This is a genomic window from Rhodococcus sp. RD6.2 (genome assembly GCF_001040705.1).
Lineage (GTDB): Bacteria > Actinomycetota > Actinomycetes > Mycobacteriales > Mycobacteriaceae > Rhodococcus_G.
Genome location: NZ_CVQP01000009.1, coordinates 393918 through 439697, shown reverse-complemented (window position 1 = coordinate 439697; position 45780 = coordinate 393918). Strand labels below are relative to the sequence as shown.

At 68.9% G+C, this 45780-nt stretch carries 44 protein-coding genes and 1 tRNA gene (1 of these 45 cut by a window edge); 21 read left to right on the top strand and 24 right to left on the bottom strand.

Features of this window, described 5'->3' with window-relative positions; all coding sequences use genetic code 11:
- The 3 genes from RHCRD62_RS20950 to RHCRD62_RS20940 all read left to right on the top strand — a co-directional run.
- Nucleotides 1-689 (top strand): aminotransferase class III-fold pyridoxal phosphate-dependent enzyme (locus RHCRD62_RS20950; protein WP_157051010.1); only part of this gene is annotated, 689 nt, incomplete at its 5' end.
- Complete coding sequence (locus tag RHCRD62_RS20945; RefSeq protein WP_050066646.1) at nt 686-1123, top strand: ectoine synthase; 438 nt, start codon at nt 686-688, stop codon at nt 1121-1123. The genes RHCRD62_RS20950 and RHCRD62_RS20945, both read left to right, overlap by 4 nt.
- Nucleotides 1124-1252: 129 nt before the next feature.
- On the top strand, nt 1253-2827 hold the full coding sequence (locus RHCRD62_RS20940; RefSeq protein WP_050066645.1) for a sensor histidine kinase: 1575 nt from the start codon (nt 1253-1255) through the stop codon (nt 2825-2827).
- Nucleotides 2828-2847: 20 nt separating this feature from the next.
- Here RHCRD62_RS20940 and RHCRD62_RS20935 read toward each other — a convergent pair whose 3' ends face one another.
- A complete protein-coding gene (locus RHCRD62_RS20935) occupies nt 2848-3885 on the bottom strand; it encodes a beta-ketoacyl-ACP synthase III (protein WP_050066644.1) in 1038 nt (345 codons plus the stop codon).
- A gap of 100 nt (nt 3886-3985) precedes the next feature.
- Here RHCRD62_RS20935 and RHCRD62_RS20930 point away from each other — a divergent pair, with 100 nt between their 5' ends.
- The gene (locus tag RHCRD62_RS20930) at nt 3986-4573 is read left to right on the top strand and encodes a TetR/AcrR family transcriptional regulator (RefSeq protein ID WP_050066643.1); all 588 of its coding nucleotides are present in this window, start codon (nt 3986-3988) and stop codon (nt 4571-4573) included.
- 7 nt (nt 4574-4580) lie between these two features.
- Here RHCRD62_RS20930 and RHCRD62_RS20925 read toward each other — a convergent pair whose 3' ends face one another.
- Nucleotides 4581-5231: a response regulator transcription factor gene (locus RHCRD62_RS20925; RefSeq protein ID WP_050066642.1), complete on the bottom strand. Its 651-nt coding sequence runs from the start codon at nt 5229-5231 to the stop codon at nt 4581-4583.
- A 98-nt stretch (nt 5232-5329) separates the two neighbouring features.
- Here RHCRD62_RS20925 and RHCRD62_RS20920 point away from each other — a divergent pair, with 98 nt between their 5' ends.
- Both RHCRD62_RS20920 and RHCRD62_RS20915 read left to right on the top strand, forming a co-directional pair.
- On the top strand, nt 5330-6280 hold the full coding sequence (locus tag RHCRD62_RS20920; protein WP_050066641.1) for an acyl-ACP desaturase: 951 nt from the start codon (nt 5330-5332) through the stop codon (nt 6278-6280).
- On the top strand, nt 6277-6552 hold the full coding sequence (locus tag RHCRD62_RS20915; RefSeq protein ID WP_050066640.1) for a hypothetical protein: 276 nt from the start codon (nt 6277-6279) through the stop codon (nt 6550-6552). Before RHCRD62_RS20920 ends, RHCRD62_RS20915 begins: the two co-directional genes overlap by 4 nt.
- A 77-nt stretch (nt 6553-6629) precedes the next feature.
- On the opposite strand, the gene RHCRD62_RS20910 is transcribed toward RHCRD62_RS20915, so the two are convergent.
- On the bottom strand, nt 6630-7529 hold the full coding sequence (locus RHCRD62_RS20910; RefSeq protein WP_050066706.1) for a universal stress protein: 900 nt from the start codon (nt 7527-7529) through the stop codon (nt 6630-6632).
- 207 nt (nt 7530-7736) lie between these two features.
- On the opposite strand from RHCRD62_RS20910, the gene RHCRD62_RS20905 reads away from it, so the two are divergent.
- The 5 genes from RHCRD62_RS20905 (at nt 7737) to RHCRD62_RS20885 (ending at nt 11063) form a co-directional block, all read left to right on the top strand.
- Nucleotides 7737-7973 carry a LapA family protein gene (locus RHCRD62_RS20905; RefSeq protein WP_084734414.1) on the top strand — a complete coding sequence of 79 codons (237 nt, stop codon included), beginning with the start codon at nt 7737-7739 and terminating at the stop codon, nt 7971-7973.
- Nucleotides 7974-8056: 83 nt separating this feature from the next.
- Nucleotides 8057-9208, top strand: a complete 1152-nt coding sequence (locus tag RHCRD62_RS20900; RefSeq protein WP_050066639.1) for a sensor histidine kinase — start codon at nt 8057-8059, stop codon at nt 9206-9208.
- Nucleotides 9205-9870 (top strand): response regulator, encoded by a 666-nt coding sequence (locus RHCRD62_RS20895; protein ID WP_050066638.1) that lies wholly within the window; start codon nt 9205-9207, stop codon nt 9868-9870. The genes RHCRD62_RS20900 and RHCRD62_RS20895 overlap by 4 nt, the downstream gene beginning before the upstream one ends.
- Before the next feature lie 132 nt (nt 9871-10002).
- Nucleotides 10003-10266: an SHOCT domain-containing protein gene (locus tag RHCRD62_RS20890; protein ID WP_050066704.1), complete on the top strand. Its 264-nt coding sequence runs from the start codon at nt 10003-10005 to the stop codon at nt 10264-10266.
- The gene (locus RHCRD62_RS20885; RefSeq protein ID WP_050066637.1) at nt 10263-11063 is read left to right on the top strand and encodes an LLM class flavin-dependent oxidoreductase; all 801 of its coding nucleotides are present in this window, start codon (nt 10263-10265) and stop codon (nt 11061-11063) included. Before RHCRD62_RS20890 ends, RHCRD62_RS20885 begins: the two co-directional genes overlap by 4 nt.
- Here the strand turns inward: RHCRD62_RS20885 and RHCRD62_RS20880 are convergent.
- Nucleotides 11050-12093, bottom strand: a complete 1044-nt coding sequence (locus tag RHCRD62_RS20880) for an LLM class F420-dependent oxidoreductase (RefSeq protein WP_050066636.1) — start codon at nt 12091-12093, stop codon at nt 11050-11052. The two genes, RHCRD62_RS20885 and RHCRD62_RS20880, sit on opposite strands and share 14 nt — an antisense overlap.
- 218 nt (nt 12094-12311) lie before the next feature.
- On the opposite strand from RHCRD62_RS20880, the gene RHCRD62_RS20875 reads away from it, so the two are divergent.
- The 4 genes from RHCRD62_RS20875 (at nt 12312) to RHCRD62_RS20860 (ending at nt 19181) form a co-directional block, all read left to right on the top strand.
- A complete protein-coding gene (locus RHCRD62_RS20875) occupies nt 12312-12962 on the top strand; it encodes a TetR/AcrR family transcriptional regulator (RefSeq protein WP_050066635.1) in 651 nt (216 codons plus the stop codon).
- Between the two features lie 66 nt (nt 12963-13028).
- Nucleotides 13029-15377: an MMPL family transporter gene (locus RHCRD62_RS20870; protein ID WP_050066634.1), complete on the top strand. Its 2349-nt coding sequence runs from the start codon at nt 13029-13031 to the stop codon at nt 15375-15377.
- A 140-nt stretch (nt 15378-15517) separates the two neighbouring features.
- Nucleotides 15518-17803 carry a glycoside hydrolase family 3 C-terminal domain-containing protein gene (locus tag RHCRD62_RS20865; protein WP_050066703.1) on the top strand — a complete coding sequence of 762 codons (2286 nt, stop codon included), beginning with the start codon at nt 15518-15520 and terminating at the stop codon, nt 17801-17803.
- Nucleotides 17804-17846: 43 nt separating this feature from the next.
- Complete coding sequence (locus RHCRD62_RS20860; RefSeq protein WP_253277412.1) at nt 17847-19181, top strand: YhgE/Pip domain-containing protein; 1335 nt, start codon at nt 17847-17849, stop codon at nt 19179-19181.
- Here RHCRD62_RS20860 and RHCRD62_RS20855 read toward each other — a convergent pair.
- Nucleotides 19154-19936, bottom strand: a complete 783-nt coding sequence (locus RHCRD62_RS20855; RefSeq protein WP_050066633.1) for an oxygenase MpaB family protein — start codon at nt 19934-19936, stop codon at nt 19154-19156. The genes RHCRD62_RS20860 and RHCRD62_RS20855 overlap by 28 nt on opposite strands.
- Entirely contained in the window at nt 19936-20853 is a 918-nt protein-coding gene (locus RHCRD62_RS20850) for an oxygenase MpaB family protein (RefSeq protein WP_050066632.1), read from the bottom strand. The genes RHCRD62_RS20855 and RHCRD62_RS20850 overlap by 1 nt, the downstream gene beginning before the upstream one ends.
- Before the next feature lie 230 nt (nt 20854-21083).
- Here RHCRD62_RS20850 and RHCRD62_RS20845 point away from each other — a divergent pair.
- Nucleotides 21084-21156 (top strand) — tRNA-Arg (locus RHCRD62_RS20845).
- A 31-nt stretch (nt 21157-21187) separates the two neighbouring features.
- Here the strand turns inward: RHCRD62_RS20845 and RHCRD62_RS20840 are convergent.
- The gene (locus tag RHCRD62_RS20840) at nt 21188-22075 is read right to left on the bottom strand and encodes a hypothetical protein (protein ID WP_157051009.1); all 888 of its coding nucleotides are present in this window, start codon (nt 22073-22075) and stop codon (nt 21188-21190) included.
- Nucleotides 22076-22232: 157 nt separating this feature from the next.
- Here RHCRD62_RS20840 and RHCRD62_RS20835 point away from each other — a divergent pair, with 157 nt between their 5' ends.
- Entirely contained in the window at nt 22233-23132 is a 900-nt protein-coding gene (locus RHCRD62_RS20835) for an ABC transporter substrate-binding protein (protein ID WP_050066630.1), read from the top strand.
- Nucleotides 23133-23300: 168 nt separating this feature from the next.
- Complete coding sequence (locus tag RHCRD62_RS20830; protein ID WP_253277411.1) at nt 23301-24176, top strand: universal stress protein; 876 nt, start codon at nt 23301-23303, stop codon at nt 24174-24176.
- A gap of 17 nt (nt 24177-24193) precedes the next feature.
- Here the strand turns inward: RHCRD62_RS20830 and RHCRD62_RS20825 are convergent, their stop codons facing one another.
- The 9 genes from RHCRD62_RS20825 to RHCRD62_RS20785 form a co-directional block, all read right to left on the bottom strand.
- The gene (locus tag RHCRD62_RS20825) at nt 24194-24625 is read right to left on the bottom strand and encodes a type II toxin-antitoxin system Rv0910 family toxin (protein WP_050066628.1); all 432 of its coding nucleotides are present in this window, start codon (nt 24623-24625) and stop codon (nt 24194-24196) included.
- 108 nt (nt 24626-24733) lie between these two features.
- Nucleotides 24734-26368, bottom strand: coding sequence for a solute symporter family protein (locus RHCRD62_RS20820; RefSeq protein WP_050066627.1), 1635 nt, complete (start codon nt 26366-26368; stop codon nt 24734-24736).
- 4 nt (nt 26369-26372) lie between these two features.
- On the bottom strand, nt 26373-26726 hold the full coding sequence (locus RHCRD62_RS20815) for a DUF485 domain-containing protein (protein ID WP_050066626.1): 354 nt from the start codon (nt 26724-26726) through the stop codon (nt 26373-26375).
- 168 nt (nt 26727-26894) lie between these two features.
- On the bottom strand, nt 26895-28616 hold the full coding sequence (locus RHCRD62_RS20810) for a sodium/solute symporter (protein WP_050066701.1): 1722 nt from the start codon (nt 28614-28616) through the stop codon (nt 26895-26897).
- Nucleotides 28617-28660: 44 nt separating this feature from the next.
- On the bottom strand, nt 28661-29038 hold the full coding sequence (locus RHCRD62_RS20805; protein ID WP_050066625.1) for a hypothetical protein: 378 nt from the start codon (nt 29036-29038) through the stop codon (nt 28661-28663).
- Nucleotides 29035-29868, bottom strand: coding sequence for a LytR/AlgR family response regulator transcription factor (locus tag RHCRD62_RS20800; protein WP_084734400.1), 834 nt, complete (start codon nt 29866-29868; stop codon nt 29035-29037). The genes RHCRD62_RS20805 and RHCRD62_RS20800 overlap by 4 nt, the downstream gene beginning before the upstream one ends.
- Nucleotides 29869-29911: 43 nt before the next feature.
- The gene (locus tag RHCRD62_RS20795) at nt 29912-31105 is read right to left on the bottom strand and encodes a sensor histidine kinase (protein WP_050066624.1); all 1194 of its coding nucleotides are present in this window, start codon (nt 31103-31105) and stop codon (nt 29912-29914) included.
- Nucleotides 31102-31503, bottom strand: coding sequence for an MmcQ/YjbR family DNA-binding protein (locus RHCRD62_RS20790; protein WP_050066623.1), 402 nt, complete (start codon nt 31501-31503; stop codon nt 31102-31104). Before RHCRD62_RS20790 ends, RHCRD62_RS20795 begins: the two co-directional genes overlap by 4 nt.
- Before the next feature lie 180 nt (nt 31504-31683).
- Nucleotides 31684-32514: a CPBP family intramembrane glutamic endopeptidase gene (locus tag RHCRD62_RS20785; RefSeq protein WP_050066622.1), complete on the bottom strand. Its 831-nt coding sequence runs from the start codon at nt 32512-32514 to the stop codon at nt 31684-31686.
- 288 nt (nt 32515-32802) lie between these two features.
- Between RHCRD62_RS20785 and RHCRD62_RS20780 the strand changes: the two genes are divergently transcribed.
- Nucleotides 32803-35238, top strand: coding sequence for an ATP-dependent Clp protease ATP-binding subunit (locus RHCRD62_RS20780; protein ID WP_050066621.1), 2436 nt, complete (start codon nt 32803-32805; stop codon nt 35236-35238).
- 54 nt (nt 35239-35292) lie between these two features.
- Here RHCRD62_RS20780 and RHCRD62_RS20775 read toward each other — a convergent pair whose 3' ends face one another.
- The 7 genes from RHCRD62_RS20775 to RHCRD62_RS20745 all read right to left on the bottom strand — a co-directional run bounded on the left by RHCRD62_RS20775 (nt 35293) and on the right by RHCRD62_RS20745 (nt 43073).
- Nucleotides 35293-36297, bottom strand: a complete 1005-nt coding sequence (locus tag RHCRD62_RS20775) for a dimethylarginine dimethylaminohydrolase family protein (protein WP_050066620.1) — start codon at nt 36295-36297, stop codon at nt 35293-35295.
- Nucleotides 36298-36359: 62 nt separating this feature from the next.
- A complete protein-coding gene (locus RHCRD62_RS20770; RefSeq protein ID WP_050066619.1) occupies nt 36360-38003 on the bottom strand; it encodes a Na+/H+ antiporter in 1644 nt (547 codons plus the stop codon).
- A gap of 3 nt (nt 38004-38006) precedes the next feature.
- The gene (locus RHCRD62_RS20765; RefSeq protein WP_050066618.1) at nt 38007-38396 is read right to left on the bottom strand and encodes a thiol-disulfide oxidoreductase DCC family protein; all 390 of its coding nucleotides are present in this window, start codon (nt 38394-38396) and stop codon (nt 38007-38009) included.
- 28 nt (nt 38397-38424) lie between these two features.
- A complete protein-coding gene (locus RHCRD62_RS20760; RefSeq protein WP_050066617.1) occupies nt 38425-38637 on the bottom strand; it encodes an antitoxin in 213 nt (70 codons plus the stop codon).
- 91 nt (nt 38638-38728) lie between these two features.
- Nucleotides 38729-41215 (bottom strand): HAD-IC family P-type ATPase, encoded by a 2487-nt coding sequence (locus tag RHCRD62_RS20755; protein ID WP_050066616.1) that lies wholly within the window; start codon nt 41213-41215, stop codon nt 38729-38731.
- Between the two features lie 9 nt (nt 41216-41224).
- Nucleotides 41225-42340, bottom strand: a complete 1116-nt coding sequence (locus tag RHCRD62_RS20750) for an MBL fold metallo-hydrolase (protein WP_050066615.1) — start codon at nt 42338-42340, stop codon at nt 41225-41227.
- Nucleotide 42341: 1 nt separating this feature from the next.
- Nucleotides 42342-43073 (bottom strand): enoyl-CoA hydratase, encoded by a 732-nt coding sequence (locus RHCRD62_RS20745; RefSeq protein WP_050066614.1) that lies wholly within the window; start codon nt 43071-43073, stop codon nt 42342-42344.
- A gap of 39 nt (nt 43074-43112) precedes the next feature.
- On the opposite strand from RHCRD62_RS20745, the gene RHCRD62_RS20740 reads away from it, so the two are divergent.
- Nucleotides 43113-44195, top strand: a complete 1083-nt coding sequence (locus RHCRD62_RS20740; RefSeq protein ID WP_050066613.1) for an FAD-dependent oxidoreductase — start codon at nt 43113-43115, stop codon at nt 44193-44195.
- Between the two features lie 23 nt (nt 44196-44218).
- On the opposite strand, the gene RHCRD62_RS20735 is transcribed toward RHCRD62_RS20740, so the two are convergent.
- A complete protein-coding gene (locus RHCRD62_RS20735) occupies nt 44219-44890 on the bottom strand; it encodes a hemerythrin domain-containing protein (protein WP_050066612.1) in 672 nt (223 codons plus the stop codon).
- A gap of 156 nt (nt 44891-45046) precedes the next feature.
- On the opposite strand from RHCRD62_RS20735, the gene RHCRD62_RS20730 reads away from it, so the two are divergent.
- Nucleotides 45047-45780, top strand: partial view of an ATP-binding protein gene (locus RHCRD62_RS20730; protein ID WP_050066611.1) — the 5' end (the start) only. The gene runs 2599 nt beyond the window's last position; the window shows 734 of its 3333 coding nt (coding positions 1-734); the start codon lies at nt 45047-45049; its stop codon lies beyond the right edge, outside the window.

Here is a 45780-nt window from a genome sequence, read left to right as displayed (position 1 = left end):
GCCTCAGCAACCCCTCCGCAGTCATCGTCGAAACAGTCCAGTGCGAAGGCGGCGTCAACGTCGCCCGCGCCGAATGGCTCCGCGCCCTCGCCGACCTCTGCCACACCCGCGACATCCTCCTCATCGTCGACGACGTCCAAATGGGCTGCGGCCGCACCGGACCCTTCTTCTCCTTCGAGGTCGCAGGCATCACCCCCGACATCGTCACCCTCTCCAAATCCATCGGCGGCTACGGCCTCCCCATGGCCCTGACCCTGTTCAAACCCGAACTCGACGTCTGGTCCCCCGGCGAACACAACGGCACCTTCCGCGGCAACAACCCCGCCTTCGTCACCGCCACCGCCGCACTCGAGCAGTACTGGACCGACGACACACTGAGCAGGTCGGTCCTCGCGAAGGGCGAGCAGGTGAACACCGTGCTCACCGAACTGGCCGAGTGCTTCGACGGGGTGCGAACGCGGGGCCGCGGACTCGTGCGCGGCCTCGCGTTCGATCAGCCGGACCTGGCGGGACGGGTGTGCGTTGCAGCGTTCGAGTCGGGTCTGCTCACCGAGACCTCCGGCCCGTCCGACGAAGTCGTGAAACTCCTTCCACCCTTGACGATTTCCCCCGACGACCTCGATCTGGGGTTGCGCATTCTGACCGGAGCAGTAGCGGCCGTGTGCCGAGAACAGGAGAACCAACCGTGATCGTGCGGACCACCGACGAGATCACCGACACCGATCGCGACATCACCAGCGCCGACGGCAACTGGCGATCCAAGCGCATCGTCCTCGCGGGCGACGGCGTCGGATTCTCGTTCCACGAAACCACCATCGCCGCGGGCTCGGTCAACGAGTTCCACTACGCCAACCACGTCGAAGCGGTCTGGCTGATCGAAGGCGACGGCATCATCACCGACCTCGACAACGGGGAGGTGCACCAGTTGCGGCCCGGCACCATGTACCTGCTCGACGGCCACGAACGGCACCGCGTCGAACCCGTCACCCAGATGCGGATGCTGTGCGTGTTCAACCCGCCCGTCACCGGCCGGGAGGTGCACGACGAGAACGGTGTCTACCCGCTCGTGGTCATTCCCGCGGAAGGAGAAGCGGCACAGGAGGACCTCGGCATGAATGCGTGACGTGATCGGCCGGTGTCCGACTCGCATCCTGGATGCACCGACGTTGCCCCGTCCGCGTCGTCTGGCCGGCAGGAACCGACCCGGACCCGGCTCCCTTTAACGGCTCCGACCCCAAGTAGGCTCGTGGGCATGGTCGACGATCCCGCATCCGGCCTGAACGAACTGCTCGACACGGTGCACCGTCGTCTCGGCGAGTCGGTCACCTCGCGCGACACCCTGCGCGACCTCCTCGAGGCCGTGCTGGTCGTCGGTGCCGGTCTCGACCTCGACACCACCCTGCAGCGGATCGTCCGGGCCGCGACAGAACTACTCGGTGCCCGGTACGGCGCGCTCGGTGTCCGCGCACCCGGCGGCGGACTGTCGGAGTTCGTGTACGAGGGCATCGACAGCGCCACCCGGTCGACGATGGGGCACCTGCCGGAGGGCCGCGGACTACTCGGGCTGCTGATCAACGATCCGCGTCCGGTACGGATCCGCGAACTGGCCACGCACGCCGCCTCGGTCGGATTCCCACCCGACCATCCGCCGATGCACAGCTTCCTCGGCATGCCGATCATCGTGCGCGGCCAGGCCTTCGGCAGCATCTATCTCACCGAGAAGCGGGGTGGGCCCGAGTTCACCGACGAGGACCAGACGATCCTCACCGTGCTGGCCGAGTCCGCGGCACTCGCGATCGACAACGCCCGCCTGTTCGAGCAGTCCCTCGTCCGGGAACGCTGGTTGACGGCGATGTCGTCGATCACCTCACGCCTGCTGGTCGGCGGGTCGGTACCGGAGACCCTCGACCTGCTGGTGCGGCGGATCCGGGAGCTCAGTTCGGCCGACGTCGTGACCATCGTGGACACCGTTGACGGTGCGAGCAGCGTCTCCGCCACCACCGATCCCGACCTCGCCGTCGGCCAGGATGTCGACTTCGCCCAGCTCAGCTCCGGCGCAGGACGGGCCGCGACGCTTCCGGTGTCGGGGCCGCAACACGTCCAGGGCGCGCTGGTGGTGACCTCCCGTTCCGGCGAGCAGGAGTGGGATCCGGACGAGCTGCAGCAGCTTGCGTCGATGGCCGATCTGGCGGCGGTGGCGCTCGAGTTCGCCCACCAGCAGCGTCAGCAGCGGCTGCTGGACGTGCTCGCCGACCGCGATCGCATCGCCCGCGACCTACACGACAACGTCATCCAGCGACTGTTCGCCACCGGGATGAGCCTGCAGTCGGTGCTGGGCGCCGCGGAGGGCCGGATGTCGGAGGTGCTCACCCGCTCCGTCGAACAGCTCGACCGGACGGTCCGCGAGATCCGCACCACGATCTTTGACCTGCAGTCCGCCGAGTCCACCGTGCCCGCGGGGCTGCGCCGACGCCTGCTCGACGTGATCGGCGAGCTCACTGCGGACGTCACGCCGTCGGTGCAGTTCTCCGGCGCGATCGACACCCTCGCCTCGGAATCGATCGCGTCGCACGCCGAAGCCGTTCTGCGCGAGGGACTTTCCAATGCCCGGCGCCACGCCAACGCTCGGTCGATCACGGTGACAGTATCCGCGGGCGACTACTTCGTCGTGGCCGTCGCCGACGACGGCGTGGGGTTGTCCGGCACCGAATCCCGGAGCGGGCTCGCCAATCTGGACAAGCGGGCCGCGGCGTGCGGCGGCCGATTCGACGTCGAGTCGACTCCGGGGTCGGGCACCACGATCACCTGGCGGGTACCCCTCGACTGAGGACACCCGCCAGGCGATGCTCAGTTGATCGGCGGCAGCTGGACGACCTGCCCCGCGTAGGCGAGTCCGGCACCGAATCCGAGCAGCAGTGCGGTGTCGCCGGGCTTGGACGCGCCAGACCTGAGGATCTCCTCCATCGCCATCGGAATCGATGCGGCGCTGGTGTTTCCGGATTCGACGATGTCGCGGGCGACGACAACCCCCTCGGGCAGGCCGAGGGTGCGGATGAGGGCGTCGGTGATCCGGCTGTTCGCCTGGTGCGGCACGAAGGCGTCCAGATCCTCGACACCGACGCCCGCCTTTTCGAGTGCGGCGCGGCACGCCTTCTCCAGGAAGGTGACGGCCCAGCGGAACACGGCGGGCCCGTTCATCCGGATGTAGGGCCGCTCCGGCAACTCGGCTCCGTCGGCAACCGCAGCGACCTCCGAGAAGTACTGCGCAAAGTCCTTGTCCTGCTTGATCGCAGCGGTCTGACTGCCGTCGGAACCCCAGGCGACGGGTCCGATCCCCTCGACGTCCGACGGACCGACCACCACGGCGCCAGCACCGTCGGCGAAGATGAACGCGCACGTGCGGTCGCTCTGGTCGAGCAGGTCGGAGAGCCGCTCCACACCGATCACCAGCACGTGGCGCGCCTGTCCGGCCCGGACGAGGCTCGCGGCGTTGCCGAGTGCGTAGCAGAATCCGGCGCAGCCGGCCGAGACGTCGTAGGCGGCGGTGTCGTGCATGCCGAGTTCGGTGGCCACGACCGCGCCCGCGGACGGGCCCAGCACCATCTGCGACGAGGTGGCGAGCACGACCGCGTCGATCTGGTCGGCGGCGAGCCCGGCGGCCTGCAGGGCATCGCGGGCCGCCGCGACGCTCATCGAGACGATCGACTCGTCGGCGTCGGCCCAGCGGCGGGCGGTGATGCCGGATCGGGTCCTGATCCACTCGTCGGAGGAGTCGATGCGGTCGACGATCTCGGCGTTGGGGACGACGCGCCTCGGTCGGTACACCCCGAGGCCGAGAAGGGCCGTGTTGGTGACGGGACTGGCTGTGGCGATCTTCGCAGGCATGGCATCCTCTCCATATGAACCGATCGGTTCATGTCCGTGTCTAACATGAACCGATCGGTCCACACAAGATTTCCGCAGACAAACATCGGGGAGCATTCGAATGACCACGGCACGACCACGCGCTCGCCTGCTCTCCACCACGATCACGATGGTGCAGGAACTCGGGGTCAACGCGGCCGGCCTGACCGAACTGCTCAAGCGGAGCAACGCGTCACGAAACTCGCTCTACCAGCACTTCCCGGCCGGAAAGGGCCAACTCGTGGAGACCGCGACGAAGATCGTGTCCCGGCTCGTGCAGTCGCACCTCGCCGTCATGGCCGACGCCCTGCCCACCGCCCCCTCGATCGAACAGTGGCTCGACGACCTCCTCGCGTTCTGGCGCGAACCCCTCGAGTCCAGCGACTACCGCCTCGGGTCGTTCATGATGGCGGCCGCACTCGACGAACCGGACTCCGCCGTCCAGGCCGCCGCCGGCCAGGCGTTCACCGAGTGGACGGCCCGACTCGCGGCCGGTCTCGCCGCCGCAGGGGTCGCGGACGCGACCGCGCGGTCGACTGCGGGGCTGCTGCTGTCCGCGATCGAAGGCGCCATCCTGCAGTCCCGGGCCCTCGAGTCCAGCGAGCCCTTCGACGACGCCCGCACCCAACTCGGTGTCCTGCTGCGGCACCACCTGCCGCAGGCCGCGTGACACGGCCTCACCACTTCGTGCCGGGCTTGCCCTTCAGTTCGGTCGCCAGCACCGCCGCCTGCGTGCGGCGCTGCATACCCAGCTTCGCCAGCAGGCGCGACACGTAGTTCTTGACGGTCTTCTCGGCCAGGTGCATCCGGGCGCCGATCTCCCGGTTCGTCAGGCCCTCGCCGATCAGTTCGAACACCGCACGCTCCTGATCGGTCAACTCCTCGATCACCCCGGTCTGGCTTCGCTGCGACCGGATCCGGGCGAGCACCGCGGCGGTCGCACGGTCGTCGAGCAGCGAACCGCCCGAGGCCACGGTCCGGACGGCGGCGATCAGGTCGGTACCCAGGATCTGCTTGAGCAGGTAACCGGAGGCGCCGGCCATCACCGCGTCGAACAGCGCCTCGTCGTCCGAGTAGGACGTCAACATCAGGCACCGCAGGCCCGGCGTCCGCGACCTGAGCTCGCGGCACAGTTCGACCCCGGACCCGTCCGGCAACCGCACGTCGAGCACGGCGACGTCCACCCCGCCGTCGGGGACGGTCGCGAGCGCCTCGGCGACGCTCGACGCCTCACCGACGACGGTGAAGTCGGGCGCCGCGCCCAGGAGATCCACCAGGCCGCGGCGGACGATCTCGTGGTCGTCGACCAGGAACAGGCGTGTCGTCATATGTCGATCCCAGCACATCGGGACTTTCGGCACTATCGACCGGGTACCCCCCTCGGCGACGGTGACAGTGACACCACTGACGCGAACGGGGACGGACTGTGACGCGCGAACTGACCCAGCTCGAACTACTCCACGAACTCGAACCCGTCGCCGAGGAGAACGTGCACCGGCACCTGGCGATGGCGAAGGACTGGCATCCACACGACTACGTGCCCTGGGACGACGGCCGCAACTTCGCCGCCCTGGGCGGTGTCGACTGGGATCCCGAGCAGTCGCAGCTCAGCGACGTCGCAAAGGCTGCCATGATCACCAACCTGCTCACCGAGGACAACCTGCCGTCCTATCACCGGGTGATCGCGGAGAACTTCTCCCGTGACGGCGCGTGGGGCACCTGGGTCGGCAGGTGGACCGCGGAGGAGAACAAGCACTCCGTGGTGATGCGTGACTACCTCGTAGTCACGCGTGGCGTCGACCCGGTGGCGCTGGAGAACGCCCGGATGGCGCACATGACGTCCGGGTTCAATCCCGACCTGCAGGAGGGTCTGCTCGACGCCGTCACATATGTGACCTTCCAGGAACTCGCGACACGGGTCTCGCACCGCAACACCGGCAGGGCGTGCGGCGACCCGATCGCCGACCGCATGCTGGGCAGGGTCGCCGCCGACGAGAACCTGCACATGATGTTCTACCGCAACATCACCGGCGCCGCGCTCGACCTCGCACCTACGCAGGCGATGCGCGCGATCGTCAAGATCCTCGACAACTTCAAGATGCCCGGCGCGACGATGCCCGCATTCCGGCGCAATGCCGTGCTGATCGCGAAGGGCGGGATCTACGACCTGCGCCAGCACCTCGACGACGTCGTCCTGCCCGTACTCCGCACCTGGAAGGTGTTCGAACGCAACGACTTCACCGGCGAAGCGGAGTCACTGCGCGAGGATCTCGACGAACTGCTCACCGGACTGCGTGCCGATGCGCAGCGGTTCGAGGAGGCCAGGGACCGCGCGCTGGCACGCGCAGCGGCGCGAGGCAAGGTGCCGGTCGGATGACGGCCGTCATGGACGACCCGAGCCAGGCACTTCCGGACACGGACACCCGCGCGCTGTTCGAGACTGCGCTGACGATGGCGGCAGCGGCCAAGCGCGGCAATGTGACCGCGTGGGCGGAGGCGAAGTGCGCGCGGCACGACCCGGATGCGCTTGCCTTCCTGAACTCGGTCCTGCTCGGCGTGCTGATCGAGAACGACGCCGTCCGCCGCGGCGTTCACCCCGCCGACGTGTGGGCACAGTTGCGCGCGGGCGGGCTCGACGAATTCGGGTGACGCCACCTCACGACCGCATCCGCAACGCGGGGCCGGTGCCCATCGGCACCGGCCTCGCGTTCGTTCACGGGTAGCGGCTACTCGGCCGGTCCGCCGGGGCGCACGATCAGCACCGGGCAGTCTGCCGTGCTCATCAGCGCCGCGCTCGTGGATCCGAGCAGCATTCCCCTGAAGCCACCGCGACCGCGGCTGCCGACGACGAGAAGCTGTGCCTGCTCGGAGAATTCGCTCAGCACCCGGACCGGACGGTCACGGCGGACGACCCGCTGCACCGGGACGTCGGGGTACTGCTCGATCAGGCCTGCGAGCTGCTCGGAGAGCACGGCTTCCTCGGCCGCCTGAATGGCACTCCAGTGCGGATCGTCCTCGGTCGCACCGAGCGACGGCTGCACCGACACGTCACTCCACACGTTGACCGCGATGAGCTGGGCGTTGCGGGCGGACGCTTCCCTGAAGGCGGCTTCGGTTGCGGCGGCACTGGTCTCGGATCCGTCGATGCCGACGACGACCGGACCCTCGGTCGGGGCGTGGCCGTCGAGGGTGCGTCCACGTACGACCGCGACCGGCGTCGTCGAGTGCGCCGCCACGGCCCGCGCGACCGATCCGAGGACGGCGCCGCTGAGTTCGCCGAGTCCCCGACTGCCGAGCGCGATCACCGACGCGCCCGGGGCGTACTGCAGCAGCACCTCCGCGATGCGGCCCTCGTGCAGCTTCGTCTCGATTTCGAGTGTCTCGTCGACGGCCTCGCGCGCGAGAACCTCGGCGCTGTCGAGGTGCGCGCGTCCGGCGTTCTTCAGGTCGTCGCCGTAGCCCCGAACCAGGTAGGGCTCGCTGTAGTAGTAGGCCGGCACGTGCACGACGGAAACCAGCAGCAGCGGAAGCTTGCGGGCCGCGGCCGTCCGGGCGGCCCACACCACTGCGGTCGATGCCGCGTCCGATCCGTCCACACCGACCACGACGGGCTTGCTTGCACTCATGCTGCTCCTCAATTCGACCGACGACGCTGTCGTGCCCATTGTCCCCGCTCCCAGCCGGGTCCGCGTGGGTCGAAGGTCCCCGTGTCGGCATCGCGTCCGTCACGTCGAAACCTGCCGACGGCTCTCACCTGGCGATTCCTCCAGGTGGCTCCTACTGTTGAGGACACAACCGAATCCGGTTGGGCGTTTCCAGTGAGGAGCGTGACGATGACCGATTCGACGACCCCGAAGAAATCGCTGCTGTCCCGGATGACGCCGGGCCGCTGGCTGGCACTGGTACTGGTGGTGCTGGCCGTGATCTTCATCTTCCAGAACACCGCCACTGCCACCATCTCGCTGGCGTGGTTCACCGTCGACGCCGCACTGTGGCTGGTCCTGCTGGTCGTGTTCGCGATCGGCTGGGTCGCGGGCTGGCTGCTCGGCAGGCGCAGGCCGGGCAACTGACGACGCTCCGCAGTCGCGATACGTATCCGGCGATACGCCTGCGGGACGATGCCGCACGGTCGATCCGGGTCTAGGTTGGCGTCATGGGTTCCCGTGCCGTCGACTGCACCATCGCGGGCGTGGTTGGTGTCGTGGCGACGGCGGGCACGCTGGGAGCCTCACGACACGGGCATCCGGCCCACCCACTCGACGCTCTCGCATTCGTGCTCGTTGCGGTCGCAGCGGGCGCGCTGCTGTGGCGGCGGGCCGCGCCGCTGACCGTGCTCACGGTGACCGGCGCGGCGGCCCTGGTGTTCGTGCTCCGAGGGTACGGTCTCGGCCCGATCTTCCTGCCTCTCGTGGTCGCGTTCCTCACCGCCGCTCCCCTACACCGTCGCTGGCCGATGTACGCGCTGCCGGTGGTCGGGTACGCCGTCATCGTGTGGGGCGTCCCGTGGGTCACGGGGGAACCGGCCCCGTCGACGGCCGCCGCGGTCGGGATCGGCGCGTGGCTGCTCACACTCATCGCGGTGGCCGAGGTCGTCCGGCAGCGCCGGGAGGCGATCCGCGCCAGGCGAGCGCGGGAACGCGACGCTGCACGCGTCGCCGAGGAGGAACGTCTCCGTCGAGCCAGTGACGAACGCCTCGACATCGCCCGAGAACTCCACGACGTACTGGCCCACAGCCTTTCGCTGATCAACGTGCAGTCCGGAGTCGCGTTGGAACTCCTGGACAGCCGACCCGAACAGGCCGGTATCGCACTCGCGTCGATCAAGGATGCCAGCCGCGACGCCCTGGTCCAGGTACACACGATGTTGCAGTCGCTGCGGCACGGCACGGAGGCCGCACCGCTGACACCCGCGCCGTCGATCACCGACCTCGACCGGCTCGTCACCCACGCGCGGAACGCCGGGATCGGTGTCACGACAACCGTTTCCGGAGATCCCCGATCGATACCGACGGGCACCGACCTGGCGGCGGCCCGGATCGTGCAGGAGTCGCTGACCAACGTCGTCCGGCACTCGGGCCGGACGACGGCCCGGGTGACGGTGCGGTTCCTGCCGGAGGTACTCGAAGTGGAGGTGGACGACGACGGTCGTGTCACGGAGCCGCCACGCCCAGGCGCCGGCATCACCGGAATGACCGAACGCTGCCGCGCCCTGGGCGGGACACTGACCGCCGCACCTCGGCCCGGCGGCGGGTTCCGGGTTCTGGCCCGGCTTCCACTGCTGCGCAACGAATCCGGTGTGTCGTGACGATTCGGGTGGTCGTCGCCGACGACCAGGCCCTCGTCCGGGCCGGGTTCGCCGCACTGCTGGACGCGCAGGAGGGGATCGAGGTGGTGGGTGAGGCCGCCGACGGTGCCGAGGCCGTGCGACTGGCCGCGGAGCAGGCACCGGACGTGGTGCTGATGGACATCCGGATGCCGGTACTCGACGGCATCGAGGCCACCCGTCGGATCGCGGCTCGGAGCGAACTGTCCGAGGTGCGGGTGGTGGTGCTGACCACCTTCGAGATCGACGAGTACGTCTTCGAGGCCGTCCGTGCCGGTGCGGCCGGGTTCCTCGTGAAACACACCGAACCGGCCGACCTCGTCCGGGCCGTTCGGGTGGTGGCGGCGGGTGACGCGCTGCTCTCCCCCACCGTCACCCGGCGGCTGCTCGCCGAATTCGCCGCCCGGACGAAACCCACACCCAACACTGCCGTCCTCGCCGCTCTCACCGACCGCGAACGCGAGGTCATGACACTGGTGGCGGAGGGACTGAGCAACGCGGAGATCGCCGAACGGCTGGTGCTCAGCCCGGCCACGGCCCGCACCCATGTCGGGCGGATCCTGCTCAAACTCGGGGCCCGCGACCGCACCCAACTCGTCGTCCTCGCCTACGAGTCCGGTCTGGTGCGCCCCGGCCGGCGTTGAGTGCGCAGTTCCTGTCGCCCGCACCCGAGAAACGGCACGGTATCTGCGCTCTCGCCGTACGCAATCGGACGTAGGCGAGGTGCCGCCGCGCGGCCGATGCCGCGACGCCCCAGCGACGGCAGGCTCGACATCATGAACACATTGAACGCGCAGACCGCACTGTTGTTGGCCGACCAGAACTACGGCCACTGGGAACCGGGATGGGGTGTCGGCCCGTGGTTCGTCCTGATCCCGATCACCTTCTGGCTGATCGTTATCGCCGCCGTCGTGCTGCTCGGGCGCAGACGCCGCGGCAGGCACGGCGAGTCCACCCTCCGCGACGCCTACGCTCGCGGCGAGGTAACCGAAGCCGAGTACCGGGCCCGGCTCGCCGTGCTGAGGGAGACCCGGCGATGAGGATGGCGGTGGTCGAGGCGCCCCGCACGGGCACCGCGTGGCCGGACCGGGTGACACGATTCGAGGACTGGGGGTTTCACGCGGTGCTCACTCCGGACACCCTGTGGACACCGTCCCCATTTCCGGTACTCGCCGCCGCGGCCGCGGTGACCACACGACTTCGACTGCGCACCTGGGTCGCGGCGGCGCCGCTGCGCACCCCGGCCGCCCTGGTGCGTGAAGTCGGTGCACTGCAAGCACTCTCGGGTGGCCGATTCGATCTGGGCATCGGCGTGGGCCGTCCGGACGCCGAGGGCGAGGCGCGTCGGCTCACGATGTCGTGGGGCCCCGTCGGCGAGCGGATCGCGCAGGTCGAGGAGTCCGTGGGAGCAGTCCGGGAGGGCGTCGATCCGGCACCGGAGATCGTGGTGTCGGCGGCCGGACGTCGGATGCTGGCTGCGGCGGGACGCGCAGCCGATCGGGTGGCACTCGCGTTGGGGCCCACCACCACCACGGACGAATTGACCCGGACCGTCGGCGTCGCCCGCGAGTTGTGTGGGCCGACAAAGCCGTTCACCCTGTCGGTCGTCGGGATCGGCGACCTGATGCCCGCCTGGTTGGGCCGCGACGGCCTCACTCCGGGCGGGATCCGGGACGGCGGGGGAATCGGGGTGCTGGACGCCGACCCCGACCGCGCAGCGGAGGCGTTGCTGACCTACGAGGACCGGCACGGGATCGACGAGGTGACGGTGCCGGGCGAGCTGGCCGAGGCGTTCGCCCCGGTGCTCGCCCGGCTACCCCGGCTCACGCGTCGATGATTGCGCGCAGCTTCTCGATCTGCGCGATGCGGCCTGCCGAGTCGGGGGCGATCGCGTTGACGGTGAGCGTCGTCGCGCCCGCCTCCTTGAACGCGGCGACGCGCTCGCGGACGTACCCTTCCGGACCGATCAGCGAGATCGCTCGGACCAGTTCGTCCGGGACCGCCGCGGCGGCCTCCTGCTTCTTCCCGTCCAGGTACAGGTCCTGGATGGTCTTCGCCTCGGCCTCGTAGCCGTAGCGGCAGGCGAGATCGTTGTAGAAGTTCTTGCCGCGGGCGCCCATGCCTCCGATGTACAGCGCGAGGTGCGGCTTGATCCACTCGAGCATGTGCTCGACGTCATCACCGATGGCGAGTGCGGGACCGGCGTAGATCTCGAGTTCGCCGAGGGATGCATCGCGCTTGGCCTCACCCTTCGCGATGGCCTCTCCCCACACGTCCTTCGCGCGCTCGGGGTGGAAGAAGATCGGCTGCCAGCCTTCGGCGATCTCCGCGGTCAGCTCGACGTTCTTCGGGCCGAGGGCCGCGATGACGATCGGGATCCTTTCCCGCACAGGGTGGTTGATGAGCTTGAGCGGCTTGCCGAGGCCCGTACCCTTCTCTGCGGGGAGCGGGATCTGGTAGTACTTGCCGTCGTACTGCACCTTCTCGCGGCGCCACACCTGGCGGCAGATGTCGACGAGTTCACGAGTACGACCGATCGGCGCGTCGTACTTGACGCCGTGGAAGCCCTCGATGACCTGCGGGCCGGACGCGCCAAGGCCGAGCACGAATCGCCCGTCCGACACGAAGTCGAGACCGGCGGCCGTCATCGCCATCAGCGACGGAGTGCGGGTGTAGATCTGGAAGATGCCCGACGCGAGCTTGAGCGTCGTCGTCTTCGCCGCGAGGTAGCCGAGCTGGCTCACCGCGTCGAAGGAATAGGCCTCTGCCATGAACGCGATGTCGAGGCCTGCGCGTTCGAGGTCGGCGACCTCGGCGACGGTCTCGGCGAACCCGCCGCTGTAGGTGATCTGAGTTCCGATGCGCACCCGCACACTCCAATCGACTCTGTGGGACTGCCCTTCAGGACACTACGCAGGATTGTTTGGAATCCGTATGACCGAGCCGAGCGCAAACGGGGACCGGTCGATGCGGCCGAAGCGATGGTGACGTCGATCACCATCGACACAGTCATGTGGCGGAGTGAACAGTAATTGCACTCTTCTGCAAGTTTGCAGGGTCATGCAATTTCCGTACCGTGGTTTTGGTGAGCACCCAACCCGGCCTCCGCGACCAGAAGAAGGCCGCCACCCGCATCGCACTGAGCGATGCCGCGATGCGACTCGCCGTGGCGTCCGGTCTCGACGTGGTGACCGCGGAGGCGATCGCCTCCGAAGCCGGCGTCTCGACCCGCACCTTTCACAATTACTTCGCCTCGAAAGAGGACGCCGTCCTCTACCGAATCGAAGCCGACGTCACCGAGTGGGTCGCCCGACTCGACAAGCGTCCGATCGACGAGCCGATCTGGGACTCCCTCGAAGTGGTCGTGCAGTCGATCCTCGACGACCCGGTCCGCGACCTCGAGGTGATCGCCGCCGAGATGGCACTCATCGAGTCCAGCCCCGCCCTGATCGCCCGCAAGCTTCAGTTGGAAGGCCGGGTGTCGCGGGTTCTGGGTGAGGCGATCGCCGCGCGCACCGGCACCGACGTCGACACCGATCTCTTCCCGAACCTGCTGCAGATGACGGCCGGAGCCGCCTGCAAGGCCGCGATCGAGCTGTGGATGCACGGCGACACCGACCACGAAACACCGCTGCCGATCGTTCACGAGGCGTTTCAGATGCTGCGGTCGGGCATCCCGCAGCCGCCGGCCCGTCCGGTCTCGCAGCCGAACACCCCCGAACCGCCCGTCCCCTAGCCGTTCCCGGCAGTCCCGACCAGCGCAACCGCCATACCTCGCACCATCCGCACCGAAGGGTCCACCATGGCCACCTACCTGTACCGGATCGGCAAGTTCGCCTACCGGCGCAAGGGCACAGTCCTGTCGATCTGGCTCGCCATCCTCGTCCTGATGGGCGTCGGCGCCGCGACCCTGTCCGGCCCGACCAACGACTCGTTCTCCATTCCGGGTACACCCGCGCAGAAGGCGCAGGACCTGATGGCTGAACGCTTCCCGGCCTCCGGCAGGGACCCGTTCAGCTCCATCTCGGCCCGGTTCGTCTTCGCCGCACCCGAAGGGCAGACACTCGACAGCCCGGAGAACCAGGCCGCGATGGACGCGGCGCTCGCCGACGTCCGCGGCATCGAGCTCGTCGAGCCTGCCGCGAAGGTCGATCCGGCGACCGCGACGGGTGAAGCCGCCCAGGGCGCGCTGGTGAACCCGGTGACCGCGGACGCGCAACTCGCCGAGATGTCCAAGGCGCAGGCGGAGAAATCCGGCAAGCCGCTGGACCAGGCGACCGCCGACGCGCAGGCGCTCTCCCCGCTGAGCCCGGACAAGACCGTCGGCTACGTCGAGGTGCCGTTCACCGGCGACTTCTCCAATGTCACCCCCGAACTCGTCGACCAGATCGACGCCGCGGCACAGACCGCGCGGGATGCCGGCCTCACCGTCCAGGTCAGCGGCAGCGCGGCCCAGCAGGCCGAGGCACCCGGCGGCAGCGCGGAACTGATCGGTATGGCCGTCGCCGCGATCGTGCTCGTGCTCACCTTCGGTTCGCTCGTCGCAGCCGGCCTTCCGCTGATCTCCGCCATCATCGGCGTCGGCATCGGCAGTCTCGGCATCACCGTCGCCACCGGCTTCACCGAACTCGGATCCATGACGCCGACCCTGGCCGTGATGATCGGGCTGGCCGTCGCGATCGACTACTCGCTGTTCATCGTCTCGCGCTTCCGACACGAGGTGACCGTCACCGGAAACCGCGAGGAAGCTGCCGGACGTGCGGTCGGCACCGCCGGATCCGCCGTCGTCTTCGCCGGCCTGACCGTCATCATCGCCCTCGTCGCGCTGCGCGTCGTCGGCATCAAGTTCCTCAGCGACATGGGCATGGCCGCGGCGTTCTCCGTGTTCATCGCCGTCCTCGTCGCGCTGACCTTCCTCCCCGCGTTCCTCGGACTGCTGGGCAAGAAGGCATTCGCCGGCCGGATCCCGTTCGTCAAGGCTCCGGATCCGGAGGCCGAGGACGCCGTGCCCGGACCCGCGACCCGCTACGCCCGCTGGGTGGCTCGCAAGCCGGCCATCCCGCTGATCGCGGGCGTCGTGCTGCTCGGCCTGCTCGCCGCACCCGCCGCCGGCCTGAAGCTTGCTCTCCCGAGCGAGGCCACCGGCGACCCGGCGACCAGTTCGAGGCAGGCGTACGACCTCGTGTCCGAGGGCTTCGGCCCCGGCCGTAACTCGCCCCTGCTCGTCGTCGTCGACGCCCGCGAGGCGACGGTTCCCGCCGACCAGGCGTTCAACCGGGTCGTCGAGACCATCTCGGCGCAGGACGACGTCGTCAACGCGCAGATCATCGCGATGAACCCCGACGGCGACACCGCACAGATCCTGGTCACCCCTGGCAGCGGCCCCGCCGACCAGCAGACCATCGACCTGATGAAGTCGATCCGCGACGGCGGCAGTGTCCTGACCGAGGAGATCGGCGTCGACTACGGCGTCACCGGCCAGACCGCCCTCGAGACCGACATCTCCGACCGCCTGCTGTCGGCACTCGTGCCGTACCTGATCATCGTGGTGGGACTCGCGTTCATCCTGCTGATGCTCGTGTTCCGCTCGATCCTGGTGCCGCTGACCGCGGCCCTCGGCTTCCTGCTCAGCGTCGCTGCCACGTTCGGCGCCACCGTCGCGATCTTCCAGGAAGGCTGGGGCGGCCTGATCGCGAACCCGCAGCCGCTCGTCAGCTTCATGCCGATCTTCCTGATCGGCGTGGTGTTCGGCCTCGCGATGGACTACCAGGTGTTCCTGGTGACCCGCATGCGTGAGGAGTACGTGCACGGGGAGTCTGCGAAGTCGGCCATGACGATCGGCTTCAGCCACGGCGCCCGCGTCGTGTCGGCTGCGGCGCTCATCATGATCTCGGTGTTCGGCGCGTTCATGCTCGAGGACAACGCGTTCATCAAGTCGATCGGCTTTGCGCTCGCCGCCGCCGTGTTCTTCGACGCCTTCATCGTCCGCATGGTCATCATCCCCGCGGTGATGGCGCTGCTCGGCGACAAGGCGTGGTGGTTGCCGAAGTGGCTCGACAAGATCCTGCCGAACGTCGACATCGAGGGTGAGAAGCTCCGCCGCGAGCTGCCCGAGGCAGCCGAGGTCGAAGGCCCCGTCACCACCCGATAGTTCCACCACGACGACACCCCCGATCGCGTCGGTCGCACCGACGCGACCGGGGGTGTCGTCCTGTCCGGGTCGGGCTCCCGCCCTAGGCTGACTCCAGCAGCCCATCCGGGGACCCGGCGAAGGGACAGGTGAACATCTCGATGGCACACCACGAACCACGAAGTGGCGAGAACACTGCGCTCAGCACCGGTGACACGGCAGCGCTCAGCACCAGCCACAAAGCGGCGCTCGGCACCGGCGACAAGGCGGCACTCACCACCGGCGCCGACTTCTGGCGCACCGTGGCGCTTCCCGACCACGACATCGCGTCGATCATGCTGACGGACGGCCCACACGGACTCCGCAAGCAGTCCGAGGGCGGCGACGCGCTCGGACTCGGCGACAGCGTCCCCGCGACGTGCTTCCCGCCCGCCGTCGGTCTCGGCTCCAGCTGGAACGTCGACCTGATCCACACGGTCGGCACCGCGCTCGGCGCCGAGGCCCGGACCGAGAAGGTCGCCGTCCTCCTCGGCCCCGGCGTGAACATCCGCCGATCTCCGCTGTGCGGGCGCAACTTCGAGTACTACTCCGAGGACCCGTACCTGGCGGGGATGCTCGGCGCGGCGTGGGTGCGCGGCGTCCAGTCCTGTGGCGTCGGCACCTCGCTCAAGCACTTCGCCGCCAACAATCAGGAAACCGACCGTATGCGCATCGACGTCCAGGTCGACGAGCGGACCTTGCGCGAGATCTACCTTCCGGCGTTCGAGCGGATCGTCACCACCGCCGCACCGACGACCGTCATGTGCTCGTACAACACCCTCCGCGGCACCAAGGTCAGCGAGAACCGGTGGCTGCTCACCGATGTCCTACGCGGCGAATGGGGGTTCGACGGGCTCGTCGTGTCGGACTGGGGTGCCGTCGACGACCGGCTGCGGGCACTGGCCGCGGGCGTCGACCTGACGATGCCCGCAGCCGGGGGAAACGAGAAGATCGTCGCCGCAGTCGAATCCGGTGATCTCGACGCAACCACCCTCGACGACGCCGTCGACCGGTTGCTCACACTGATCGAGCGCACCACCGTCGCCGGGTCCGAACCTGCCACCTACGACGCCGACGCGCACCACGAACTCGCGGCCGTCGCGGCGACCGAATCGGCCGTGCTGCTCAAGAACGAGGGACTGCTCCCCCTCGACGTCGCCGACCTCGACTCGATCGCCGTCATCGGCGAATTCGCCCGCACCCCGCGGTTCCAGGGCTCGGGAAGCTCTCAGGTCGTGCCCACACGGGTCGACTCCGCACTCGACGCGATCGCCGCCCTCGCGGGCGCACCGGTGAGATTCGCTCCCGGATTCCGGCTCGACGGCGCGCCGGACGGTGCGCTCGTCGACGAGGCCGTTTCCCTGGCCGAGTCCTCCGAGGCTGTCGTGCTGTTTCTCGGGCTGCCAGGCGAATTCGAGTCGGAAGGCTTCGACCGCACCGATATCGACCTACCGGCGAACCAGCTCGCCCTGCTCACCGCCGTCGCGGCGGCGCACTCACGGGTCGCGGTGGTGCTGTCGAACGGGGCCGTCGTCGCGACCGCCGACTGGCAGGACGACGTTCAGGCGATCCTCGAGGGCTGGCTGCTGGGTCAGGCGGGTGGCAGCGCGATCGCGGACCTGCTGTTCGGGTTCGCCAACCCGTCCGGACGCCTGACGGAGACCGTTCCGCTGCGGCTGGCGGACACCCCGAGCCACCTGAACTTCCCCGGGTCGGACGGTGTTGTCGTCTACGGCGAACGCATCCACGTTGGGTACCGCTACCACGACACGATGGGCACGCCAGTGGCCTATCCGTTCGGATTCGGGTTGTCCTACACCACCTTCGATTACGACGACCTCGTGCTGACACCCAACGGGACCGGACTGGACGTCGCGTTCACCGTCACCAACACCGGTGACCGCGCGGGTGCGGACGTGCCGCAGGTGTACGTCCGGGACATCGAGTCGTCGGTGGACCGACCTGTTCACGAACTCAAGGGGTTCACGAAGGTTCACCTCGCACCGGGTGCATCCGAGCGGGTGACCATCGCCCTGGACGACCGCGCGTTCGCGTTCTGGTCGGTGCGTGAGCACCGCTGGGTGGTCGAAGCAGGAGACTTCGAGATCCGAGTCGGTGCGTCGTCGCGCGACCACCGCCTGACCGCGACGTTCACCTCTCCGGGCGACGGGGTTTCCCCGACGCTGACGGGAACGTCTTCCCTGGCGGAGTGGTTCGCGCATCCGGTCGGTGGACCGCTGCTCATGGAGGCGATGGCGGGTGCGGGCGGCGATGTCGGCAACGTCGACCCGGCCGTGATGAAGATGATCGCGGCCGCCCCGCTCGCCAAACTCGCCGCCTTCTCCCCCGGCATGTCCGCAGACCTGGTCACGGACCTCGTCGACCGGGTACGGGCGCAGAGCAGCTGATGCGCATCCGTCGTCACGTCCCCGCAGTGAGAGGCATCCGATCGTGACCAGGCCGAAGCACGAAGCCACCGAACCCACGATTCCGGGCGAGCGGACCGCGACGCTCCGCAAGCCGCTGTTCTGGGCCGCGCCGATCGTGGTGGTGACGCTGCTCATGTCGCTGCTCGCGGCGCTGTACCTGGGCAGCATCCTCGACCCGAAGGGCAGCCTGCGGAACTTCCCGATCGCCGTCGTCAATCAGGACGAGGGCGACGTCGCACCCGGGTCGGACACCCGGGAGAACATCGGCAATCAGATCGTCGACGGTCTCGTGTCGGGGGTACCCGCGGACAAGGTCGACCTACAGCAGGTCGGTATCGGGCAGGCGCAGACCATGCTCGACTCCGCTGAGGTGTACGGCGCGATCGTGATTCCGTCGGACTTCACGAAACGGCTCATGATCCTCGCCTCGTCGAGCGTCGTACCCGGTGACGTCGAGAAGCCGATCATCACCGTCTACACGAACCCGCGGGCGGGAACGTTCGGGATGGGCCTCACCGAAGCGATTACCGAACCCGCCCTGGCGGCCGTGAACGAGAAGGTCGGCGCGCAACTGTCCGATCAGGTCGCCGCCGCCGTCGGCGACACTCCCGTCGCCGGCGCCGCCCGGCTGACGCTGGCGAATCCGATCGATGCGCTGACCGTGCAGTACAAACCGCTCCCCGACGGCACCGGGAACGGCCTGTCGGCGTTCTATTACGCACTGCTGGTCATTCTCGCCGGCTTCACCGGCGCGATGATCGTGAACACCCTGGTCGACGGGATGCTCGGTTTCGCACCAACGGAATTCGGCCCTCGCTACGTGCACAACCCGAAGGTGGAGATCTCGCGGTTGCAGACCCTCGCGGTGAAGTGGGGCGTGATGGCGATCCTCGCACCGGTCGTGTCGGGACTGTACGTGTGGATCTCGCACCTGCTGTCGATGCCGCTGCCGAATGCGCTGGGACTGTGGATGTACGGGGCGTTCGCTATCGCCGCGGTCGGCATCACGGCGATGTCGATTCTCGCGGTGTTCGGCAGCGCAGGCTTGATCATCAACCTCATCGTGTTCATCGTCCTCGGACTGCCGTCGGCAGGCGGGACGCTCCCGATCGAGGCGACCCCGGCGTTCTTCGGCTGGCTCGCGAAGTTCGAACCGATGCACCAGGTGTTCATCGGGATTCGCAGCCTGCTGTATTTCGGGGGCGGCGGCATGGCCGGCCTCACCCACGCCATCGCGATGACGGCGATCGGACTCGGGATCGGGCTGGTCCTCGGCCTCGTGGTGACGCGTCTCTACGACCTCAAGGGTTTTCACCGCGGTGTCGCGGCTCAGCCGAGCGAGGCCCCCGCCTCCTGACCCGTCGGCCGCATGGCCCGTTCGGCGACGTCGACCCAGCGGTGCCGGGGACCGAGTGCCGCGATGCCCCTGCGCCACGCAGCATAGGCGTGGAGGGCGCCCGGCCCGGTGTCCGCGACACCGAACAGCTCACGGGTCCGTGGGTGCAGCAGCCTGCCGACGACGGGCGTCGGTGTCCACCGCACCACCCAGTGGTCCGGGCGGACCACCTGACTGCGGTAGTACTCGGCGTCGTCGCCGAGGTGCAGCTCCGCGCACGCGCCCCGGAGGTACTCCTCGAACTCCGACCACGTCTGCGGCATCGCCCGCGTCGAGATGCCGTAGCGGCGGTACCAGATCGAACACTCCCGGTACAGCCGCTCGCGCTCGTCGGCGGCGAGCGGCCGGATGAACGTCTCGACCATCGTCACCAGCGTGTCCACATAGGTCGCGTGCTGGAAGAAGAAGATGTCGGGGTTGAGCGCGTGGTACCGGGCCCCCCGGTCGTCGCGCCCCTTGACGTCCTCGTGGCCGAAGCGGATCACCGACGACAGGTCGCGGTCGGCGTAGGCGATCGCGACGAGTTGGGGAACGGTGTGCCTGGCGTGCATCCAGATGTGACGCGGCGTGCGGGAGTGCTCGCGGATACCGCGGGCGATCGCGGGATGCAGCATCTGCAACCCCACGGCCCGTGGCAACGCCAGCAGGAACCTGCGGTCGCCGAGAAACTCCCAGAGCAGGGTGTCGGGCCCGAGCCCGTCGTCGTGCGCGCCCATCAGATCAGGTTGGAGCCCTTACCGATTCGCCGACGCAGGTCCCGCATCAGCACATAGCTGCCACCGTGACGGACGAATTTCGGCAGGAACCTGTTGACGAACGAGACGAAGATGAAGAGGTGCTCGAAGCGACGCTTGTCGTCCTCCGTCCACTCAAGCTCGAGCTTCTCCCGGAACAGCGGGGGAAGGAACCCGATCGTCAGGAACCGCAGCAGGTTTCGGAAAGGAGCCCGGATCGGCCACGCGATCATGCGGAGGTCGACGAGGTCCTCGACGAACTGCTTCGTCCGGTCGTCGAACACCACGCGGTCGCAGGCGACGTTCCAGTAGTTCTCGAAGTCGGCCCTGGTCGCAGGCCACATCTCCTCGGTGACCTGCAGCGTGGTCCCGAGCGTCGAGGACCGCTGGTAGAAGTGCTCGAGTTCGTCAGGCGGGAGGATGCCGTGCAGCAGCTGGTGCGAGTCCTCGAACCCGATGTACAGGCAGGCCGCGACCCACATCTGCAGTTCGCGGTTGAAGGCGTTGTAGCCGACGGGACTGTTCTCGTCGGAGCGCACCTGCCTGTGTGCACCGTTGACGGCTTCGCGGTAGGCGAGACGTTCGGCGTCCGTCCCGAGGATCGCGACAGCCAGGTACTGGGTGGTGGTGCGGGCGCGCTTCCACGGGTGGTGCATCAACGCGCCGGAGGTCACCTTGCTCTCCATCACCCCGTACGCGACCTCGGGCCAGCCGATCTGCATGGCGACGTTCGCGGCGGCGCCGGCGAACGACCAGAAGTCGAGCGCATCGGTCAGGTCGGGATTCTTGCGGATCCAGCGTTTGCGCGTGCTCGTGATCGCGATGCGCGTCTGCGCCGCCGTCAGCCGCGGACGGTCGTCGAGCCGGTTTTCGTCGAGATCGACATAGTTGCGAGGCATACCGCCCCCTCCTCAGATGGTCCCCCAGTGGCGAACACGTAAGCACACCAGCAACTCTCGCGGCCCTATAGGTAAGGACACCCCCCCGCGCCCGCACCTCGCCCCTGCGTGAATTATCGTTAACATACCACCTGATACAACATCGTCAAGACTGTTTCATTTGGGTTGCGGCGGACACCCCCCGCTACACTGCCTAGTGCAGCGGGGACGGACACATGTCCAGACCCCACGCCCTCGTAGCTCAGGGGATAGAGCACGGCTCTCCTAAAGCCGGTGTCGCAGGTTCGAATCCTGCCGAGGGCACAGATGAAATCCCAGCTCAAGGCGCTCAGGGCTACAGCATCTGCGGCGCTTCACCACCCTCGTAGAGGTCGGTCCGGTCGACGACCTGCCACAGTTCGACTGTCTGGACGATCCAGAACGCGGCGAACTCCGCGACGAGCAGAGCCTCCGTCACGATGACCAGGTAGCCCCAATCCGGGAAGGTGAGGTGCACGACGACCACCGCGACGAGGGTCGCGAACATGGCCGTCGCGACGGCCCGGTACATCTGTGCATACCGAGCACCGTCCGGCGTGTACGACGCCGAGACCGCGCTGGCCACGGCCACCCCGATGATCCCCGCGAACACCAGCACCGCCGCGACCATGTGGGCGTGCCGGGCGAAGGTCCCCGGCGCGAACACGAAGAAGCACATCCCGACAACCACGATCCCCCAGCCCGCCGTCCGCACCCAGCGGGCCACCGGTTGCAGCGACCGGTCGGAGCCGGTCCGGCGTGCGATCACCAGCGCCGCGACCTCCGCGACGGCACCCGCAACCAGGATCGCCCACACACTGTCGCGGACGCTGCCCGGCCAGCCCGCCGTCAGCACACGCTCCGCCGCACCACACGCATCCGCATCCGGTGGAACCGTAGGCACCACCGCGACGACGAACGCGAGGAACCCCGCCAGGTTCAGCAGGACGTCCTCCGTGTCCGAACTGCCCTTGTACACGATGAGACTCACCCCGAGCGCGCACAGCACAGCGACGAAGACGTTGTGCGCCGAGGAGTAGTAGAACGCACTGATCGAGTTCCGCCAGCACCCGGAACGCGCGGTCGCGAGGAGCAGCGCGACACCGAGCGTCACCACGAGGACGACGGTGGCCAGCCTGAGGTATCGATACGTCGTCAGGACCGCATCACCGCGGCCCTCGGCGCCGCCCCGGCCCTCGCGCATCGCCACCTCCCGGACCCCCTGCCGCCAGTATCCTCGCCCGACCGCGAACGCGTCGTCCGAGCCGCGCGGGTCCCGCGTTCCGTAATACGCACCCGCTGTTGCCACTACCTCGGGTCAGGGGCACTATGTCCGGGTGCCCCGTTCCGGACCGGCCCCCATGACCCTGTTGCCGCTCACCCTGAGCGCGCTGATGGTGCTGGCTGCCTGTTCGACGTCGGACGCGACGTCGGCCGGCAGCACAGCCGCTACGTCCACGCCGATGCCGAGTGCACACACGAAACTCCCCCCGACCTCAGCGGTCGGCCACTGCGGCCCGGACAGCGGCCTGACCCACCGACCGGGAACGCTCACGATCGCGACCGACACCCCCGCCTACTCCCCCTGGTTCGTCGACGACAACCCTTCCAACGGAAAGGGTTTCGAAGGTGCGGTTGCGCGCTCGGTCGCGGAACGCCTCGGATACTCACCGGAGCAGATCACGTTCGAGCGGGTGCCGTGGGCGGAGGCGATCGCGCCGGGACCCAAGGACTTCGACTTCGACATCAACCAGGTGACGATCGTCGGGGACCGCAGAGAAGCCGTCGATTTCTCCTCCCCCTACTACGCGGTCACGCAGGCGATCGTCGCGATGCCGAAGTCCCATGCGGCGATGGCGCGCAACCTCAACGACCTCACCGGGTTCCGACTCGGCGCCCAGGTCGAATCGACGAGCCTGGCCGCCATCGAGGGAACCATCCGGCCCGTGCACGAGGCCGTCGCGTTCGAGACGACCGACGAGGCGAAAAACGCACTCGCCGAAGGGACGATCGACGCGCTGGTCGTCGACATTCCGACCGGGTTCCAGATCACAGAATCGGACCTCCCGAACGCCATTCTGGTCGGCCAGTTCCCCCGGCCGAACACCGTCACCGAGTTCTTCGGGCTGGTACTGGAGAAGAACAGCCCACTCACTCCGTGCACGTCGGCGGCGGTGGATGCGCTGTACCAGGACGGCACGCTCGACGCACTCGCGCAGACGTGGCTGGTCGACTCGATCGACACGCCGATCCTGGAGTAGGATCCGCGAAACCCGGTCCAGCGAATCACGCTGCGGAGAAACAGTTCCCGAGATCACACGGCCGGCGGGACCTTCGACCCTGTGCGCGTCGTCGCGCGAGGGTTCATGCTGGTGTTGCGGGAACCTCGGTGGACCGCCCACCCGGAGGTGTTCCGCCGAGGAGGACCAGTGACCATCAATCCCCCCGTCGTGGTGGGCGTGGACGGATCGGACACCTCGAACGCGGCAACCGTCTGGGCCGCACGAACCGCCGCCGCGCACGGAGCACCGCTCCGCCTCGTCGCCGCGCAACCGCCACCGGTGATCCCGGGCGGCATGCTCGTCACGTCGCAGAGCTACTTCGACGACCTGAACGCTGAGTCGCATCGCATCCTGGACGCCGCGAAGGCGCTGGCCGAGGACGCCGCAGCGGGCATCGAGGTGGAGACCTCGTTGCACAACAGTTCGCCCATCCCGCTGCTGCTCGACCTGTCGGAGCAGGCCCGGATGATCGTCCTCGGCACCCGTGGACGCGGCGCCCTCCGCAGCGCACTGCTCGGTTCGGTGGCCACCGGCGTCGTCACCCATGCCCGGTGCCCGGTCGTGGTGGTCCCGACCTCGGCTGTCCCCGACGGGGACGGCCAGATCGTCGTCGGCGTCGACGGATCGGCGAACAGCGTCCCCGCGGTCGAAGCCGCGTTCACCGAGGCGTCCCTGCGCGGGGCGCCACTGGTTGCGGTGCACGCGTGGAGCGACATCGACTTCGACACCCTGCCCGTCGCCGTCGAGGCGCTGCCGTGGTCCGCGGTCGCCGAGAGCGAGGAGGCCGCGCTCGCCGAAAGCCTCGCGGGAATGCAGGAACGGTTCCCCGACGTCGAGGTCACGCGAGTCGTGGTGCAGGACAACGCCGTCGACCAGCTGATCGCGCGCTCCCGAGACGCCCAACTCGTCGTCGTGGGCAGCCACGGCCGCGGCGGATTCCAGGGCATGCTGCTCGGGTCGACGAGCCGGGCGCTGCTGCATCGAGGCGAGCGACCACTGATGGTGGTGCGCGAACGGCGGTGAAGATCCGCCGGTGCCGATCAGCCGTATACGGCGACGAACGTCTTCAGTGACGACTCGATGTCGCCCTTGAGTGCGCGGGCGACTCCGGATCCGATGGGTCCGAACAGCGGTGCCCCGCCGAGGTCGATGTGCAACGCGACCTCGGCGCCCGCACCCTTCGGTGTCACGGACAGCACGAGACCGATCTTCACGCCACCCTTGCCGTCACCCTTGAGCGCCAGCGTCTGCGGCGGCGCGTAGTCGGTGATGGTCCAGCGAACCCGGTTACGCAGTCCCTTGACCGTCACCACCGATTCCGCCGTGGTGCCCGCGGCCAGTTCGGTGGGAAGCTCCCCGCGCCACCCCTCGTGAATCGAGAGCCACTTGTCGAATTCCGCCAGATCGCTTGCCTTTTCCCACGCGATCTCCGGAGTCAGGGGAACCGCGACCGAGACCTTCAGCTTTGCCATGCGCGCATCGTAGCGACCGACACACCACAGCGTCCCGCACCTGGTGAGGGATCCAGGTGCGGGACGCCTTCTTGCGGGGCGAACCCGGTGGGGGTACGAGCGGTGTTACTAGTGGGCGACGGCCTTCTCCACACCGACACCGGTGAGGGAACGGACCTCCATCTCGGCCTGCTTCACCGGGTCCTCCAGCTTGCGACGACCGACGTAGGTGCCGACGATGCCGAGCACGAAGGCCAGCGGAATCGACACGATGCCCGGGTTGGACAGCGGGAACCAGGAGAAGTCGCTGTTCGGGAACATCGCGGTCTTCGAGCCGGACACGGCCGGGGAGAACACGATCAGCACCAGGCAGCTGATGAGACCGCCGTAGATGCTCCACAGGGCGCCGGTGGTGTTGAAGTTCTTCCAGAACAGCGAGTACAGCAGCGTCGGGAGGTTCGCGGAGGCCGCGACGGCGAACGCGAGGGCGACGAGGAACGCGATGTTCTGACCCATCGCGAGGATGCCGAGCACGATCGCGGCGACACCGATGACGACGACGGTGATGCGGGAGACCTTGACCTGCTGCTCCTCCGACGCCTTCCCGCGCTTGATGACGCTGGCGTAGATGTCGTGCGCGAACGACGCGGATGCGGTGATCGCGAGGCCGGCGACGACGGCCAGGATGGTGGCGAACGCGACCGCGGAGATGATCGACAGGAACAGCGTGCCGCCGAGTTCGAACGCGAGCAGCGGGGCCGCGGCGTTCTCCTTGCCGGGTGCGGCGAGGATCTTGTCGGGACCGACCATGCGCGCGGCGCCGTAGCCGAGCACGAGCGTGAACAGGTAGAAGGCGCCGATCAGACCGATCGCCCAGGTCACCGAGCGGCGGGCCTCCTTGGCGGTGGGCACGGTGTAGAAGCGCATGAGCACGTGCGGCAACCCTGCGGTGCCGAGAACGAGGGCGATGCCGAGGGAGAGGAAGTCGAGCCGCGTCATCGAGCTGATGCCGTACTTCGCACCGGGTGCGAGGACGTCACGGCCGGCGACGGCCTCGTTGGTCGAGTTGGTGACCATGTTCTGCGCGTCGGCGAGCAGCTGTGAGAAGTTGCCGCGGACAGCGAACAGCACGAGCACGAACATGACGCCCGCGCCTGCGATCAGCAGGACCGCCTTGACCATCTGCACGTAGGTGGTGCCCTTCATTCCGCCGATGAGGACGTACACGATCATCAGCACGCCGACGACCGCGACGACGATGGCCTGGCCGGCCTTGTCGTGGATGTCGAGGAGCAGTGCGACGAGGCCACCAGCACCGGCCATCTGGGCCAGCAGGTAGAACAGCGACACGACGAGCGTGGAGAGTGCGGCGGCCATGCGGACGGGCCGTTGCTTGAGCCGGAAGCTGAGCACGTCGGCCATCGTGAATCGGCCGGTGTTGCGAAGCATCTCGGCGACCAGCAGGAGCGCGACCAGCCACGCGACGAGGAAGCCGATCGAGTACAGGAAGCCGTCGTAGCCGTAGACGGCGATGGCCCCGGCGATGCCGAGGAACGACGCCGCGGACAGGTAGTCACCTGCGATGGCGAAACCGTTCTGGGGGCCCGAGAACTGGCCGCCGCCGGTGTAGAAGTCGGACGCCTTCTTGGTGGTGCGGCTGGCGCGGATCACGATGCCCATCGTGATGACCACGAACGCCACGAAGATGGCGATGTTCAGGGCCGGGTTGCCTACACCGGAACTGCCCTGCGCGAGGATCGTCATGGCCCTAGCCCTCCAGCTCGTCGCGAATGGCGGCGGCACGCGGGTCGAGTTCACGGTTCGCGAACTTCACGTACAGCGCGGTGATGACGAAGGTCGTCACGAACTGACCCAGGCCGAGGACCACGCCGAGGTTGACGTTGCCGAACACCTTCGTCGCCATGAAGTCGGACGCGTAGGTGGCGAGCAGGACGTAGACGGCGTACCAGGTGAGGAAGAACGCCGTCATCGGGAAGACGAAGCGGCGCAGCCTGCGTCGCAGGTCCTGAAATTCAGGGCTCGCCTGCATCTCGACGAAGGCCTGCGCGTCCGGTGTGCGCCGCGTCGACGCCGCCTCCGGACTCAGGTCTGCTGTGGTCACGTCGGACTCCTCGGTCGTGTGGGGCCGGCGGGGAGAACCGGCAGGTCACAGACGTTAATGAGATGCACGTCACAGACATAGGGGGTGACGGCAGTCACACGCCGAGCTGTCGGATAACGCGCCGGACGGTCGTTTCGCCGCGACGAACGGTGTGACGCCTGCTGCGCCCTACAGGTCGGACTCGCGGTCGCGGCCGACGCCGATGCGCTCGGGCGCGTGCATCTGCGTGAAGGTGCGCCCGACGTCGGCGGGCACCCGGTCGCGGGTCGCACGGCTGACGACGACCATCACCAGGAACGCCAGCGGCACCGTCACCGCCGCCGGATAGCCGACGACGACCTCCGCCCAGCCACCCCACACCTGCGCCGGGGCACCACCGAGCCCCGTCGCCAGCGCCGCCGCGCCCGAACTGATCCCCCCGACGATCAGCCCGGCGGCCGCTCCCGGCGCGGTCAGCCCACGCCACCAGATACCGAGCACCAGCAGCGGGCACAGGGTCGACGCGGCGACGGCGAACACCAGACCGACCGTGCGCGACAGGTCGATCGACGTCACCGTCAACGCAAGACCGAGCGGAACGAGGCCCGCGACGACCGCCGCGACCCGGAAGTCGCGGACCCGGCCCCGCAGGACGTCGGTGCTCAGCACACCCGCGACACTGACCAGCAGCCCGGATGATGTGGCGAGGAACGCGGCGATCGCACCCGCCGCGACGAGCGCGGCCAGCAGTTGCCCTCCGACACCCGAGACCACCGACGCGGGCAGCAGCAGCACCGCGGCGTCGGAGGTTCCGGTGATGAGCAGTTGCGGGACCCACAGGCGGGCGAAGACTCCGAGCAGCGTCGGGAACAGGTAGAAGCCGCCGACGAGCCCGATGACGACGAGCGCGGTCCGGCGTGCGGCGCGACCGTCGGGGTTGGTGTAGAAGCGGACCAGCACGTGCGGCAGTCCCATCGTGCCGAGGAAGATGCCGATGATCAGCGAGTACACCTGGTACAGCGGGTGGGTGCCGCCGAGCCCCCAGCCCGGCTCGAGCCACTGCGCGCCTGTCGGCGGTGCGCCCGCAACGACGGGAACCGGCGCACCTGCGTCGAGCACGAGTGCGGTACCCGCTCCCAGTTCGTGTTCACCCGTCGTCATCGTGACGGGTCCGTCGACGGACCGTCCGTCGAGGGTGCCGGTGACCGTCACCGGCAGCGGCTCCGACACCTGGACGACGACGTCGGTGGTGACGTCGACGGTGGTCCGCTCCCCCACCGTCGGCGGCGCGGGCGTGCCGAGATCGCGTGCTGTACCGGCGAAGTGCACGGCGAGGACGAGTGCGGGCACCGCGACAGCGGACAGCTTCAGCCAGTACTGGAACGCCTGCACGAAGGTGATCGATCGCATACCGCCGCCGACGACGGTGGCGATCACGATAACGGCGACGACCACCGCCCCCACCCACGCGGGCAGGCCGAGCAGGATCCCGAGTGCCAGCCCCGCGCCCTGGAACTGGGGCACCATGTAGAGCACGCAGATCATGGCGACGACGACCATCGCGAGCTGGCGCAATCGCGTACTGCCGAGCCGAAATTCGGCGAAGTCGGGCACCGTGTAGGCACCCGAGCGCCGCAGCGGTGCGGCGACGAACAGCAACAACCCCAGGTAGCCGGCGGTGAATCCGACGGGATACCAGAGCGCGTCCGCGCCGTACTTCGCGATCAGGCCCGCGACACCGAGGAACGACGCCGCCGACAGGTACTCCCCGGAGATGGCGGCCGCGTTCCACCGCGGGCCGACGCTGCGGGACGCGACGAGAAAGTCGGATGTGGTGCGGGCCAGCCGAACACCGTAGAACCCGATGACGACGGTCGCGAGTGCCGCGGCGACGAGCGCCACGACCGTCATCGGTGGGATCTGCTGGTTCACTGCGCCGCACCCGCCTTCGTGTGTCAGTCGTCGGTGAGGTCGACGAATTCCTGCTCGGTGCGTTTGGCGAGGCGGATGTAGATCCGGCCCGCGAGGTACAGGGCCGGGTACGCCGCAACACCGAGCACCAGCCACGACAGCCGCACACCCAACACCGTGGCGTCGCCGAGCGCGGGGAAGGCTATGAACAGCAACGGGACCGCGAATGCCGTCAGCACGACCGCGGCAGCGACGCGCAACGCGAGGCCGAGTTGTGCCCGCACGAGCGCACGGACCATGGCCTCGCCGACCTGCGTCTGTTCCTGGACCTCGACCCGGGTCCGGACGGTTCGGGCACCGCGACGGTGTGCCAGCACGACGCGTTCCCGCTGCCGGGACGGCCCGGAGCGAGGGCCGGTCACCGCGACGTCCAGGTCTGCCTCGGCGCCCGCACGAGCCGGTCCTTCAGCTCGCGGGTGTGCCTGCGGCTGACGGGAAGTTCGGTGACCGGCGCCTGGTCACCGACGCGCAGGCACACGACGGTGCCCGTCCCGACGCTGCGGATACCGGTCACGAGGGGCAGCGCCACCAGGTATGAGCGGTGTACCCGGAGGAACCCCGCCGACTGCCAGCGGGATTCGAGCACGGAGATCGGGATACGCACCAGATGCGATCCGGTGGCGGTGTGCAGCCTGGCGTAGTCGCCGTCGGCTTCGACCCAGGCAATGTCGGACCGGTGGACGAGCGTGGTGACGCCGCCGAGCTCCACGGGGATCACCTCGTCGGAGGACGCCGCATCCGATTCGGGCTGCGCGGCGTCGGTGACGCGGTCGGCCCGCACCGCGGCGCGGATCCGCCGCACCGATTCGGCGAGCCGCTCCTCACGCAGGGGTTTGAGCAGGTAGTCGACGGCGCCGAGGTCGAAGGCGTCGACTGCCCGGTCGTCGTGCGCGGTCACGAAGACCACCGCGGGCGGGACCGCGAACGCCGCGAGGACACCCGCGAGTTCGAGTCCGTCGAGACCCGGCATGTTGATGTCGAGGAACACGGCGTCGATCGGCGGCTCCCCGGCGCTGCCGAGTCGGCCCTTGATCACCCGCAGCGCCGTGGTGGCGTCGCCGGCGGTGAGGATCTCGCCGACGTCGCCCTGGGCACGCAGGAGGTAGGCCAGTTCGTCGAGCGCCGGACGCTCGTCGTCGACGGCCAGCACGGTCAGCGGGGCGCTCTGGGCGCCATCGGGAATCTGCGTCACAACACTGTCATCGTGCCACGGGCGTCCCCGCGACGATCCGCGGTCAGACCCGGATACCGGGACGGAACTTCGGCACCCGCATGCTCACCCGGGTTCCGGCACCGGGAGCCGTCTCGACGACGAGGCCGTAGTCGTCGCCGAACGCAGCCCGCAACCGGTCGTCGACGTTCGCGAGCCCGACGTGCGCGGACTCCTTCGCGCTCGGGCCGCCCGACCCTTCCGCGACGGCGTCGAGCGAACCGGATCGCAGCAGCTCGGGGTCCATGCCGACGCCGTCGTCCTCGACGCTGATGACGCAGTCCGCGCCCTCGTCGGCGGCGACGATGGTGACGGTCCCCTTCGACTGCCCCGCCAGGCCGTGCCGGACCGCGTTCTCCACGAGGGGCTGCAGCGCCAGGAACGGCAGCACGACGCCGAGCACCTCGGGTGCCACCTGCAGTCGCACCTCGAGAGCACTGCCGAAGCGGGCGCGTTCGAGTGTGAGGTAGCGGTCGATGTTGCGCAGTTCGTCGGACAGGACGGTGTACTCGCCCGCCGACCGGAACGAGTAGCGGGTGAAGTCCGCGAACTCGAGGATCAGTTCCCGGGCGCGGGCCGGGTCGGTGCGCACGAACGACGCCACGGTGTTGAGCGCGTTGTAGATGAAGTGCGGGCTGATCTGGGCGCGCAGCGCGCGGACCTCCGCGCGGTCGAGGCGGGCACGGGACGCGTCGAGTTCGGCCAGTTCGATCTGGCTGGACGCATAGCGCGCGACCTCGGTGATGGCGCCGAGGATGCCCGGTCCCGGCTGGGCGGCGGTCACCACCCCCATCACCCCGACCACCCCGGCGTCCTCGACGACGAGCGGCTGGACGACGAGGGCCCGGACACCCGGCACGGGGTCGACGATCAGTTCCCGCCTGCCCGTGTCGGCGGCGACCTCGGCGGCGCTCGCGAACAGCGGGGCGAGGCCGTCGTGCGGACCGTGCCACGCCAGGATCTCGCCGGCGTCGTCGGCGAGGGCAAGCGCGTCGGCGGAGGTGAGCAGCCCCAGATGGGGCGCGGCCTCCGCGGCGGACGCGGCGTCGAGTCCGCGGCGCAACGACCGGGCGGCGAGCGATGCGGTGTGCAATGTCGCGTGGACTGCGCGTTCCTCCGGGGTCGTGAGTGTGCGACGGGTCCGCGAGCGCAGCACGAGCGCGCCGAGCACGACCACCGCGACGATCAGGCCGACTATGACGAGCGCAGTGCCGCTCATGGCGACGTGGGCCGGTCCGAGTCGAGCCGGGCGATCAGCGTGGCGGGTGCGACGGCCCGGTACGCGTCCTCGACGATGTCCTCGATGTCGCGCCAATCCTGTTCGCTCGGTTCACCGTTCGGTCCTACATCGAGTCGGACGCCGATCCAGCCGCGGCCCCCGACGTACGGCGGGACGAAGAAGCGTTCCGGGTCCCGCGCCACCCAGTCCTGTTGTGCACCGGCCGGCGCGGCGGCCCAGAACGAGACACGGTCGTCGTGGTGGCGGTCGGCGTAGCTGACGAACTGCGGGGCCTTGCGGACGAACCAGGACGGCTCACCGTGGCTGACCCGCTCGGTCGCCTCGGGCAGGGCGAGACACAGGTCGCGAAGCCGGTCGAGCGAGCGCGGCGGGGTCATGAGGCAACGCTACGACACCCCCACTCGGGTGAGTGGAACCCGGAGTCCGTCGGGCGGACATGTCGGGAACGGCAGGTGGCGGAAGATATATGGCGAGGGCAATGCACGCAGACTTCAAGGAAGTACTGGCAAGGCCGTGGCCCGCACGGTGGCCGCCGCGGGACGCAGTAGGCCGGAAGGTCAGGCAGCGGGCGAGTACTGGGTTGATTGAACCTTGCCTCGGACGAAGAACACTGCAACGAAACCGAACACAATAAGCAGGATCGTGGCCAGTGCCGCGATCACACTACCGCTGTTGGAGGTGCCGACGGTGGTGTCGACCCCACCCGAGGACAGGAACGTCGTCGGATCGGTGAGGGCGTGGAGAACGATCGCAGCCCAGATGGTGCCGGTGACTCGCATCGTGAGGTACATGCACATACCGAAGGCGAAGGTGTAGATGACAGTGGCGCCGACGGTGGACAGTTCCATCCCGGAGAACAGGTTCACGGTGTGCATCAGCGCGAACATCAACGAGGAGATCGCCGCGACGAACTTCTCGCTGTGGCGGGCGTCCCTCAGGATCTGGACCACCAGTCCTCGGGTGGCCAGTTCCTCGGTCAGGCCGACGCAGGCGCCCAACACGAACATTGCCGCGATCTGCCCGCCGGTCCACGAATTCCAGTCGGTCCCGGTCAGATGCGCGATGATCGCGGCCAGAACCAGCACCGGGCCGATCCACATCCAGCCGCGTCCACGAATGGACTGTGGTCCGAAGATCTTCCCGAGCATGCCCAGCCGGGCAGCCACGATCAACAGTGCGATGCCGCCGACCGCGATCGGCAAGGCCATCGCGAACAGGATGCTGGGCGCGGACCCGATGACGTTGTCCGTGTCGATCTCGCTGGCGAAGATCGTCGTGATCACCCACCCCACCAACAGGTAGAACACCAGGTAGGCCGCGATCAGTCCGATTGCCATCCACAGGCTCGGGCGTCGCCAGCCGCCTGTTTCAACACCTTCGTGCGCCATTGGCTGATCGTAGATACCGTGACCTTGCCCCGCAGTGCAAGCACTACCTCACATCGGCGCGGGCTCGCCGCCAAGAGCACGTCTCGGATGAATGCCGCCACCACAGAGTCGGAACTCGTTTGCCCGGGTGAACGAGGGTTCCTCGACACGGTGCACAACTGACCGGTTCTCATTGGAGCGCGCCCTGGATGGTGCTGGAGATCACAGCGCGATCTCACCCCGCGGGAATTGATTGCAATGAGGATACGTTAGTTGAGTCAGAACCACTCAACTTCAGGAGGCTTGTCAATGCCTGCTTACTTCGGCCCGCAGGGCCCCGGTCGCATCGACATCAGCCGACTCATGAGCCGATCCACCCAGGAGCTCGTGAGCGCGGCCGCCCGCTTCGCAGCGGGTCGCGGCGACTCCGACCTCGACGCCCTGCACGTCGTGCGCGTGATGGCCGAGCAGGAACCGGTCAGGTCGCTGATGCAGCGCGCAGGCGCACGGCCCGACGCCGTCGCCGAGGCCGCGGAGGCGCGCCTGCCGCAGGGCACTCGGTCCGCGAACGCGTTCGCCGTGCCCGCACTGAGCCCTGCCCTCAAGACCGCGCTGCTCGAAGCACACCAGCTCGCGCGCGCCCTCGGCTCCACCTACATCGACCCCGAGCACCTGTTCCTGGCCCTGGCCGCCGATGGCGACCACGCCGTCGGGCGTCTGCTCGCGGAGCAGGGCGTCACGCCCGAGTCGCTGCAACGCACCGTGCAGGAAGGCCCGGCCGCACCCGCGCCCGAGGCCACCGACAGCGCCACCCCGACACTCGACAAGTACGGCGTCGATCTGACGGCCCGCGCCCGTGACGGCGGAATCGACCCCGTCATCGGGCGTGCGCTCGAGATCGAGCAGACCGTCGAGATCCTGTCGCGGCGCACCAAGAACAACCCGGTCCTCATCGGTGAGGCGGGCGTCGGCAAGACCGCGATCGTCGAGGGTCTCGCCCAGCGCATCGTGGACGGCGACGTCCCCGACCGCCTGCTCGGCAAGCGCATCGTCCAGCTGGAGATGTCGTCGATGGTGTCGGGCACCCGCTACCGCGGCGACTTCGAGGAGCGGCTGACGACCCTGGTCGACGAGATCACCGCCCACAAGGACGAGTTGGTCGTGTTCATCGACGAGATCCACACCATCGCCGGAGCGGGCGCGGGTGCGGACGGCGCGATGGACGCGGGCAACATCCTCAAGCCGAAGCTGGCGCGCGGCGACCTGCACGTCGTCGGCGCGACCACACTCGACGAGTACCGCAAGCACATCGAGAAGGACCCGGCCCTCGAACGCCGGTTCCAGCCGGTGATCGTCGACGAGCCCAGCACCGAGGACGCCGTCACCATTCTGACGGGCCTGCGGGAGCGGTACGAGGAGCACCACGGTGTGCGGTACACCGACGAGGCGATCGTCGCCGCCGTCGAACTCTCGCACCGCTACATCGGCGACCGGTTCCTGCCGGACAAGGCGATCGACCTGATCGACCAGGCGGGCGCGCGGCTGTCGCTGCGGTCGCCGAAGGTCGACATCGAGGCGCTGCGGGCACAGCTAGCCGAACTGGAGAAGGACAAGGAGGAGGCCGTCGCGGCAGAGGACTACGAGAAGGCGTCCGCGCTGCGCGATCGAATCACCGCCGCCCAGAAGCGCATCGACGGCGTCCCGGACGCCGTCCCCGTCGACGCCCCCGAGGTCACCGCGGAACTGATCGCCGAGGTCGTGTCCCGGGCAACCGGCATCCCGGCCAGCCAGATGACGCAGGAGGAGAAGGACCGCCTGCGGCTGCTGGAGGACGAGCTGCACCGGCGGGTGGTCGGCCAGGACGACGCCGTGCGCGCGGTCGCGCGGGCGGTGCGGCGCAGCCGGACCGGCATGGCCGACCCGAACAAGCCCGCAGGCAGCTTCCTGTTCCTCGGCCCGACCGGCGTCGGCAAGACGGAACTGGCGAAGGCGCTGGCGGCGACGCTGTTCGGCGACGAGGACAAGATGATCCGGTTCGACATGAGCGAGTTCGGCGAACGGCACACGGTGTCGCGTCTGCTCGGCGCCCCTCCCGGGTACGTCGGGTACGACGAGGCGGGCCAGCTGACCGAACGGGTGCGGCGCAATCCGTACTCGGTGATCCTGCTCGACGAGATCGAGAAGGCGCACCCGGACCTGTTCAACACGCTGCTGCAGGTGCTCGACGACGGCAGGCTCACCGACGGTCACGGCCGCACGGTGGACTTCACGAACACGGTCGTGATCATGACCAGCAACCTGGGCTCCGACCTGATCTCGAGCAAGGGCGGCGCGCTCGGCTTCGTCACCGGTGACGCGGCCTCGGCCGAGAAGCCCTTGCGGGACCGGGTGATGGCGCGGCTCCGCGAGTCGATGCGGCCGGAGTTCCTGAACCGGATCGACGAGATCGTGGTCTTCCGCAGGCTCGACACGGGGCAGCTGCACCGGATCACCGATCTGATGCTCGACGACAGCCGTAAGCGGCTGGCGGACAGGGGCATCGAGATCACGTTCAGCGACGCCGCCGTCGACTGGATCGCCGAGCACGGGCACCAGCCCGAGTTCGGGGCCCGGCCGCTGCGCCGGTCCATCCAGCGGGTGGTCGACGACCGCATCGCGGACATGCTCATCGACGACCTCATCGTCGAGGGATCGCGGGTGACGGTCGACGTCACCGAGGACGAGCTGGACCTGCAGGTCGCGTAGGAGCGAACGACGGGCCGAGGGGACGGGCAGTGCGCCCGTCCCCTCGGCCCGTGCTCACTCGCGCCACAGTGACTGCGTGGTGCACCGGAACGATCCGCCGAAGCTGCGGGTGATCGCGAAGTCGACGTACTCGACCGTGACCCCGTGTGCGGCAACACGATCACCGACCGCGGCGAACGCCGGGTCCGTGATGTAGACGTCCGGTCCGATGGGAAGCCCGTTGGTGGCGAGGTCGATGCCCTCCTGCTCGGTGACCTCGATCCGGTCCCAGTCGTCGAACACCGCAGGCAGCCCGTCCGGGAGAGCGTCCGGGCAGGTCACCAACAGGCCCTCGCGGATCAGCCCGAGCGCACAGTCGAGGTGCAGGAAGTTGGGGGCCAGCCGTACCGGTTCCACCGTGTACCCGCGCGGCGCCAGCAGGTGACGCAGCCAGCGCATCCCCAGATCGTTCGAGGCCAGCCCGGAATTGCCGACGAACACCCGATCGCCGTACACCAGCACGTCGCCGCCCTCGAGGAACGGACCCGCTCCCGCGTCATCGCCGGCGCCGTCCGGCACCGCAGGCTGCGGCAGTGCGACGTAGGTGCAGCGCCCGCCGAGCGCGCGCTCGGCGAGGATGTCACGGCTGGCCAGCACCTCCCGCCTCCGGTACGGCAGCCGCAGCGTCCCCTCGACCACGACATCGCCGACGACGAACCAGGGGTCTCGGACGAAGAAGTTCGCGTAGCCGTCCGGCCCGCCCGCGGCCCGTTCCGCGTCGGTCAGCGGCCAGGTCCGCACCACCTCGACACCGTGCCGCTCGAACACCGCGCACAGCTGCTCACGTTCGGATTCCCAGCGTCGCTGCCGCTCCGGGTGGACGTCGGCGTGGTCGCGTCCCAGCATGCCGCCGAGCATCGCCCGCGCCTCGGGGGTGAGGAAGGCGACCTCGGCGGGCGGCAGTTCGTCGGGCAGCCGCACCTGGGACCGGGCGACGACGACCATGCGCAACGGGGCGAACTCGCTGCGCACCATCACCCGTCCCGGCGACGCGCCTGTGGGGGTGTCGATGAGATCCATCCCGGCCTCCCGTCGGTCGGCTTACAGCGTATGCCCGGCCTGCGCGCAATGCAGGCGAGCGTTCACCACCGCTGTCGTCGTACCCGGGCCTCGGCGGCGGCCTCCTCCAGGTCGAGTTCGTCGAGTAGTCGCCGCAGCACCTCGTCGTCGAGGTCGCCTGCGTCCCTGGCCTCGATCAGCGCCGTCCGCTGCGCCTTGAGGACGTCGTTGCGGAGCCGGTTGAACTGGGCGCCGAGCCGCAGCACCTTGGCCTCGTGTTCCCCGAGGTCGTCGGCGTGCTCGGCGGCCAGACGCGCCTGGGTCGAGCGCCGGACCCGCTCCACCAGTTCGCCCACCTCCGGATCCCGCAGTGCTGCAGGCGGATCCCGCAGCATGTCGGCGAGCACTCGCTCCGCAGCCTGCTTCGAGATCTGCCGTGCGAGGTCGATCTGTTGCGAGTTCCGCAGTTCCTCGTCCGGGTCGGCGACGTCGAGGACCCGGATCAGCATCGGCAGCGTCGAACCCTGGATGAGCAGGGTCCCGACCGCGACGGTGAAGGCGACCGCCTGGATCACCCCGCGCCCCGGGAACGGGTCACCCGACACCGTCGCCAACGGCACACCGGCGGCCGCCGCCAGCGTCACGACCCCTCGCATCCCCGCCCAGGAGATCACCAGGTTCTGCCGCCACGTCAACTCCTCCTCCGCGCGCGACGTTCCCCGCCTGGCGGCCAGTCGGGGCATCGCGCGGCGTCTGCCCACGTTGAGGAAGATCCACGCCGGCCGGATGACGATCACCAGCGCGAGCACGGCGAAGCCGTAGCCGAAGACGTGATGCACCGGGAGCCCGTCGTCGCGGACGGTGTCGATGACCGACTTGAACTGCAACCCGATGTAGGCGAACACGAACGTCTCGAGCACCAGGTCGATCGTCGGCCACACGGACCGTTCCTGGATGCGGGTGCTCACCGATTCGTCACCCGCGTTGCGGCCCAACACGAAACCGGCGGTGACGACGGCGAGGACACCGGACGCGTGGATCTCCTCCGCCGCGAAGTACGCGACGAACGGCAGGATCAGGCCGAGCACGGTCTCCAGTGCGGAGTCGGTGATCCGGGCCCGGACGGTGCGGACGATCCGCGCGAGCACGAGTCCGACGCCGACACCCCCGACGATCTCGTAGCCGAAGTACAGGATCGGGGAGTCGATCGAGATGCGTTCTCCCGTCACCGCGGCGGCGGCGAGGGTGAACAGTGTCAACGCTGCCGCGTCGTTGACGAGGCTCTCCCCCTTGAGGATCGCCATCATCCGCTCGGGCAGTCCGAGTCTGCGGCCGACGGACACGGCGGCCACCGCGTCCGGCGGAGCCACCACCGCCCCGAGCACCAGGGCCGCACCGAGGGTGAGCTCCGGAACCAGCCAGTTCGCGAACACCCCGACCGCGACCGCGGTGACGATGACCATGCCGATTCCGAGCCGCAGGATCGACCGGATGTTCCGCTGAAAAGTGTTGAACGAGTAGTCGAGTGCGGCCGAGTACAGCAGCGGCGGCAGCACGACACCGAGAAGAATGTCGGGAGGGATCGCCGGCGTCGGCACACCGGGCACGAACGACGCCGCGGCGCCGACGGTGACGAGCACGAGCGGAACCTGGAAGCCGAGCCGCTTCGCGAATCCGGCAACGACGATCGCCGCGACGAAGACGAGCAGCAGCCCGGCGACGCTCAAGGGTCAGCCGATCGCGCAGCTGCCGCCGCGGCCGGGCAGCCGGTGCCGGTTCCGGGCGACGAGCCGGTACAGCGCGTCCTGCGCCTGCCGGATTCCGGGGATTCGGTAGATGTGCAGGGGAATACGACTACCCAGCACGCCGGACAGTGCGGCGTTGATGGCACCTGCCCCGGCGAACCGCTGCCCGGACGCATCGATGGCCCACGCCTGCTCCAGAGCCTCGTCCATCGTCACCCCGAAATGGTCGACGGCGCTGGGCTTCTGCAACGGCGTGGCCGTGACGCGGCCGTGGCGGTCGAGCCGCTCCAGCCATCCCGCGCACCACACACAGAAGCCGCAGTCCTTGTCGAACAGCAGCTCGACATGGTTGTCGGTCGACGAACGAGTGGGCATGGTGCGACTCCTGTGTAGTGACTGTGGACTACTTGGTTCCGTCGGCAGGCGGGACGTCCTTCGGGATCGCCTTCTTCGCAGCGTCCTGCGCCTTGTCGATGTGCTGGCTGTACTTGCGGCCGGTCTTCTCGTCGACGAAGTCGCCTGCCTTGGTGATGGCGTCCTCGACCTGCTTGGAGTTCTCGGCGGCGTACTTCTGCCCCTTGCCGAACAGATCCTTCAACGTGTTGACCAAGCTCATGGTTCTCCTCTCAGCGGGGCATATCCCCTGCCTTCAGTCTCACAGCATTCGCCGACACCCGCCAGAGCGCCCTCCGTGCGTTCGCTGTGGATCAGGACACGGTCTCCCGTGTCGCTTCCCCGGGCTGCTCGGGCAGCGAGAAGAGTTGCCGCTTCTCGCCGTGCAGGCGCCCGGACACCCACCACCCGAGCTCGACGAGGACGATGCCGACGCCGCCACAGACGAACGCCGTGGTGGTCGCGGCGACATTCGACGGGTCCAGTTTGAAGAACTCCCGGCAGAACGGGACGGAGAAGAGCACCACGTAGCCGGCGACCGATCCGGCGATCAGGACGATCTTCCACCACACGTACGGCCTGGCGACGATCGCGAGCACCCACAGGGCGATCGTGATGAGCGTGATCAGCGCGGTGGTGCCCGCCTGGATCTGCTGCGTCTCGGTCTGGTCCGGCCCGGCGTACACCAGGGCGTACGAGACGAACGTCGCGATGCCGATGACCAGACCCGACGGGATCGCGAACCGCATCACACGCGGCACGAACCCGGTGCGCGCCCGCTCGTTGTTCGGCGCCAGCGACAGGATGAAGGCGGGAATGCCGATGGTGAACCACGCCGCGATCGTGACGTGCCGCGGCAGGAACGGGTACGGCATCGGCTCGAAGTCGAACAGCTCGGACGCGACGCCGGACAGTCCGACGAGCAGGGCGAGCAGCACCGAGTACACCGTCTTGGTGAGGAACAGGTTGGAGACCCGCTCGATGTTGCCGATCACCCGGCGTCCCTCGCCCACGACGTACGGCAGGGTCGCGAACTTGTTGTCCAACAGCACGATCTGCGCGACGGCTCGCGTCGCGGGACTGCCCGACCCCATCGACACCCCGATGTCGGCGTCCTTGAGCGCGAGGACGTCGTTGACGCCGTCGCCGGTCATCGCGACGGTGTGCCCACGCGACTGCAACGCCCCGACCATCGCCCGCTTCTGGTCGGGCCGCACCCGCCCGAAGGTGGTCTCGGAGGCGAGGACGTCGGCGAGGGCGTCCCGGTCCTCGGGCAGGCCGCGGGCGTCGACGGCGTGGTCGCCGCCCGGCAGTCCGAGCGATCCCGCGACCGCGCCGACCGACACCGCGTTGTCGCCGGAGATGACCTTGACCTCGACCTTCTGTTCGGCGAAGTAGGCGAGGGTGTCGGCGGCGTCCGGGCGCACCCGCTGCTCCAGCACGACCAGTGCGCGCGCCGTGAGGTTCCCGGGCGCGGCGTCGTCGTCGACCGCGACGTCACCCTCCCCGAGGAGCAGCACCCGCAGTCCCGTCGCCCCGATCTCTTCGGCGGTGCGGGCGGCGTCCGAGTCGGGGTCGAGCAGCACATCCGGCGCACCGAGGAACCAGTTCCCGTTGGCGCCGTAAGAGATTCCGCTCCACTTCTTCGCCGACGAGAACGGGGCGACGCCGGTGGAGGTCCACCCCGGATCGTCCTCGTACGCCTCGGCGATCGCCAGCACGCTCGCGTTCGGCCTCGGGTCGTCGGCAGCCATCGCGGCCAGCGCGGCCTGCAGCCGGGACGGTGACCCCGCGGGATCGTCCGGTGTGAGCAGCCGCAACTCCGAGAGCCGCATGCCGTTCTCGGTGAGGGTGCCGGTCTTGTCCGCGCACACCACGTCGACGCGGGCGAGCCCCTCGATGGCGGGCAGCTCCTGCACCAGACACTGCCTGCGCCCCAACCGGATGACGCCGACCGCGAACGCGAGCGACGTCATCAGCACCAGCCCCTCGGGGACCATCGGCACCAGCGCGGCGACCATGCCGTTCAGCGCACCCCCGAGATCCTGCTCGCTGACGAACAGCTGGTTGTAGATGATCAGCGCGCCCGCCGGGACCATCATGTACGTGATGACTTTGAGGATCCGGTCGACGCCGCTGCGCAGTTCCGAGTGCACCAGCGTGAACTTGGACGCCTCCGCCGCCAATTGCGCGGCGTAGGCGTCGCGGCCGACCTTCGTCGCCCGGTACGCACCGCTGCCCGACGCCACGAAACTGCCGGACAGCACCTGGTCGCCGGGCTGCTTGTGCACCGGATCGGCCTCACCGGTGAGCAGTGACTCGTCGATCTCGAGCAGCTCCCCCTCGACGACCTCGCCGTCGACGACGATCTGATCGCCTGCACCCAGTTCGATGACGTCGTCGAGCACCACCTCGCTCGGCGCCAGTGCCGTCGTCGCGCCGTCGCGGCGGACCACGGGCTGTGACTGACTGACGATGGCGAGCTGGTCGAGGGTCCGCTTGGCCCGGGTCTCCTGGATGATGCCGATCGCGCTGTTCGCGATGATGAGCAGACCGAACATGCCGTCGATGATCGACCCCGTCGACAGCACGATCACCAGGAGGACACCGAGGATCGCGTTGATCCGGGTGAACACGTTGGCCCGGACGATCTCCCGGACGGAACGACTGGCTCGCCCCGGAACGTCGTTGGTCTTGCCCTCCGCCCGACGTCGGGCCACCTGGTCGGCGGTCAGTCCGGTCCGCACGTCCACGTCGTCGGGCTTCAGCGTTCCGACCGGATGGATCTCGTCGTTGGCCATGCCCTCAGGTTAGGCCAGGCGGAGCCACCAGGGCCGTTGGGCACCCGGACGAAGAACGTCGATCCGCTGGCCCGGCATCGGCACGCGCACACAGGTTCCGACCTCGTCGGCGGCGACGCCCAGGCGGACGATCGGCTCGGCCCACGGATGGAACGCCAGATTGAACGTCGCCCAGTGCACCGGAACGAGCACGCCGGCGGTCGCGTCCCCACCCTGGAGGTCGGTGTGCATGCGCACCGCCTCCTCCGGGTTCATGTGGATGTCCGGCCAGTGCTCGTCGTAGGCGCCGACCGGCAGCAGGGTCAGGTCGAAGGGGCCGTGACGCTCCCCGATCTCGGCGAACCGCGGGGTGTACCCGGTGTCGCCGCCGAAGAACACCGCGTGCTGCGGCCCGCGCACCGCCCACGACGACCACAACGTCGTGTTGCGTCGCAGCCCGCGGCCCGAGAAGTGCCGTGCCTCGGTGCAGGTGAGCACCAACGACCCGATCGTGGTCTGCTCGTCCCAGTCGAGTTCGACGATCCGGTCCTCGGGGACCCGCCAATGCCGCAGGTGCGCACCGATTCCCGTCGGCACCACGAACGGCGCCGTCTGCGTGCGCAGCAGTGCGACGATCGTGGCGCGATCGAGGTGGTCGTAGTGGTCGTGCGAGATCAGGATCGCGTCGACCGGTGGCAGCGCGGTGACCTCGACGGGCGTCGGGTGGAGCCGAGCGGGTCCGATCATCGGTGACGGCGAAACCCGGTGGCTCCACACCGGATCGGTGAGTACCCGATGTCCGTCGACCTCGACGATGGCACTGGCATGCCCGTACCAGGTGACCGCGAGCTCCGCGGCTTCCGCAGGCGCCAGCGGTGTCGCCAACGGAATGGGCCGGCTGGGCCGACCGAGCTTGCGGCGCGTCAACACCGACGACAGCAGACTGGATTCGTCGGCGCGCACCACCTGAGCGCTCGGTTCGGTGTTGTGAAACCTGTTGTCGCGGAAGCGTGCCGACCCCTCCACGCGGGGCGCGATCGCAGCTGCGGAGGCACCGATCTGCCCGGGGATACCCCACGCCGCCCGCGCGAGAGTCGCGGCGGCAGCACCTGCCAGGGCGGCGGCGAGGACCGATCGCACTCGCACGTCAGCGCCCCCGGAACGTCGGGGTGCGCTTCTCGTGCCGAGCCCGCGACGCCTCGAGCATGTCCTCGCTCGACCACGCGGCGTGCAGGGCGTCGAGCTGGTCCTGCGGCGCCTCGTCCTGCGTGCCGTCGTCGTTGAAGACCATCTTGAGGTGACGCAGCGACAGCGGCGCCAACGCGGCGATCCGCTTGGCCCACTCCTGCGCGGCGGCGAGGTCGCCGATCTTGTTGGCCAGTCCGAACGTGTAGGCGTCGGCCGCCGAGATCTGCTCGGCGCCGAGCAGGACCGTGCGGGCGGGTCCGCCGCCGACCAGCGAGGAGAGTCGCTTGACCGTCCACGAGTCCACGGAAATCCCCAGCTTCACCGCGGGGATCGCGAAGAAGGCGTCCGGCGTGACGACCCGCAGGTCCGATGCGATGGCCAACTGCGTACCCGCGCCCACCGCGGGCCCGTTGATCGCGGCGATCACCGGGATCGGCGCCGAGTCGATGGTGTGCAGCATTTCGAGGAGGGTGTCCGTGAACCCGTCGGCGTAGACGTCGCCCGACAGATCCGCGCCCGCGCAGAAGGCCCTGCCCTGCCCGGTCAGCACGATCACCCGGGCCCCGTCGGCGACCACCTCGTCGACGGCGTCGCGCAGCAGGACGCACAGTTCGGTGTTGAGCGCGTTGCGTCGATCCTCGCGCTGCAATTCGATGGTCACCACATCGCCGTCTCGGCTGGTCCCGATCATGATTGTGACCGTACCGTTTCGACCTGAGAAGGTGCCACTGTGCAGCAAACTGTCGATGTCGTCGTGATCGGCGCGGGCCAGGCCGGGTTGTCCGCTGGTTACCACCTGCGCCGGGCCGGTGCCGACTTCGTCGTTCTCGACCACGCGCCCGGACCGGGTGGCGCGTGGCAGTTCCGATGGCCGTCGCTGACGTTGACCACCGTCAACCGCGTCCACGACCTGCCCGGCATGGCGATGACCGACATCCTGGACGGATCACCGCCCGAGGAAGTACACGCGTCCGACGTCGTCCCGCTGTACTACGGCGAATACGAGAAGCGCTTCGACCTGCCGATACGTCGCCCGGTCCACGTCCGCGTCGTGTGCGATCACGGCGCCGGGACGGGCCCGCTGACCGTGGAGACCGACGACGGGACGGTGACGGCCCGCGGCATCGTCAACGCGACCGGAACGTGGGAGCGACCCTTCGTGCCGCGCTATCCGGGCGCCGAGACGTTCCGGGGCCAAACGCTGCACACCCGCGACTACCGCACCGCCGACGAGTTCGCGGGAAGGCACGTCCTCGTGGTCGGCGGCGGTATCTCGGCCGTACAGCTGCTCGACGAGATCTCCCGTGTCACGACCACCACCTGGGTGACGAGGAGGCCGCCGGAGTTCCGGGACACCCCGTTCACCCCCGAGGAGGGTCGCGCCGCCGTCGCGATCGTCGAGGACCGGGTTCGGCGCGGCCTCCCACCCGGATCGGTGGTGTCGGTGACGGGCCTGCCGCTGACCCCGGCGTTGCGCGCCGCCCGCGAGCGCGGCGCCCTGGACCGGCGGCCGATGTTCACCGAGATCACCCCGGAAGGTGTCCGATGGGCGGACGGGACCGAGCAGCATGTCGACGTCATCCTGTGGTGCACCGGCTTTCGCAGTTCCCTCGACCACCTCGCACCGCTGCATCTGCGCGGACCGGGTGGCGGCATCACCATGACGGGGCGGCTCGCGACCCAGGTCGCCGCCGACCCGCGGGTGCACCTGCTGGGGTACGGGCCGTCCGCGAGCACGATCGGCGCCAACCGCGGCGGACGGGCCGCGGCGGGGGAACTGCTCGCGTACCTCGACGGCCTGCCCGTTCCCTGAGCCGGTGAACGCGGCCACGGGGATCACGCCGGGTTGCGTCCGAAGATCTCGCGGTACTCCTTCGCGAACGCGCGCTTGCCGACCAGCCGCCACGCGATCCGTGCGGCCAGCGGCGCCTCGGACAGCACGCGGCGGCGCTGGTCCGGCGTCGCGCCGAGCAGCAGGAATCCGAGCAGGATCAGCTGACGGTTGGCAGGAACCGACCCGCGCCCGCGCTCACCGAGCTGCTCCCATTCGGCCACCGTCATGTTCGCCTCCGCCAACGGAAGGATGTGCGCCTCTTCCTCACGCAGGTGCTCGTCGAGCGCTGTGAACAGCGCGGACACCGTCGACGCCCAGGCCTCGCCGTCGCTGCGCGACGCCGACAGTTCGAAGGTGGCGGCCCGGGTTCCCGCGCGGTCGAGGAGCTCACCGATCCGCTCGTGCTGCTCCTCCATCCGCAGCACCAGCGCGTGATCGGTCGGGACACGGTCGAGCAGCAGCGGCCACATCAGCTCGTCCTCACCAGTGTGGTGATGGTGCAGCCCTGTGGCGATCTCGGTCTGGAACTCGACCAACCGGCGGGCCCGCGCGGTGTCGCCCTCGGGGACGGCGCGGATCAACTCGGGCAGGCTGCCGAACGCGTGCCTGAAGATGTTGTGGGCGAGGATCATGTCCCCGGTGTCCGGGCGGTCGGTCGCGGTGAGCGTGCTCATGGTGTGCCTCCTGGGTCGGATACTGCGAGGTCTGGGTTCTGCTGACTGGATTCACGATCACCCGACCCACTTGTGGCTCTCTTGCACCCGACTTGGACCCCACTCGGACCCGTCCGCACCTAAAGTTGTGCAGTGCACATACGGGTGTTGGGCTCGATGGATGCGGACTCCTCGAGTGATGGGGAAGCTGCGGGCGGGTCACTCGACCTCGGTGGTCCCCGGCAACGCGGTGTCCTGGCGCTGCTGCTGATCGCCCGCGGCTCGGTGGTGTCCGTCGACAGGCTCATCGACGACCTGTGGCACGGCGAACCGCCGCCGCGCGCACTCGGCGCACTGCAGGCGTACGTGTCGAACCTGCGTCGCGCGCTCGAGCCGGGACGCGCACCCCGTGCGGCGGCATCGGTGCTGGTCAGCAAGGCCCCCGGCTACTGCGTCGTCCTCGGCTCCGAGGACGTCGACGCATGGCGGTTCGAGGCACTGCTGCGCGCCGCCGATGGGCATGCGCCGGCGGAGAGGCGCCGACTGCTCGAGGAATCCCTCGGTCTGTGGCGCGGGACGGCCTACGCCGAGTTCGCCGCCAACGACTGGGCGGCACCGGAGGTGGCACGCCTCGACGAACTGCGGCTCGTCGCCCACGAGCGACTGGCGTCGGCGATGCTCGACACCGGCGATCCGGCGGGCGCCGTCGCGGAGGCGGGCGCACTGACGCGGGCGCATCCGTTGCGGGAGGAGAGCTGGCGGTTGCTCGCGCTGGGCCTGCATGCGAGCGGCAGACAGGCCGACGCGCTGGCCGCGCTTCGCCGGGCGCGCGGCATCCTGGCGGACGAACTGGGCCTCGACCCCGGGGCCGCCCTGCAGCAACTGGAATCGGATCTGCTGGCGCAGCGGCT

Excerpts from the sequence above, each read along its gene's own strand:
- RHCRD62_RS20885 (WP_050066637.1), top strand. The coding sequence starts at position 10,263 with ATGAGGATGGCGGTGGTCGAGGCGCCCCGCACGGGCACCGCGTGGCCG.
- RHCRD62_RS20915 (WP_050066640.1), top strand. The coding sequence starts at position 6,277 with ATGACGGCCGTCATGGACGACCCGAGCCAGGCACTTCCGGACACGGAC.
- RHCRD62_RS20745 (WP_050066614.1), bottom strand. The coding sequence starts at position 43,073 with ATGATCGGGACCAGCCGAGACGGCGATGTGGTGACCATCGAATTGCAG.
- RHCRD62_RS20910 (WP_050066706.1), bottom strand. The coding sequence starts at position 7,529 with ATGAGTGCAAGCAAGCCCGTCGTGGTCGGTGTGGACGGATCGGACGCG.
- RHCRD62_RS20890 (WP_050066704.1), top strand. The coding sequence starts at position 10,003 with ATGAACACATTGAACGCGCAGACCGCACTGTTGTTGGCCGACCAGAAC.
- RHCRD62_RS20925 (WP_050066642.1), bottom strand. The coding sequence starts at position 5,231 with ATGACGACACGCCTGTTCCTGGTCGACGACCACGAGATCGTCCGCCGC.
- RHCRD62_RS20870 (WP_050066634.1), top strand. The coding sequence starts at position 13,029 with ATGGCCACCTACCTGTACCGGATCGGCAAGTTCGCCTACCGGCGCAAG.
- RHCRD62_RS20785 (WP_050066622.1), bottom strand. The coding sequence starts at position 32,514 with ATGGCGCACGAAGGTGTTGAAACAGGCGGCTGGCGACGCCCGAGCCTG.
- RHCRD62_RS20765 (WP_050066618.1), bottom strand. The coding sequence starts at position 38,396 with ATGCCCACTCGTTCGTCGACCGACAACCATGTCGAGCTGCTGTTCGAC.
- RHCRD62_RS20755 (WP_050066616.1), bottom strand. The coding sequence starts at position 41,215 with ATGGCCAACGACGAGATCCATCCGGTCGGAACGCTGAAGCCCGACGAC.
- RHCRD62_RS20930 (WP_050066643.1), top strand. The coding sequence starts at position 3,986 with ATGACCACGGCACGACCACGCGCTCGCCTGCTCTCCACCACGATCACG.
- RHCRD62_RS20905 (WP_084734414.1), top strand. The coding sequence starts at position 7,737 with ATGACCGATTCGACGACCCCGAAGAAATCGCTGCTGTCCCGGATGACG.
- RHCRD62_RS20760 (WP_050066617.1), bottom strand. The coding sequence starts at position 38,637 with ATGAGCTTGGTCAACACGTTGAAGGATCTGTTCGGCAAGGGGCAGAAG.
- RHCRD62_RS20850 (WP_050066632.1), bottom strand. The coding sequence starts at position 20,853 with ATGCCTCGCAACTATGTCGATCTCGACGAAAACCGGCTCGACGACCGT.
- RHCRD62_RS20775 (WP_050066620.1), bottom strand. The coding sequence starts at position 36,297 with ATGGATCTCATCGACACCCCCACAGGCGCGTCGCCGGGACGGGTGATG.
- RHCRD62_RS20825 (WP_050066628.1), bottom strand. The coding sequence starts at position 24,625 with ATGGCAAAGCTGAAGGTCTCGGTCGCGGTTCCCCTGACTCCGGAGATC.
- RHCRD62_RS20810 (WP_050066701.1), bottom strand. The coding sequence starts at position 28,616 with ATGACGGTCGTGGCGCTCGTCGCCGCGGCACTCGCGACCGTCGTCATC.
- RHCRD62_RS20855 (WP_050066633.1), bottom strand. The coding sequence starts at position 19,936 with ATGGGCGCGCACGACGACGGGCTCGGGCCCGACACCCTGCTCTGGGAG.
- RHCRD62_RS20840 (WP_157051009.1), bottom strand. The coding sequence starts at position 22,075 with ATGCGCGAGGGCCGGGGCGGCGCCGAGGGCCGCGGTGATGCGGTCCTG.
- RHCRD62_RS20790 (WP_050066623.1), bottom strand. The coding sequence starts at position 31,503 with ATGACCCCGCCGCGCTCGCTCGACCGGCTTCGCGACCTGTGTCTCGCC.
- RHCRD62_RS20865 (WP_050066703.1), top strand. The coding sequence starts at position 15,518 with ATGGCACACCACGAACCACGAAGTGGCGAGAACACTGCGCTCAGCACC.
- RHCRD62_RS20795 (WP_050066624.1), bottom strand. The coding sequence starts at position 31,105 with ATGAGCGGCACTGCGCTCGTCATAGTCGGCCTGATCGTCGCGGTGGTC.
- RHCRD62_RS20900 (WP_050066639.1), top strand. The coding sequence starts at position 8,057 with ATGGGTTCCCGTGCCGTCGACTGCACCATCGCGGGCGTGGTTGGTGTC.
- RHCRD62_RS20735 (WP_050066612.1), bottom strand. The coding sequence starts at position 44,890 with ATGAGCACGCTCACCGCGACCGACCGCCCGGACACCGGGGACATGATC.
- RHCRD62_RS20820 (WP_050066627.1), bottom strand. The coding sequence starts at position 26,368 with ATGACGATCCTCGCGCAGGGCAGTTCCGGTGTAGGCAACCCGGCCCTG.
- RHCRD62_RS20935 (WP_050066644.1), bottom strand. The coding sequence starts at position 3,885 with ATGCCTGCGAAGATCGCCACAGCCAGTCCCGTCACCAACACGGCCCTT.
- RHCRD62_RS20780 (WP_050066621.1), top strand. The coding sequence starts at position 32,803 with ATGCCTGCTTACTTCGGCCCGCAGGGCCCCGGTCGCATCGACATCAGC.
- RHCRD62_RS20940 (WP_050066645.1), top strand. The coding sequence starts at position 1,253 with ATGGTCGACGATCCCGCATCCGGCCTGAACGAACTGCTCGACACGGTG.
- RHCRD62_RS20835 (WP_050066630.1), top strand. The coding sequence starts at position 22,233 with ATGACCCTGTTGCCGCTCACCCTGAGCGCGCTGATGGTGCTGGCTGCC.